Annotated in this window: 59 protein-coding genes, 1 tRNA gene and 1 pseudogene (2 of these 61 cut by a window edge); 45 read left to right on the top strand and 16 right to left on the bottom strand. The window is 30.1% G+C overall.

All coding sequences use genetic code 11. The annotated features are described in order from the left end of the window. Both AJ889_RS04860 and putP read left to right on the top strand, forming a co-directional pair. Positions 1–2,554: the 3' portion of a proline dehydrogenase family protein gene (locus AJ889_RS04860; protein WP_032584567.1), read on the top strand. It extends 935 nt beyond the left edge of the window; 2,554 of the gene's 3,489 nt are visible here — the last part of the coding sequence; the start codon falls outside the window, past its left edge; the stop codon is at positions 2,552–2,554. Between the two features lie 17 nt (positions 2,555–2,571). Then, positions 2,572–4,041, top strand: coding sequence for a sodium/proline symporter PutP (gene putP / locus AJ889_RS04865; RefSeq protein WP_002851539.1), 1,470 nt, complete (start codon positions 2,572–2,574; stop codon positions 4,039–4,041). A gap of 15 nt (positions 4,042–4,056) precedes the next feature. Here the strand turns inward: putP and yedF are convergent, their stop codons facing one another. Further along, positions 4,057–4,284, bottom strand: a complete 228-nt coding sequence (yedF, locus tag AJ889_RS04870; protein WP_002851188.1) for a sulfurtransferase-like selenium metabolism protein YedF — start codon at positions 4,282–4,284, stop codon at positions 4,057–4,059. 3 nt (positions 4,285–4,287) lie between these two features. Beyond that, positions 4,288–5,496: a selenium metabolism membrane protein YedE/FdhT gene (gene yedE / locus AJ889_RS04875; protein ID WP_070293281.1), complete on the bottom strand. Its 1,209-nt coding sequence runs from the start codon at positions 5,494–5,496 to the stop codon at positions 4,288–4,290. A gap of 139 nt (positions 5,497–5,635) precedes the next feature. On the opposite strand from yedE, the gene AJ889_RS04880 reads away from it, so the two are divergent. From AJ889_RS04880 to AJ889_RS05025, 30 genes are all read left to right on the top strand, one after another. Further along, positions 5,636–5,733 (top strand) — tRNA-Sec (locus AJ889_RS04880). Positions 5,734–5,760: 27 nt separating this feature from the next. Continuing rightward, positions 5,761–7,011, top strand: a complete 1,251-nt coding sequence (locus tag AJ889_RS04885) for an adenylosuccinate synthase (RefSeq protein ID WP_002855302.1) — start codon at positions 5,761–5,763, stop codon at positions 7,009–7,011. After that, entirely contained in the window at positions 7,008–7,436 is a 429-nt protein-coding gene (locus AJ889_RS04890; RefSeq protein WP_032584565.1) for a flagellar export protein FliJ, read from the top strand. Before AJ889_RS04885 ends, AJ889_RS04890 begins: the two co-directional genes overlap by 4 nt. Beyond that, entirely contained in the window at positions 7,429–7,947 is a 519-nt protein-coding gene (locus AJ889_RS04895) for a MotE family protein (RefSeq protein WP_032584564.1), read from the top strand. The genes AJ889_RS04890 and AJ889_RS04895 overlap by 8 nt, the downstream gene beginning before the upstream one ends. A gap of 92 nt (positions 7,948–8,039) precedes the next feature. After that, the gene (locus AJ889_RS04900) at positions 8,040–8,591 is read left to right on the top strand and encodes a DUF507 family protein (protein WP_032584563.1); all 552 of its coding nucleotides are present in this window, start codon (positions 8,040–8,042) and stop codon (positions 8,589–8,591) included. After that, positions 8,591–9,709: a glutamine-hydrolyzing carbamoyl-phosphate synthase small subunit gene (carA, locus tag AJ889_RS04905; RefSeq protein ID WP_002884775.1), complete on the top strand. Its 1,119-nt coding sequence runs from the start codon at positions 8,591–8,593 to the stop codon at positions 9,707–9,709. The genes AJ889_RS04900 and carA overlap by 1 nt, the downstream gene beginning before the upstream one ends. Further along, positions 9,706–10,365, top strand: coding sequence for a sulfite exporter TauE/SafE family protein (locus tag AJ889_RS04910; protein WP_032584562.1), 660 nt, complete (start codon positions 9,706–9,708; stop codon positions 10,363–10,365). Before carA ends, AJ889_RS04910 begins: the two co-directional genes overlap by 4 nt. Then, positions 10,362–11,573 carry a butyrate sensor histidiine kinase-like phosphatase BumS gene (gene bumS / locus AJ889_RS04915; protein ID WP_002851243.1) on the top strand — a complete coding sequence of 404 codons (1,212 nt, stop codon included), beginning with the start codon at positions 10,362–10,364 and terminating at the stop codon, positions 11,571–11,573. Before AJ889_RS04910 ends, bumS begins: the two co-directional genes overlap by 4 nt. Before the next feature lie 2 nt (positions 11,574–11,575). After that, positions 11,576–12,256: a butyrate response regulator transcription factor BumR gene (gene bumR, locus AJ889_RS04920; protein WP_002858876.1), complete on the top strand. Its 681-nt coding sequence runs from the start codon at positions 11,576–11,578 to the stop codon at positions 12,254–12,256. 125 nt (positions 12,257–12,381) lie between these two features. Beyond that, positions 12,382–13,848: a cytochrome-c oxidase, cbb3-type subunit I gene (gene ccoN, locus AJ889_RS04925; RefSeq protein ID WP_002860335.1), complete on the top strand. Its 1,467-nt coding sequence runs from the start codon at positions 12,382–12,384 to the stop codon at positions 13,846–13,848. Between the two features lie 12 nt (positions 13,849–13,860). Then, on the top strand, positions 13,861–14,526 hold the full coding sequence (gene ccoO, locus AJ889_RS04930) for a cytochrome-c oxidase, cbb3-type subunit II (RefSeq protein WP_002851187.1): 666 nt from the start codon (positions 13,861–13,863) through the stop codon (positions 14,524–14,526). A 4-nt stretch (positions 14,527–14,530) separates the two neighbouring features. Then, entirely contained in the window at positions 14,531–14,794 is a 264-nt protein-coding gene (locus tag AJ889_RS04935; RefSeq protein ID WP_002804842.1) for a cytochrome c oxidase, cbb3-type, CcoQ subunit, read from the top strand. Next, the gene (locus AJ889_RS04940) at positions 14,794–15,657 is read left to right on the top strand and encodes a cbb3-type cytochrome c oxidase N-terminal domain-containing protein (protein WP_032584561.1); all 864 of its coding nucleotides are present in this window, start codon (positions 14,794–14,796) and stop codon (positions 15,655–15,657) included. The genes AJ889_RS04935 and AJ889_RS04940 overlap by 1 nt, the downstream gene beginning before the upstream one ends. Next, the gene (locus AJ889_RS04945; RefSeq protein WP_002858873.1) at positions 15,654–15,875 is read left to right on the top strand and encodes a DUF4006 family protein; all 222 of its coding nucleotides are present in this window, start codon (positions 15,654–15,656) and stop codon (positions 15,873–15,875) included. Before AJ889_RS04940 ends, AJ889_RS04945 begins: the two co-directional genes overlap by 4 nt. Further along, positions 15,872–15,973, top strand: a complete 102-nt coding sequence (locus tag AJ889_RS04950; RefSeq protein ID WP_002858872.1) for a hypothetical protein — start codon at positions 15,872–15,874, stop codon at positions 15,971–15,973. Before AJ889_RS04945 ends, AJ889_RS04950 begins: the two co-directional genes overlap by 4 nt. Continuing rightward, positions 15,970–16,572 carry a hypothetical protein gene (locus AJ889_RS04955; protein ID WP_002851454.1) on the top strand — a complete coding sequence of 201 codons (603 nt, stop codon included), beginning with the start codon at positions 15,970–15,972 and terminating at the stop codon, positions 16,570–16,572. Before AJ889_RS04950 ends, AJ889_RS04955 begins: the two co-directional genes overlap by 4 nt. Beyond that, positions 16,559–17,080 carry a FixH family protein gene (locus AJ889_RS04960; RefSeq protein ID WP_002869790.1) on the top strand — a complete coding sequence of 174 codons (522 nt, stop codon included), beginning with the start codon at positions 16,559–16,561 and terminating at the stop codon, positions 17,078–17,080. Before AJ889_RS04955 ends, AJ889_RS04960 begins: the two co-directional genes overlap by 14 nt. Next, positions 17,077–19,443 carry a PD-(D/E)XK nuclease family protein gene (locus AJ889_RS04965; RefSeq protein WP_052797528.1) on the top strand — a complete coding sequence of 789 codons (2,367 nt, stop codon included), beginning with the start codon at positions 17,077–17,079 and terminating at the stop codon, positions 19,441–19,443. Before AJ889_RS04960 ends, AJ889_RS04965 begins: the two co-directional genes overlap by 4 nt. Continuing rightward, on the top strand, positions 19,440–22,205 hold the full coding sequence (locus tag AJ889_RS04970; protein ID WP_032584559.1) for a RecB-like helicase: 2,766 nt from the start codon (positions 19,440–19,442) through the stop codon (positions 22,203–22,205). Before AJ889_RS04965 ends, AJ889_RS04970 begins: the two co-directional genes overlap by 4 nt. Positions 22,206–22,288: 83 nt before the next feature. Further along, positions 22,289–22,714, top strand: coding sequence for a 50S ribosomal protein L13 (gene rplM / locus AJ889_RS04975; RefSeq protein WP_002779321.1), 426 nt, complete (start codon positions 22,289–22,291; stop codon positions 22,712–22,714). Positions 22,715–22,716: 2 nt separating this feature from the next. Further along, positions 22,717–23,106 (top strand): 30S ribosomal protein S9, encoded by a 390-nt coding sequence (gene rpsI / locus AJ889_RS04980; protein ID WP_070293282.1) that lies wholly within the window; start codon positions 22,717–22,719, stop codon positions 23,104–23,106. 125 nt (positions 23,107–23,231) lie between these two features. Beyond that, on the top strand, positions 23,232–24,191 hold the full coding sequence (gene cadF / locus AJ889_RS04985; RefSeq protein ID WP_032584558.1) for a fibronectin-binding outer membrane protein CadF: 960 nt from the start codon (positions 23,232–23,234) through the stop codon (positions 24,189–24,191). Then, positions 24,191–24,832 carry an HAD family hydrolase gene (locus AJ889_RS04990; RefSeq protein WP_002934763.1) on the top strand — a complete coding sequence of 214 codons (642 nt, stop codon included), beginning with the start codon at positions 24,191–24,193 and terminating at the stop codon, positions 24,830–24,832. Before cadF ends, AJ889_RS04990 begins: the two co-directional genes overlap by 1 nt. 92 nt (positions 24,833–24,924) lie before the next feature. Continuing rightward, on the top strand, positions 24,925–28,485 hold the full coding sequence (gene nifJ, locus AJ889_RS04995) for a pyruvate:ferredoxin (flavodoxin) oxidoreductase (protein WP_002934762.1): 3,561 nt from the start codon (positions 24,925–24,927) through the stop codon (positions 28,483–28,485). A gap of 23 nt (positions 28,486–28,508) precedes the next feature. Next, a complete protein-coding gene (locus AJ889_RS05000; protein WP_002855438.1) occupies positions 28,509–28,820 on the top strand; it encodes a hypothetical protein in 312 nt (103 codons plus the stop codon). Further along, positions 28,798–30,210, top strand: a complete 1,413-nt coding sequence (gene mshL, locus AJ889_RS05005; RefSeq protein ID WP_002856543.1) for a pilus (MSHA type) biogenesis protein MshL — start codon at positions 28,798–28,800, stop codon at positions 30,208–30,210. Before AJ889_RS05000 ends, mshL begins: the two co-directional genes overlap by 23 nt. Further along, positions 30,203–30,811: an ATP-binding protein gene (locus AJ889_RS05010; protein WP_002851464.1), complete on the top strand. Its 609-nt coding sequence runs from the start codon at positions 30,203–30,205 to the stop codon at positions 30,809–30,811. Before mshL ends, AJ889_RS05010 begins: the two co-directional genes overlap by 8 nt. Positions 30,812–30,814: 3 nt before the next feature. Continuing rightward, a complete protein-coding gene (locus AJ889_RS05015) occupies positions 30,815–31,402 on the top strand; it encodes a hypothetical protein (RefSeq protein ID WP_002934760.1) in 588 nt (195 codons plus the stop codon). Beyond that, positions 31,392–32,951 (top strand): GspE/PulE family protein, encoded by a 1,560-nt coding sequence (locus AJ889_RS05020; RefSeq protein ID WP_032597243.1) that lies wholly within the window; start codon positions 31,392–31,394, stop codon positions 32,949–32,951. Before AJ889_RS05015 ends, AJ889_RS05020 begins: the two co-directional genes overlap by 11 nt. Beyond that, entirely contained in the window at positions 32,948–34,129 is a 1,182-nt protein-coding gene (locus tag AJ889_RS05025) for a type II secretion system F family protein (RefSeq protein WP_032584551.1), read from the top strand. The genes AJ889_RS05020 and AJ889_RS05025 overlap by 4 nt, the downstream gene beginning before the upstream one ends. On the opposite strand, the gene AJ889_RS05030 is transcribed toward AJ889_RS05025, so the two are convergent. The 10 genes from AJ889_RS05030 to AJ889_RS05075 all read right to left on the bottom strand — a co-directional run bounded on the left by AJ889_RS05030 (position 34,122) and on the right by AJ889_RS05075 (position 41,818). Further along, positions 34,122–34,886, bottom strand: coding sequence for a TSUP family transporter (locus AJ889_RS05030; RefSeq protein ID WP_002860344.1), 765 nt, complete (start codon positions 34,884–34,886; stop codon positions 34,122–34,124). The genes AJ889_RS05025 and AJ889_RS05030 overlap by 8 nt on opposite strands. A gap of 3 nt (positions 34,887–34,889) precedes the next feature. Beyond that, positions 34,890–35,654 carry a TIGR02757 family protein gene (locus tag AJ889_RS05035; protein ID WP_002851318.1) on the bottom strand — a complete coding sequence of 255 codons (765 nt, stop codon included), beginning with the start codon at positions 35,652–35,654 and terminating at the stop codon, positions 34,890–34,892. Positions 35,655–35,670: 16 nt separating this feature from the next. Further along, the gene (gene flgK / locus AJ889_RS05040; protein ID WP_002860346.1) at positions 35,671–37,497 is read right to left on the bottom strand and encodes a flagellar hook-associated protein FlgK; all 1,827 of its coding nucleotides are present in this window, start codon (positions 37,495–37,497) and stop codon (positions 35,671–35,673) included. A gap of 9 nt (positions 37,498–37,506) precedes the next feature. Next, on the bottom strand, positions 37,507–37,941 hold the full coding sequence (locus AJ889_RS05045) for a flagellar protein FlgN (protein ID WP_002779263.1): 435 nt from the start codon (positions 37,939–37,941) through the stop codon (positions 37,507–37,509). A gap of 41 nt (positions 37,942–37,982) precedes the next feature. After that, positions 37,983–38,180 (bottom strand): flagellar biosynthesis anti-sigma factor FlgM, encoded by a 198-nt coding sequence (gene flgM / locus AJ889_RS05050; protein ID WP_002792053.1) that lies wholly within the window; start codon positions 38,178–38,180, stop codon positions 37,983–37,985. 62 nt (positions 38,181–38,242) lie between these two features. Then, positions 38,243–38,584: a hypothetical protein gene (locus AJ889_RS05055; protein WP_002869194.1), complete on the bottom strand. Its 342-nt coding sequence runs from the start codon at positions 38,582–38,584 to the stop codon at positions 38,243–38,245. Next, positions 38,584–39,630, bottom strand: a complete 1,047-nt coding sequence (locus AJ889_RS05060) for a flagellar basal body P-ring protein FlgI (protein WP_002869192.1) — start codon at positions 39,628–39,630, stop codon at positions 38,584–38,586. Before AJ889_RS05060 ends, AJ889_RS05055 begins: the two co-directional genes overlap by 1 nt. A 58-nt stretch (positions 39,631–39,688) precedes the next feature. After that, entirely contained in the window at positions 39,689–40,372 is a 684-nt protein-coding gene (rsmD, locus tag AJ889_RS05065) for a 16S rRNA (guanine(966)-N(2))-methyltransferase RsmD (RefSeq protein ID WP_032584549.1), read from the bottom strand. Next, positions 40,365–40,748, bottom strand: coding sequence for a hypothetical protein (locus AJ889_RS05070; protein ID WP_002858858.1), 384 nt, complete (start codon positions 40,746–40,748; stop codon positions 40,365–40,367). Before AJ889_RS05070 ends, rsmD begins: the two co-directional genes overlap by 8 nt. Beyond that, on the bottom strand, positions 40,745–41,818 hold the full coding sequence (locus AJ889_RS05075) for a DUF5644 domain-containing protein (protein ID WP_002872345.1): 1,074 nt from the start codon (positions 41,816–41,818) through the stop codon (positions 40,745–40,747). Before AJ889_RS05075 ends, AJ889_RS05070 begins: the two co-directional genes overlap by 4 nt. 86 nt (positions 41,819–41,904) lie before the next feature. On the opposite strand from AJ889_RS05075, the gene AJ889_RS05080 reads away from it, so the two are divergent. The 3 genes and pseudogenes from AJ889_RS05080 (at position 41,905) to AJ889_RS05090 (ending at position 44,248) form a co-directional block, all read left to right on the top strand. After that, positions 41,905–42,726 (top strand): thiamine-phosphate kinase, encoded by an 822-nt coding sequence (locus tag AJ889_RS05080; protein WP_002876054.1) that lies wholly within the window; start codon positions 41,905–41,907, stop codon positions 42,724–42,726. Continuing rightward, positions 42,695–43,813, top strand: a complete 1,119-nt coding sequence (gene truD, locus AJ889_RS05085) for a tRNA pseudouridine(13) synthase TruD (protein WP_002876055.1) — start codon at positions 42,695–42,697, stop codon at positions 43,811–43,813. The genes AJ889_RS05080 and truD overlap by 32 nt, the downstream gene beginning before the upstream one ends. 121 nt (positions 43,814–43,934) lie before the next feature. Continuing rightward, a pseudogene (locus AJ889_RS05090) lies at positions 43,935–44,248 on the top strand (hypothetical protein). A gap of 157 nt (positions 44,249–44,405) precedes the next feature. On the opposite strand, the gene prfB reads toward AJ889_RS05090, so the two are convergent. Beyond that, on the bottom strand, positions 44,406–45,503 hold the full coding sequence (gene prfB, locus AJ889_RS05095) for a peptide chain release factor 2 (RefSeq protein WP_002851475.1): 1,098 nt from the start codon (positions 45,501–45,503) through the stop codon (positions 44,406–44,408). Positions 45,504–45,576: 73 nt separating this feature from the next. Here prfB and rimO point away from each other — a divergent pair, with 73 nt between their 5' ends. Further along, on the top strand, positions 45,577–46,896 hold the full coding sequence (gene rimO / locus AJ889_RS05100; RefSeq protein ID WP_002858853.1) for a 30S ribosomal protein S12 methylthiotransferase RimO: 1,320 nt from the start codon (positions 45,577–45,579) through the stop codon (positions 46,894–46,896). Then, a complete protein-coding gene (gene tilS / locus AJ889_RS05105) occupies positions 46,886–47,851 on the top strand; it encodes a tRNA lysidine(34) synthetase TilS (protein ID WP_032584547.1) in 966 nt (321 codons plus the stop codon). The genes rimO and tilS overlap by 11 nt, the downstream gene beginning before the upstream one ends. On the opposite strand, the gene AJ889_RS05110 is transcribed toward tilS, so the two are convergent. The 3 genes from AJ889_RS05110 to ciaI are packed head-to-tail and all read right to left on the bottom strand — an operon-like array spanning position 47,834 to position 49,838. Further along, complete coding sequence (locus tag AJ889_RS05110; protein WP_002819467.1) at positions 47,834–48,547, bottom strand: EI24 domain-containing protein; 714 nt, start codon at positions 48,545–48,547, stop codon at positions 47,834–47,836. The genes tilS and AJ889_RS05110 overlap by 18 nt on opposite strands. A gap of 1 nt (position 48,548) precedes the next feature. Then, entirely contained in the window at positions 48,549–49,238 is a 690-nt protein-coding gene (gene dut, locus AJ889_RS05115; protein ID WP_002876056.1) for a dUTPase, read from the bottom strand. A gap of 36 nt (positions 49,239–49,274) precedes the next feature. Beyond that, entirely contained in the window at positions 49,275–49,838 is a 564-nt protein-coding gene (ciaI, locus tag AJ889_RS05120) for an intracellular survival protein CiaI (protein ID WP_002934754.1), read from the bottom strand. A gap of 74 nt (positions 49,839–49,912) precedes the next feature. Here ciaI and AJ889_RS05125 point away from each other — a divergent pair, with 74 nt between their 5' ends. From AJ889_RS05125 to AJ889_RS05160, 8 genes are all read left to right on the top strand, one after another. Continuing rightward, positions 49,913–50,320, top strand: a complete 408-nt coding sequence (locus AJ889_RS05125) for a hypothetical protein (protein ID WP_002934753.1) — start codon at positions 49,913–49,915, stop codon at positions 50,318–50,320. A gap of 71 nt (positions 50,321–50,391) precedes the next feature. After that, entirely contained in the window at positions 50,392–51,174 is a 783-nt protein-coding gene (gene kpsM / locus AJ889_RS05130; RefSeq protein ID WP_002934752.1) for a capsule polysaccharide transporter KpsM, read from the top strand. Continuing rightward, entirely contained in the window at positions 51,171–51,833 is a 663-nt protein-coding gene (locus AJ889_RS05135; RefSeq protein ID WP_002851179.1) for an ABC transporter ATP-binding protein, read from the top strand. Before kpsM ends, AJ889_RS05135 begins: the two co-directional genes overlap by 4 nt. Further along, on the top strand, positions 51,833–52,951 hold the full coding sequence (locus AJ889_RS05140) for a capsule polysaccharide transporter (protein WP_002851300.1): 1,119 nt from the start codon (positions 51,833–51,835) through the stop codon (positions 52,949–52,951). The genes AJ889_RS05135 and AJ889_RS05140 overlap by 1 nt, the downstream gene beginning before the upstream one ends. A 1-nt stretch (position 52,952) precedes the next feature. Further along, a complete protein-coding gene (locus AJ889_RS05145; RefSeq protein WP_002934751.1) occupies positions 52,953–54,611 on the top strand; it encodes a polysaccharide biosynthesis/export family protein in 1,659 nt (552 codons plus the stop codon). Positions 54,612–54,621: 10 nt separating this feature from the next. Next, positions 54,622–55,569, top strand: a complete 948-nt coding sequence (locus tag AJ889_RS05150) for an SIS domain-containing protein (RefSeq protein WP_002851196.1) — start codon at positions 54,622–54,624, stop codon at positions 55,567–55,569. Continuing rightward, the gene (locus AJ889_RS05155; protein ID WP_002934750.1) at positions 55,569–57,203 is read left to right on the top strand and encodes a glycosyltransferase; all 1,635 of its coding nucleotides are present in this window, start codon (positions 55,569–55,571) and stop codon (positions 57,201–57,203) included. The genes AJ889_RS05150 and AJ889_RS05155 overlap by 1 nt, the downstream gene beginning before the upstream one ends. Continuing rightward, positions 57,200–57,671, top strand: the beginning of a protein-coding gene (locus tag AJ889_RS05160) for a nucleotide sugar dehydrogenase (protein WP_002851145.1). The gene runs 710 nt beyond the window's last position; 472 of the gene's 1,182 nt are visible here — the first part of the coding sequence; it begins with the start codon at positions 57,200–57,202; its stop codon lies off the right edge, out of view. Before AJ889_RS05155 ends, AJ889_RS05160 begins: the two co-directional genes overlap by 4 nt.

Below are 57,671 nucleotides of genomic sequence, written 5' to 3' on the forward strand. Positions count from 1 at the left end.
TACTGATAGTAATTATAATAAAATGCTTGATTTTATTCTTGAAGGAGATAATTATAAATACATCAACATAGGAATTGCAAGTCATAATATCTTTGAGATTGCTTATGCTTATACACGCATAAGTGAAGTGGGTGCTTTGGATTCTTTTACTTTTGAAATGCTTGAAGGTATGAGTTTGCAATGTTCTTATGAATTATCTAAAATGCATGATCTAATCCTTTATGCCCCAGTTTGCGATGAAGCACATTTTAACAATGCCATTGCTTATCTTGTAAGACGCCTTGATGAAAATACAAGTGAAGATAATTTTATGCGTTATTTTTTCAATCTTAAAGTAGGAGATAAGAACTGGAATATCCAAAAAGAACTTTTTTTAAAATCTTTACAAGGCATAAAAACTCTTGATAATACTACACATCGTAAGCAAGATAGAAATAAAGAATCAAATATCATAAGTTCTTATGAAAGTAAAAAATTTAGCAATGAAAGCGATACGGATTTTATTTTAGTACAAAATAGAGCGTGGGCTAAAGAAATTAAAACTAAATATGAAAATTTAAAAGATTATGATGTTTATCCTGTTATAGGCGAACTTGATTTTAAAGCAGAAAATTTAAATGTTTTAGAAGTTAAAGATAAGATCAAAGATAGAGTTATAGGAAAGGCTTATTTAGCAGGAGAAAAAGAAATCAAACAAGCTTTAGAAGTAGCTAAAAATTCCAAATTTACACAAAAAAGTCATGATGAAATTTATCAAATTTTAGCCAAAAGTGCAAAACTGATGAGAGAAAGAAGAGGGGATTTGATAGGTTTGGCAGCTTTAGAAGTGGGCAAAACCTTTTTAGAGATCGATCCTGAAGTAAGCGAGGCTATTGATTTTATAGAGTTTTATCCGCACTCTTTAGAAGAGCTTAAAAAACAAAATCCAAAAGTTACATTCACACCTAAAGGTATAGGGGTTACCATAGCTCCTTGGAATTTTCCTATAGGAATTTCAGTAGGTACTATAGCTGCACCACTAGCCGCAGGTAATGTGGTGATTTACAAACCTTCTTCACTTTCAACTCTAACAGGTTATATGCTTTGTAAGTGTTTTTGGGATTCGGGTATTCCAAAAGATGCTTTGATTTTCTTACCTTCAAAAGGAAGTGATATTTCTAAATATTTACTTATTGATGAAGCGATTAAATTTTCAATTCTTACAGGAGGAGAGGATACTGCTTATGCCATGTTAAAAGCTAATCCAACCTTGCTTTTAAGTGCTGAAACTGGCGGAAAGAATGCGACTATAGTTTCTAAATTTGCTGATCGTGATAGTGCGATTAAAAATATCATTCATTCTGCTTTTAGCAATAGCGGTCAAAAATGTTCAGCTACTTCTTTGCTAGTCTTAGAAGAAGAGGTTTATCATGATGAAGAATTTAAAAAGACTTTAGTGGATGCTGCGAGTTCTATGGCAGTGGGCAATCCTTTTGAATTTAAAAATAAATTAGGTACTTTAGCTGATAAGCCAAGTTCTAAAGTTCAAAAGGCCTTAGATGAATTACAACCTTATGAAGAATGGGCATTAAAACCTAAGTTTTTAGAGGATAATCCTTATTTGATGACTCCAGGCATAAAATATGGCACTAAAAAGGGTGATTTTACTCATATGAATGAACTTTTTGTACCGATTTTAAGTGTGATGAAGGCTAAAGACTTAAAAGAAGCTATTGATATAGTAAATTCCACAGGTTATGGTTTAACTGCAGGTTTTGAAAGCTTAGATGAAAGAGAATGGGAGTATTTTCACACTCACATAGAAGCAGGAAATATTTATATCAATAAACCAACCACAGGGGCTATAGTGCTGCGTCAACCTTTTGGTGGGATTAAAAAATCAGCTATAGGTTTGGGTAGAAAAGTGGGAATTTATAATTATATCACTCAATTTTTAGAGATTAAGCAAGAAGATTTTGATGATCATTTAATTGAAGATAAATTTTCAAAAAAATTAGCACAAATAGATTTAAAAGAAGCACAAGATTTTATAAACAATTTAATTAAAATGTCTCAATCTTATGCTTATCATTATAAAAACGAGTTTAGTGTTTCAAAAGATTATGTCAATATTCGTGGAGAAGATAATCTTTTTTCTTATACTAAAATAAAGAATATGGTTTTAAGACTTTGTGGAAATGAAAGCTTAAAAGATGTTTTAGGTGTGGTTTTAGGTGCAAATATTGCAAATATTGATCTAAGTATCAGTTATGATGAACAAGATGTTAGTATGATAGAACGAATTGTTCAAAGCATAGGAGCAAAAGTATTGTTTTTAAAAGAAAATAAAGAAAATTTTATCAAGAGTATTAAAGAATATGAAAGAGTGCGTTATTTAGCAAAGCCAGATGTAAATGATGAGATTTATAAAGAGGCTGCAAAGCTTGCTAAAATCATTATAAGAGAAAAGCCATTATTAAATGGTCGTTTTGAACTTTTAAATTATTTTAATGAAAAAGCTTTAAGTATATCTTTTCATCGTTATGGAAATTTAGGCATTAGAGCAATATCTTAATGATCAAGGAGAGATTGATGGAAGTGGTTCAAATTAATACCCCAATAGCAGTGATGTTTGTAGTGTATGCCTTATTAATGCTTTATATAGGTTTTTATTTTTATAAGCAAAATAAAAATTCAGAGGATTATTTTCTAGGTGGGCGTACTATGGGGCCTGTGATATCTGCACTTAGCGCAGGGGCTTCTGATATGAGTGGTTGGCTTTTAATGGGTTTACCAGGAGCTTTATATGTAAGTGGTTTTATAGATTCTTATATTGCAATTGGGCTTACTATAGGAGCTAGTTTAAATTGGATTTTTGTGGCAAAAAGACTTAGAATTTATACCAGTGTGATTGCAAATTCTTTGACTATTCCTGATTATTTTGAAACTCGTTTTGATGATGATAAACATATACTGCGCATCGTATGTGCGGTGGTAATTTTGATATTTTTTACCTTTTATGTTTCATCAGGGCTTGTAAGCGGAGCAAAACTTTTTGAAAGTACTTTTGGTATCAGATACGATTATGCTTTAACTACTGGAACGATTATTATTGTTGCTTATACTTTTTTAGGTGGATATAAGGCGGTTTGTTGGACGGATATGATACAAGGGCTTTTAATGATGATGGCTTTAATTATTGTACCTTTGGTTATGCTTTATCATTTAGGTGGTTTTGGTGAAGCGATGAATATAGTAAGAGAAATAAAGCCACAAGCTTTATCTATGGGCGAAGGAGTAGGAATTGTAAGCATTATATCTGCACTTGCTTGGGGTTTGGGTTATTTTGGTCAACCACATATTTTAGTGCGTTTTATGTCGATTCGTTCTACTAAAGATATTCCTATGGCCACTTTTATAGGTATTGCTTGGATGGCGGTTTGTCTTTTAAGTGCTTGTATGATAGGTATTTTAGGTATAGCTTATGTGCATAAATTTGAATTAAGTTTGCAAGATCCTGAAAAGATTTTCATCGTGATGTCGCAGCTTTTATTTAATCCTTGGATAGCAGGTATTTTACTCAGTGCTATTTTAGCGGCTATTATGAGTACGGCAAGTTCACAATTGCTGGTTTCAAGTTCTACTATAGCGGAAGATTTTTATAAAAAGATTTTTAGAGAAGATGCACCAAGTCATATTGTATTAAATTTAGGTAAATTAGGTGTTTTATTGGTAGCTGTAATAGCGTTTTTGATTTCTACTGATAAAAACTCAAGTGTTTTGAGTATAGTTTCTTATGCATGGGCTGGATTTGGAGCTTCTTTTGGTTCTGTAATGCTTTTTTCTTTATTTTGGAGTAGGATGACAAGAGTAGGAGCGATCTTAGGTATGATAACAGGAGCTGCTACTGTGGTGCTTTGGAAGAATTTTGCAAATTCAGGTCTTTATGAAATAGTTCCAGGGTTTTTAGTAGCTTCGGTGGTGATTATTATTGCAAGTTTGTTTACAAATGTAAGATCTGGAACTAAGGCAGCTTATGAAAAGATGTTAAAAGAGCTTTGAGAATAAAAGCCTTTTTTAAGGCTTTTGGATTAAAAATCTTAGTGTGGGTCCACTTTGATCGATTTCAAGCACTTTAAAACCACGGTTTTTTACATCTTGAGGTATGGAATTGATACTTTGTGGGCAATCGCAAAGCACTTCCAAAATTTCTCCACTTTTAAGCTTAGGTAAGACATCAAGTGTTGCTATAGCAGGATAAGGACAAGCTTCACCTTGTAAATTTAAACTATAAGTAATTTTCACTGTTTATCCTTTAAGTTGATTTTTAAAAAAGTGTTTTTTGTAAAATACTACAAAAACAAACATTAAGATGAATAAAATAAGGTTGATAAAAAATCCATTTAAATTGCCAAATTCAGTTAAAAGATTGATTTTTATACCTTCTTTAAAAGCTTTTGGTAAAAAGTCATAACTTAAAGCTAAAATCATAGTTCCTATTATATTTGCAATTCCTACTATTATAAAATGACTTTGTCCTTCAAAGGCACGATAAGTCCAACCACACTCGCAACCTCCGGCAAAAACTATACCAAAACCAAACAAAAATGCTCCCACAGCTACAGCAGGAGAAAGTTCTATGAGTTTGCTAGTATGACCTTGCAAGATAAAAGCAAAAGCGATTAAAGAGGCGATAATCATACCGATTAATGCGCCTTTTATAGCATTATCTCTACCAAATAAAAATAAATCTCTAAAGCAAGAAGTAAAACAAATTTGCCCTCTAGAAATAACAAAGCCAAAAACAAAACCAAAAATCAGTGCTAAAGCTAGAAGACTTTGTTTGTTTTGTGTGCTGATATTGCCATTTGTAAAAACAAGATAAAACACCCAAACTAAAAAGGCTATGAAAAGCAATATGCCTAAGTTAAAATATAATTTTGTACGCAAACTTTGCTTGTTTAACGGCAAGTTTTCTTTATTTACACGTTCTAATTTAGCTTTAGGTTTAAAAAAGGAAGTGTTGCAAATTTTCACTCCTAGATAAATTCCTAAAACCATAAAAACAGTAAAAAGCCAAGTGTGTAAAGAAAAATAAGGTAAACCTGTAAAAAAATTAGCTAAATTGCATCCAAATGCAAGTCTTGCTCCATATCCTGAAAGAATTCCACCTACTATTGCTTGAAAAATTCTTATATTGCTAGCAGGTAGACGAAATTTGACTTTGTTAGCTAAAAGTGCGGCTACTAAACAACCTATAAATATACCTATGAGCATAATACCATCAGTTCTTGTTAAAGGGGTTCCATTTAAATTTTGCTTTTGGTAATAAGAATATCCATCTAAATTCATACCTAAAAGCTCTAAAAACTCGCCACCCCAACGTGTCATTTCTCCAGTAACAGCCCAAACGCCACCAAAAATCCCAAAATACACTGCACTTAAAATTCCAAGTGCAATCATAGAACGGGAATTGTCCCAAAAATTGATTAAATATTTTTGTTTAAAAGAATTCAAAGAAAGATCCTAAAAATGTAATCATCAAAACTTGATGCTAAAAAAGAGTGAGATTATAGCTTAAATTTAATATGAAGTCAAAAAGAATATTGATAAATTTATTTTGTTTTTCATTAAAAATCGCTATAATTATCACTTTGGAAGATTAGCGTATCTGGTGATCGCCACTGACTTCAAATCAGATGAAAGGATAGTTGACTATTCTTTGGGGAGTTCGATTCTCTCATCTTCTCGCCAATATTAAGTAAAATCAAGGAAATTTTTATGAGCAAAGCAGATATTATTGTCGGCATTCAATGGGGCGATGAAGGAAAAGGTAAGGTAGTTGATAAATTATGTGAAAATTATGATTTTGTTTGCAGAAGTGCAGGTGGACACAATGCAGGACATACGATTTGGGTAAATGGTGTAAGATATGCGCTTCATCTTATGCCAAGTGGAGTTTTGCATCCAAGATGTATTAATATTATCGGAAATGGAGTTGTGGTTTCTCCTGAAGTATTGATTGCTGAAATGGCTCAATTTGAAAATTTAAAAGGTAGATTATATATCAGCGATAGAGCTCATTTAAATTTAAAACATCATTCTTTAATAGACATTGCAAAAGAAAAGCTCAAAGGCAAAAATGCCATAGGAACAACAGGTAAGGGTATAGGACCTTCTTATGCAGATAAGATTAATCGTACAGGACATAGAGTTGGAGAGCTTTTAGAACCACAAAGACTTTGCGAGGCTTTGATAAAAGATTTTGAAGCTAATAAAACTTTTTTTGAAATGCTTGAAATTGAAATTCCAAGTGCTGAAGAATTGCTTGCTGATTTAAAACGTTTTAATGAAATTTTAACTCCTTATATTACAGATACTACAAGAATGCTTTGGAAGGCTTTAGATGAAGATAAAAGAGTACTTTTAGAAGGAGCTCAGGGCTCTATGCTTGATATTGATCATGGAACTTATCCTTATGTTACAAGTTCAAGTACTATTTCAGCAGGCGCTTTAACAGGACTTGGGTTAAATCCTAAAGAAGCGGGAAATATTATAGGTATTGTAAAAGCTTATGCAACGCGTGTGGGAAATGGAGCTTTTCCTACTGAGGATAAGGGCGAAGATGGAGAAAAAATTGCGCAAATTGGAAAAGAGATTGGCGTAAGCACGGGACGCAAAAGACGCTGTGGATGGTTTGATGCGGTTGCTGTAAGATATACAGCAAGGCTTAATGGTCTTGATGCTTTATCTTTGATGAAGCTTGATGTTTTAGATGGTTTTGAAAAGATAAAAATTTGTCGTGCTTATGAATATAAGGGTATGGAAATCGACTATATACCAAGTGATTTAGAAAATGTTCAACCTATTTATGAAGAAATGGATGGTTGGGATAAAGTTTTTGGTATAAAAGATTATGATTTATTGCCAGAAAATGCTAAAAAATATATAGCAAGACTTGAAGAGCTTGCAGGGGTTAAGGTAAAGTATATTTCTACTAGCCCTGAAAGAGATGATACTATCATCTTATGAAAAGTAAATATAATTCTGTTGTAAAGGTAAGAAAACAACAACTTGATAAAGCAGAATCAAATCTTAATCAAGCCAAACAAAGACAGCTTGAACATGAAAAAGCTTATGAACTTTCACGCCAAGAGTGTGAAAGTTTAGGCGTATTGCCAAAATCAGGATCTATAGCAGAGTTAAGATCGAATTTAAGTATGGCACAAGTAGGACGCGAGGCTTTGGCAAGAGCTAAGGAGAAAGTAGAACTTTCTAAAAAAGAAATGAATCATTATCAGTTTTTATATCAAAAAGCACATTTAGATTATGAAAAAATGAAGGTTTTAGAAGCCGAGGAAATTAAACAAAAGCAAAAAGAATTTGCTAAGGCTGAAGAAAAATTTTTAGATGAAATTGCAATCAGTCGTTTTTTCAAAGGAGAAAAAGATGATTAAAAAATTTATATTGTTAGTTTTTATTTCAAGTGTAGTTTTTGGAGCTGAACAAGATTGTGAGCAGTATTTTGAAGCTAGAAAAGCTCAAATTGAATTGCAAACTAGAGAATTTGATGAAGCAAGACAATCTTTAGAAGCTTATAAAGCCTCTTTTGAAGCTTTGCAAAAAGAAAGGTTTGAAAATTTAGAAAAAAAAGAGGCTGAGGTTAATGCAACTTTGGCAAAAATTGAAGAATTAAAGCTTGAAAACGCAAGGCTTGTAGAAGAACAACAAAAGATTTTAAATTCAATCAATGATAAAACTCAAGGTAGGGTTAAAGAAATTTATTCCCAAATGAAAGATGCAGCCATTGCAGATGTTTTAAGTCAAATGGATGCAGAGGATGCAAGCAAAATAATGCTTTCTTTGGAATCGCGTAAAATTTCAGGTGTTTTATCTAAAATGGATCCAAAAAAAGCTAGCGAGCTTACTTTGCTTTTGAAAAATTTAGATAATAATGCTAGTAATTAGGTGATTAAAATAATGAAAATTTTTCATTTTTAACATTCTTTTACCAAAAATAAGCTATTATTTCAAACATTATCAAATAAAAGGTTTTTAAGATGCGTATAAAATTACCACATATTCCTTATATCGCAAATAAAATGATGTTAGATATAGCTAATTCTTCTTTTGTAGAAATTAAAGATCAATTAGAAAAGCTTAAGGTATGTATAATAGAAGTTTTAGAGAAAGATATTCTAAGTGAAAGAAAATTAGATGAAAGAGTAAAAGAGCTTTTAGAGCAACAAGAAGATGAAATGGAGCTTATGCAAGTAGATCGTAAAAATATGTTTTGGCTTGTGAAGAAAAAGTTAGCTCCTGAATTTAATGTGATTTTAGATTCTGAAGATAGACATAATCATCTAGCGCATCAAATTTTAGAAGAACTTGTAGAGAATGATTATATTAATTTTATAGTGAGTGAAAATAGAGTTAAAAATTTAATCTTTTCAAGCATAGAGTCTTATCTTAAAATTTATGAAAAACTTGAAGATGAGGTTTATGAGAAAATTAGCAATTATAAAACAAAACCTATTCCAGGTAGCGAAGAATACGATCTTATCTTTGAAAAACTCTATCAAGAAGAGCTCAGAAAAAAAGGTATGTTTTAATGAAGGCTTATATTTATTTAGAAAATGATATTTTTTTAAGTACTAAGGCTTTTGGAAAGAGCGGTACTTTTTTTGGAGAGCTTGTATTTAACACTTCTTTAACAGGGTATCAAGAAATTATTTCAGATCCTTCTTATGCGGGGCAATTTATCGTATTTTCCATGCCAGAAATTGGTATAGTGGGAACCAATGAAAATGATAATGAAAGTAAGGAAATTTTTGCAAGTGGTGTTTTAATGCGTGAATTAAGTTCTAGTTTTTCAAATTTTCGCGCTAAAGAAAGTTTACAAGATTATCTTGAAAAACATGGAAAAATAGGAATTTATGAACTTGATACGAGATATCTAGTAAAAATGATAAGAAATAATGGCAATTTAAGAGCTGTAATTTCAACTGAAATTTCAAATAAAGAAGATTTAAAAATCGCCTTAGAAAAATCAGCAAAAATTGATGAAGTAAATTTTGTAAAAGAAGTTAGCACTAAGAAAAATTATTCTCATAAACAAGGCGTTTGGAACGCTAGTTTTCAAAAATTTAATGATGCTAAAAGAAGTGAGAAAAAAGTTGCTGTTATAGATTATGGTGTTAAAACAAATATCTTAAATGAACTTGTAGAAGTAGGTTTTGAAGTAGAAGTTTATCCATATAATGTTAAAGCAGATGAGTTGATTACTCTGTATAAAAAAGGTGAAATTCAAGGCGTGTTTCTTTCTAATGGTCCAGGTGAGCCAAGGATTTTAAAACAAGAGATTGCAGAGATTAAAAAACTTGCAGAAGCTAAAATTCCTATGCTTGGAATTTGCTTAGGTCACCAGCTTTTAAGTAATGCTTTTGGATATGAAACTTATAAAATGAAATTTGGACAACATGGAGCAAATCATCCTGTGATCAATCTTGATACAAAAACGGTAGAAATTACCGCACAAAATCATAATTATAATGTTCCAGAAGAATTAGCTCAAGTGGCTCATATCACTCATAGAAATTTATTTGGCGATAATGTTGAAGGAGTAAGATATAAAGACTATCCTATTATTTCAGTACAACATCATCCAGAAAGTTCTTCAGGTCCTCATGAAAGTAAGTATATTTTTAAAGAATTTATGAATTTGATGTGAGTATAGATTTTTTAGCTATTATCAGCGTTGCTTTTTTATCTAGTTTTGGACATTGCTATTCTATGTGTGGTGGTTTTAATTTACTTTTTATAAATTTGAATTCAAAAAGCAATAATTTATTTTTATTAACTTTTATTTATCATTTGTTTAGAATTTTTGCTTATATTGTTTTAGGGATAATTTTTGGGGCTTTTGGGAATATCTTGGCAATCAATGCTAAGGTTCAAAGTTTGTCATTTTTTATTCTTGGTATATTTATGATGATTTTGGGTTTTGCTCTTATTTTTAGAGGCAATATGTTATCTTTTATTGAAAATAATGTTTTTTTTGATAGTTTTGTAAAGAAAATTATTAAAAAATCTAAAAATTTTAAAGGATTAAAATCAGCCATATTTTTAGGATTTTCAAATGGTTTTGTTCCTTGTGGATTGGTGTATTTTTTTATAGCCAATGCAATGAGTAAGCAAAATATTTTTGAAGGTATTTTGGTAATGATGATTTTTGGAATATCAACTTTACCTGCGATGTTATTTTTTTCTAAAATTTCACAGTTTTTTAGTGATTTTTTGAAAAATTTATTTAATTATTTATCGTATGGCGTTATTGTTTGTTACGGTATAAATCTTGCCTATATAGGTTTTAAGGCTTTTCAATGAAAGATTTTTTTAAAGATCAGTTTTTTAAAGCTCTTGAAAAAAATACAATTTTTTCAAGAGCTGATGTTCAAGGAAATTTAATTTTTGTCAGTGATAAACTTTGTCAAATAAGTGGATATAGTAAAAAAGAGCTTATAGGAAAAAAACATTCAATATTTAAACATCCAGATGTTGAGGAATGTTATATTGAAGAACTTTTAAAAAAACTTTCATATAAAAAACCTTATCAAGTTATTTTTAAAAATATTGATAAATTAGGCAAAACTTTCTATCTTGAAACTTTATTAATCCCCATATTGGATAAAAATAATGAATTAATAGAAATAGTAGCATTCTCTCATGATGTTAGTAATTCTTTTAAGCTTAATGAAGAGCTTGCTCTAAATCACGCTAAATTAAGAGAATTAAGTATTAATCTTGAAAATACAGTTAAAAATCACCAACAAGAATTTATACAGTTAGGTAAAAAATTTGAGAAAAAAATGCAAATTGCCTTGGAAAAAAATGAAAAAGATATTAAAATAGCATATGAAGAGATTTTGAAATCTTCATTAGAACAAATGATTAGCGATATAGCACATCAATGGAGACAACCGTTAAATGAGCTCGGTATTGCCATGTTTCAAATGAAGCAAAATCTTAAAGATGAAAAAGGATTTGCTGAAATTTACTCACAATCAAAAGATATGATTAAAAATATGTCAGAAACAATTGATGTGTTTAGAACTTTGTTTAACAAAGGAGTAGAGCAGTGTGTATTTATAAAAGAGACTTTAAATAAAGCCTTGGAAATTGCTTTTGAAACTATAGAAAAAAATCATGTAAATATTAATATTGTTTCGAAAAGTGATTATGAAGTTTTGGCATATGAGAATGGTTTAATAAGAGTTTTTCTTAATTTGATTTTAAATTCAATAGAAGCATTTAAAAACAAAAAAAGGAAAATCATAACAATAAATTTTTCAAAATTTGGAAAAAATTATCTGAAAATTACAATAAAAGATAATGCTGGTGGGATTGATAAAGAAAATTTAGATAAAATTTTTCAACCTTATTTTACAACAAAACATCCTAGTCAAGGTATAGGAGTAGGACTTTATATAAGTAGACAAATTATCGAAAGTTTCCAAGGAAAAATAAAAGTTAAAAATGGAAAAGACGGGGCTTGTTTTGAGATATTTTTAAAACTAAAAGAGAGGGTAGAGTAGAAATGTCACAAGAATGTAAAGAATTGATAATATTAGTAGTTGAAGATGAGGTTAAGGCTAGAGAATCAATGATTAATATATTAAGCGAACGCTTTAGTAAAGTAATCGGAGCTCAAAATGGAGATGAGGGGCTTAAAAAATTTAAAAAATTTAAGCCAGATTTAGTTATCACAGATATTGCTATGCCTATTATGGATGGACTGGATATGGCAAGAGAGATTAAAGAAATTTCAGATGATGTTCCAATTGTTGTTCTTAGTGCGTATTCAGAGAAAGAGAGACTTTTGCGTTCTATTGATATTGGTATAGATAAATATTTGATTAAACCTGTTGATATAGAAGAGTTGTTTAAAGTTTTAGATTATCTGATAGGTGAAAAAATTGAAGCAAATATGCTTGTAAAAATTTCTGAAGAATATCAATTTAACAAAACTAAACGAACTTTAATTTACAGTGGTGAAGAAATTGTTTTAACTAAAAAAGAATTGGCTTTTATTTCTTTGCTTTTAAAGCAACCTGGGGCTTTGGTTTTGCATGAAGATATTAAGAAAAATGTTTGGATAGGTGAACATGTGAGCGATACTGCTGTTAGAACTTTTATAAAAAGAGTAAGAGATAAAGTGGGTGAAGATTTTATAAAAAATGTGCCAAGTTTAGGTTATAAGATAAATATCAATAAATAAGACTGATTTAACCTTAAAATATAAAGCATAACAAATGATTAACAAAATTGTTGTTTTTAAGAAAAAATGTATAATTAATATTCTATAATATTCTCTTGTTATCAAAAATTTTAAGGAGAAAGTCGATGCATCCAGGTAATGTATTAAATTACGACTATACGGTTACAAGATATTTTATGTTTGCGACCATATTGTTCGGCATTGTTGGTATGGCTATAGGAACTCTTATAGCTTTTCAAATGGCATATCCTAATTTAAACTATTTAGCAGGAGAATATGCCACTTTTTCAAGACTTAGACCACTTCATACTTCGGGTGTGATTTTTGGTTTTATGCTTTCAGGGATTTGGGCAACTTGGTATTATATAGGTCAGCGTGTTCTTAAAGTGAGTATGGCTGAGTCAAGATTTTTAATGGCTGTTGGTAAGCTTCATTTTTGGCTTTATATGCTTACTATGGTTTTAGCTGTTATATCTTTGTTTATGGGTGTGACTACATCTAAAGAATATGCAGAGCTTGAGTGGCCTTTAGATATTCTTGTTGTTCTTGTTTGGGTTTTATGGGGTGTAAGTATTTTTGGACTTATTGGAATTCGCCGTGAAAAAACCCTTTATATTTCTCTATGGTATTATATAGCTACATTTTTAGGTATAGCTATGCTTTATCTTTTTAACAACATGGAAGTACCAACTTATTTTGTTACTGGAATGGGTAAATGGTGGCATAGTGTATCAATGTATGCAGGAACAAATGATGCTTTAGTACAATGGTGGTATGGACATAATGCTGTGGCATTTGTATTTACTGTGGGTATTATTGCTCAAATTTATTACTTCTTGCCAAAAGAAAGTGGTCAGCCGATTTTCTCTTATAAACTCTCTTTATTTGCATTTTGGGGCTTAATGTTTGTTTATCTTTGGGCAGGTGGTCACCATTTGATTTATTCAACTGTACCTGATTGGATGCAAACTATGGGTTCGGTTTTCTCTGTAGTATTGATTTTACCTTCTTGGGGTTCAGCGATTAATATCTTGCTTACTATGAAAGGTGAGTGGAGTCAGCTTCGCGAGAGTCCGTTGATTAAATTTATGATTTTGGCATCAACTTTCTATATGTTCTCAACACTTGAAGGGCCAATTCTTTCAATTAAATCTGTTAATGCTTTAGCACACTTTACAGATTGGATTCCAGGACATGTTCATGATGGAACATTAGGTTGGGTAGGATTTATGACTATGGCCGCGCTTTATCATATGACTCCTAGAGTTTTCAAAAGAGAGCTTTATAGCAAATCTTTAATGGAAGCTCAATTTTGGATCCAAACCACAGGTATAGTTCTTTATTTTGCTTCAATGTGGATTGCGGGTATTACTCAAGGTATGATGTGGAGAGCGACAGATGAGTATGGTAACTTGCTTTATAGCTTTATTGATACTGTTGTGGCTATTGTTCCTTATTATTGGATTAGAGCGATTGGTGGATTGTTGTATCTTATCGGTTTCTTTATGTTTACTTATAATATTTACAAAACAATTGCTTGTGGAAGAGTGCTTGATAAAGAACCAAAAAGCGCTTCGCCTATGGCAGCATAAAAAGGAGAAAATATGTTTAGTTGGTTAGAAAAAAATCCATTCTTTTTTGCTGTAGCTGTTTTTGTAGTGATTGCTTATGCAGGCATAGTTGAAGTTTTACCAAATTTTGCAGAAAATGCAAGACCAATTGAAGGTAAAAAACCTTATACGGTTTTACAACTTGCAGGGCGTGCAGTATATATTAAAGATAGTTGTAATGCTTGTCATTCACAGCTTATTCGTCCATTTAAATCAGAAACAGATCGTTATGGTATGTATTCTGTAAGTGGTGAATTTGCTTATGATAGACCTTTTCTTTGGGGCTCAAAAAGAACAGGACCTGATCTTGCTCGTGTAGGAAATTATAGAACGGCTGATTGGCATGAAAATCATATGTGGGATCCTACTTCTGTTGTTCCAGATTCTATTATGCCTTCATATAAGCATATGTTTAAAAATAATGCAGATATTGAAACTGCTTATGCTGAGGCTTTAACTGTGAAAAAAGTTTTCAATGTTCCTTATGATGCAGAAAATGGAACAAAACTTGGTTCTTGGGAAGATGCACAAGCTGAAGTAAAAGCTGAAGCTCAGGCTATAGTTGATCAAATGAAAAATCAAGAAGTAAAAGATGCTTTTGCTAAAGGTGAAATCAAAGAAATAGTTGCTTTGATCGCTTATTTAAATAGTTTAAAGTAAGATGATGGAACATTTATCAATAGTTTTTGATGTGATTAAAAATTTAATCACATTTGATTTAGCAACAGTTCAAAAACATGAGTGGGAGATTTTCCAAGGTTATGGTTTTTTTGCACTCGTGATGTTTTTGTCAATAGTATTATATGCGTATTTGTATCATTTATATAGAACAGAAAAAAAAGGCGAGAGAAATTATGAAAATTATGCAAACCTTGCCTTAAAAGATGATATTGATGATAGTGTATTAGAAAGTAAAAGGAGTGCTTAATGCAATGGTTAAATTTAGAAGATAATGTTAATCTCTTATCTTTAATTGGAGCTATTCTTATCATTTTAATCACACTGGTTATTGTGGGTAGAATGTTTAAGCAAATGAAAGAAAAAAAAGGCAAGTCAGAGCTTAGTGAACATAGTTGGGATGGAATAGGAGAGTATAAAAATGCTGTTCCTACTGGTTGGGCTGTGGTATTTTTCCTGACTATTGTTTGGGCTATTTGGTATTTTCTATGGGGATATCCTTTAAATTCTTTTTCAAGTATAGGTCAATATAATGAAGAAGTAGCAACTCATAATACAAAATTTGAAGAAAAATTTAAAAATTTATCTCCTGAAGATAAAATAGCAATGGGTCAAAATATCTTTTTAGTTCAGTGTTCGGCTTGTCATGGAATTACAGGAGATGGTATCAATGGTAAAGCTCAAAATTTAAATATTTGGGGTAGTGAAGAAGGTATAATCAATGTAATTAAACATGGTTCAAAAGGTATGAATTTTCCAGGTGGAGAAATGCTTGGTGCTGCTGATTTAGGTGTAGCAGAAGAAGATATCCCTGCTATTGCTGCTTATGTAGCAAAAGATCTTTCAGCTATTAAGAAAACTGCAAATGAAAATTTAGTAGCAAAAGGTAAAGAAGCTTATGCAACTTGTGCAGCATGCCATGGAGAAGATGGAAAAGGTCAAGATGGAATGTTCCCAGATCTTACAAAATACGGTTCTGCAGCTTTTGTAGTAGATGTTTTACATAGTGGTAAGGCTGGTTTTATAGGAACAATGCCGAGTTTTCCAACACTTAATGATATTCAAAAAGAAGCTGTTGGCGAGTATGTAATTTCTCTTTCAAGGGGTGAATGATGGAAAATAATAATAGATGCGTGTTTTCTCTTTCAGGTGTTACAGGTATGTTAATTGCTACGGTTTTGTTGCTTGCTATCTTAGCAGTTTTAACTATTTGGGGTCTTAAAGCTCAGCAAGAAGTGATGCAAAAGCCATATAGTCTTAAAGATGTACAAAGTGTAAAGATGTTTGGTTCAAAAGAACAAGATCATAGAAGTATAAAGGAAGCACAATGAGTAAGGCTTTGGAATATTTAATTGTTATTGGTTTAGTTGTTGCTGCTGCAATCACCGCTTGGTCGGTTTTGACCGTAAATCATCTTCATATAGGATGAAAAAAATATTACAAGATGGCTTTTTTTTAGCTATCTTCTTCTTTGTTTTATTGCCTTCTAGGGTTTTTGCTCTTGATGCTGTGCTTTTTAATGAAAATATTTTAAGTCAAAAAGTAAGTAACGAGATTAATCTTATAGGAAAAGAGCTTTACCAAAAAAGTAATATTTTTATCGGCGTTATGGTTGGCGATAAAACTGAAATTGAAACTTTATTAAATAAACAAAAAGAACTTCCTCAATCTTATATATTGCTTCTTTTGTCAAAAAATTCTCACAAAGTTGATATAGTGGGCTCAAAAGGTGCTTTAGCTTTGATTGATAAAGAAGCTGTGCTTAGTCCTTATCCTGGAACAGGATCTATTTTGCCGATATTAGCTACAAATAAAGGTGATATTTATAATGCTGCTATACTTAATGGTTATGCAGATATTGTAGATCGTGTGGCAAAATCCTTGGGATTACAATTAGAACATTCTATAGGTAATGCAAATCGTGATACTATCAATATTTTAAGAATACTTATCTATGGATTTATTTGCTTTGCATTGTTATACTATGCACAAAGAAGAATAAAGAGGAAAAAAAATGTTAGAAACTAAAAAAAGTTTTTGGCCTTATGGTATTTTGCTTTCACTTTTGGCTATAATTATTGCTTGTATTGTAACGATTTTTATAGCAAGTCACCATCCTGTGTATGAGGATGATTTTTATTTTGACTCTTATCAAAATGTTGAAAATAATTACAATCAAATACAAAAACAACAAGTAAATTTTGATAAATTTTTTAAAGTAAATTTTCAAAATGATAAAATCACTTTTATAGGTAAAAGAAAAATTCCTAGTTATGAAGTGGATCAAAATTCCTATGTTGCAAATTTTAAAATTTCTGCATTACAAAATATAAATTCTGATGATTTAAAAGTTCAAGTTCTTCTTACAAGACCATTCACTAAAAATTTTGATCAAAAGTTAGAAGGACAAGTTAAAAATGGAATTTTAAGTATCGCTTTACCTAAATTAGATAAAGGTAGATGGGAGCTTAAGCTAAAGTTTTATGCAAATCAAGAAACAGTGGGTTTTTTTAGCTACGAATTAAATGCTCAATGAAATTAAGAATTTTTAGCTCTTCAAGGCAAATTAGAGAATATTATAATCAAAAAAAACAGCAAAATGCTTTATTAGATAGTGCTATTCATATAGGTGAATTTTTAGATAAAGTTTGTTTGAGCAATTTTCATAAAGCAAGTTCTTATGAAAGTTTGCTTTTAATGCAAGAAGCTTGTCTAAAAAGTAAGGATTTAGAAAAAAAACTAGGAATTTCGGTAGAATTTTTTGCTTTTTTGAAAAATAACGAATATCTTTTTTCTTTTTTTAAAGAACTGAGTTTGGAAAAAAAAAGCATAGAAGATCTTAAAAACAATGATTATTATGCCACCTATAATGAACATTTGGAAATTTTAGATGAGGTATATAAGAATTATCTTGCTTTGCTTGAAAAGAATTCTTTTTATGATGATCTTTCTTTACCTAAAAATTACACTCTTAATAAAGATTTTTTAGATGAGTATGAAGCTATAGTTTATGATTTGCAAGGTTTTTTAAGTAAATTTGAAGAAAATTTATTAAGTGAAATTTCTCAGATTAAAGAAGTGGTTTTAAGTTTTAAAACGAGTAAATTTAATCTTGAATATCTTTTAAAACTTGATTTTTTAAAAATATTTGATTTAAAAATAAACACTCATTATGAAATCAATCTTTCAAAACAAGAGATCTTAAAAGAAGAAATTTTTAAAACAAAAAATTCAAAAATGAAACTCAAATCTTTTGAATTAAGGGCTTTGCAATGTGCTTTTGTTATGGATGAAATTTCACATTTTGTACGCAAAGGTTTAAAGCCTGAAAATATTGCAGTTATAACTCCAGATGAAAGTTTTTGTGAGTTTTTAAGACTTTTTGATAAAGACAATATGCTTAACTTTGCAAGTGGAATTAGTATTAAAGAGAGTTTGTTTTATCAAAAATTTCAAGCACTTTATGAAAGTGCTAGTAGTGCTTCTTTTATTTATAAAAATCAAGAGGATTATTTTGAAGACACGCAGATGATTTTTGATTATCACAATACGCTTTTACATTCTTTAAAACTTGATTTTATAGAGTTTAAAAAGTATTTTGATGAGAAATGTGATTTTGAATATTTTGAAAAATTACTTGCTTTGTTTTTAGAAAATGAAAAGCAAGAGCTTATTTATTTGATACGAAAAGAACTTTATTTTATTAAAGATTTATTGAAAAATCAGTCTTTAACTCTTAAAGAGTTGATCCATCTTTTTTTCATGCAAATTTCACAACTTTCCCTTAGTGATGTAGGTGGAGGTAAGGTTACGGTAATGGGACTTTTAGAAAGTCGTGGGCTTTGTTTTGATGGAGTGATTTTGGTTGATTTTAATGAAGAATTTATTCCTAAAAGAAGTGTTAATGAGCTTTTTTTAAACAATGAAGTGCGTAAAAAAGCAGGGTTGATTAGCTATGATAGAAGAGAAAATTTACAAAGATTTTATTATGAAAGCTTGATGAAGAATGCTTTAGAAGTAAGTATTTGCTTTGTGGAAAATGAAGAAAAAAGCAAATCACGTTTTTTAGATGAACTTGATTTTGACTTTTTTTATGAAACTCATATCCACCAAAAAGCTTATCTTAATGCTTTAAAATTAGACTATGAAGGCATAAAACCTAATCTAACTCCTATAAAAGCTCCTATTTTAAAGCATAATCCTTTCGAGTTTCCGCTTTCTTTTAGTCGTTTTAATTTATTGGAAAATCAAAAAAGAACTTATTATTATCGTTATATTTTAAATTTAGCAGAACCTAGGGTTTTAAGCGAGGAAAGCAAAGCGAAAAATCAAGGAAATTTTATCCATAAAATGCTTGAAATTTATTATAAAAATTATGCAAATAATAATTTTGATATAAAAGTTTTTGCAAATTTATTGGATAAAGAATATCAAAAATACAATATCAGTGAACTTGATCTTGAAGTATTTAAATTAAAATTTATACAATTTGCTAAAAATGAAAAAGAGCATTTTTCAAAAGGCTTTTATGTCGCACATACAGAGCTTGAGTTAAACAATATTTTAAAGCTCGGAACAGATAGTATAAAACTTAAGGGTACTATAGATCGTATCGATAGTTCAAAAGAAGGTAATTTGATTATTGATTATAAAAGTGGAAAAGTGCCAAGTAATTCTTATCAACTTGCTTTTTACCAAGCTTTATATGATGAAAATGCAAGCGTGGGTTTTTATGATTTAAATAGTATGCAAATATTGCATCAAAAAGCCAAAAGTTTAGATGAGCTAAGAGAAAGACTTAAAGATTTAGTTCTTATGAGTAAGGAAGAAATAGAGTTTGAAAATGAACAAGATGAGTATTGTCCTTATAAACTCATTTATAAAAAGGAATTAAAATGAGTCAATTTGAGCCTTTTTTGGCATTAGAAGCGAGTGCAGGAAGCGGAAAAACCTTTGCCTTGAGTGTGCGTTTTGTAGCACTTATTTTAAAAGGAGCTAAGATTAATGAAATTTTAGCTTTAACTTTTACCAAAAAAGCTGCTAATGAAATGCAAAAAAGAATTATTGAGACTTTTTTAAATTTAGAAAAAGAAAATAAAACCAGTGAATGCAATGAACTTTGCAAGCTTTTAGGTAAAGATAAAGAAGAGCTTATTTCTTTAAGAGATGCTAAAAAAGAAGAATTTTTAAGAACAGAGTTAAAAATTAGTACTTTTGATGCTTTTTTCGGAAAAATTTTGCGTGTTTTTGCTTTAAATTTGGGCTTAAGTAGTGATTTTACAATGAGTGAAGAAAGGCTTGATGTAAGAGAGATTTTTTTAAAACTTCTTAAAAAAGATGAATTAAAAGATTTGGCTTATTACATTAATTTAGTTGATGAGAAAGAAAATTTTTTTAACGAGCTTGAAAAATTTTATGAGAATGCTTATTTTCAAAATCGTCCTAAAATTCCAAATCCATCTAAAGCTTATATCAATAAAGCTTATAGTGAGTTAAGAAGTTATTGTTTGGGTCTTACTCATGTAAAAAATTATAAAAATTTGTGTGACAATTTTAAAAGTGAAGTTTTAGATTTATCTGTATTTATGCAATCAAGTTTTATGACAAAATTTGAAAGTACAAAATATTTACAAGATTTAGAAAGCACTAACTTGCATTTTAGTGCAAAAAGAATGGAGCTTATAAATGCTTTAAATACTTATGCCATAGAGCTTGAAAATTATAAAATTGCTAATTTAATGAATCTTTTAAATCATTATAGTGAAGCTAAAAATATATTTCATAAAGATAAAAATACCTTAAATTTCCAAGATGTGAGTAAAAAAGTTTATGAGCTAATAACTAGTGAATTTAAGGATATGATTTATTTTCGTTTAGATGGTTTTATTTCGCATTTGCTTATTGATGAATTTCAAGATACAAGCGTGATCCAATATCAAATTTTACGCCCTTTGATTACTGAGCTTGTTTCAGGAGAAGGAGTTAAAAAAAATCGCACTTTTTTTTATGTAGGAGATAAAAAACAAAGTATTTATCGCTTTCGTAAAGGAAAAAAAGAATTATTTGATTTGTTAAAACAAGAATTTAGTCAAATTAAAAGTGATAGTTTAAATACTAATTATCGTTCTAAAGAGCTTTTGGTTGATTTTGTTAATGAAACTTTTAAAGAAAAAATCAAAGATTATAAAGAGCAATTTGCCTTAGAAAGCAAAAAAGGCGGTTTTGTGCGTATTGTGGAATCTAAAGAACAAAAGGTTAAAAACCAAGCCCAAGAAATTAAGGAAAAGACTTTAGAAACTTTATTTGAGCAAATTAATTTTTTAAGATCTAAAAATATTTCTTATGATGATATTTGTATTTTGTGTTGGAAAAATAGTGATGCAGATATGGTTTTGGATTTTTTAAGAGAGCAAAATATTCCTGCATTTACTCAAAGCAATGTTTTACTTGAAAATAAAGCAAGCGTAAGACTTGTTTTAGAATATGCTAAATATTGTATTTTTGGTGATGAGTTTTACTTGGTATTTTTAAAAGAACTTTTAGGTTTTGAGCCCAGAAAAATCACCCTTGATTTTTCAAAAAATGCTATGGAAAATGTACTTTTTTTAATAAAAGAATTAAAACTTGATTTAAATGATATAGCTTTAATACAATTTATCGAATATGCTAAAACTAAGGAGAATTTTTTAAAGCTTTTATTTGAGCCTTGTACTTTGAAAATAGTAAGTGAACAAAATATGGGTATTAGTATTATGAGTGTGCATAAATCTAAGGGTTTGGAATTTGATCATGTGATTTTACTTGATAGTTTATCTAAAAACAATTCAAACAATGAAGACATTATGCTTGAATATGATATCAATCAAGGCTGGCAACTCCATATTAAAGATAAAATTCGAGAGCTTACTAAAGAGTCTATTTATACTCTTTTTAAAGAAAATATTATAAGAGCAAATTATGAAGATGATATCAATAAACTTTATGTGGCTTTTACAAGAGCTAAGGAAAGTTTGATTATCATAAAAAGAAATGAAGAAAGTGTAAATGGAAATTATCCAAGTTATTTTAATGGAGGATTTTTAAATATACATTCTCAAGAGAGAGGTTTTTTAGAAAGCAAAGAACAAATTTTAAGTGTTAAAAAAGAAAGTATTCAAGCTTTGCAAAAATTTGAAAAAATTAGCCCACAAGAAGTTCAAAGCGAAGAAAGGCTTGATAGTAAAGAGCTATATTTTGGAAATGCTTTTCATTTTTTTATGCAAAATTTAAAACTCCCCAAGAGTGAAAATTTTCAAATACTTACTCAAAGATGCAAGAGTAAATTTAGGCATTTTTTAGATGAGAGTGATTTTGAAAAGCTTTTTAAAAGAATTGAAGTTTTGCTGAAAAATATTCAATTTCAAAATTTGATTGGCGATGGAAAGCTTTTAAAAGAACAAGCTTTGAGTTTTAATGGAGAAATTAAACAATTAGATTTGCTTGTTTTAAAAGATGAAGAAGCTTTCATAATTGATTATAAAACAGGTCTTGCTATGCAAGATAAACATAAAGAGCAAGTAAGAACTTATAAGATTGCCATTGGTGAAATTTTGAAAAAAGATAAAGTGCGTGCTTTTATAGTTTATTGTTTGGAAAATGAAATTCAAATTTTGGAAATATAAACTTTATTTTTACTTAAATTAAGTAAAAATTAATATTATTTTTTATACAATCACATTTTAAATTTTTGGCAAAGGTAAAAATTATGACAAAGATAACAAAGCCAAACGAAGTAAAACGAGAATGGATTGTTTTAGACGCAGAAGGCAAACGCTTTGGTCGTCTTTTAACTGAAGTAGCAACAATTTTGAGAGGTAAAAACAAGCCTTGCTTTACTCCAAATGTTGATTGTGGTGATTATGTAATTATCATCAATGCTTCAAAAGCTGTATTTACAGGTGCTAATAAAGCAGAAGATAAGCTTTATCATAGACATTCAGGATATTTTGGAAGTGTAAAAAGCGAAAAATTTGGTGATTTACTTGAAAAAAATCCTGCAAAATTATATAAATTAGCAGTTAGAGGTATGCTTCCTAAAACAAATTTGGGCAGAGCTATGCTTAAAAAATTAAAAATCTATGCGGGTAGTGAGCACCCACACACTGCGCAAATTGCTAAAGAAGGAAAATAATCATGGCAACAACATACGCAACAGGTAAGAGAAAAACTGCTATCGCAAAGGTATGGGTAAAACCAGGTAGTGGTAAAATTAGTGTTAATGGTGTTGATTTAAACACTTGGCTTGGTGGACACGAGGCGATTAAGCTTAAAGTGGTTCAACCTTTACTTGCGACTAAACAAGAAACTTCAATGGATATTAAAGCAACTACTTTAGGCGGGGGCTATAGTGCTCAAGCTGAAGCTTTAAGACATGGAATTTCAAGAGCTTTAGCAGCTATGGATGCTGATTTTAGAGCCTTATTAAAACCTAAAGGACTTCTTACTAGAGATAGTAGAACTGTTGAGCGTAAAAAATATGGACGCCGCAAAGCAAGAAGAAGCCCACAATTCTCTAAACGTTAATATTTTTTGGTGGGATTTTCCCACCTTTCTACAATTTTTTATAAAACTCATCCTTTTTTCTGTCATTTATGATATAATTGCAAAATTTAAATTTTTATTTTATAACACAATGAAAGGTTTTTTCTATGAAAAAAATATTATTATGTTTAGGTTTGGCAAGTGTTTTATTTGGTGCTGATAACAATGTAAAATTTGAAATCACTCCAACTTTAAACTATAATTACTTTGAAGGTAATTTAGATATGGATAATCGTTATGCACCAGGGATTAGACTTGGTTATCATTTTGACGATTTTTGGCTTGATCAATTAGAATTTGGGTTAGAGCATTATTCTGATGTTAAATATACAAATACAAATAAAACTACAGATATTACAAGAACTTATTTGAGTGCTATTAAAGGTATTGATGTAGGTGAGAAATTTTATTTCTATGGTTTAGCAGGTGGAGGATATGAGGATTTTTCAAATGCTGCTTATGATAATAAAAGCGGTGGATTTGGACATTATGGCGCGGGTGTAAAATTCCGCCTTAGTGATTCTTTGGCTTTAAGACTTGAAACTAGAGATCAAATTAATTTTAATCATGCAAACCATAATTGGGTTTCAACTTTAGGTATTAGTTTTGGTTTTGGTGGCAAAAAGGAAAAAGCTGTAGAAGAAGTTGCTGATACTCGTGCAACTCCACAAGCAAAATGTCCTGTAGAACCAAGAGAAGGTGCTTTGTTAGATGAAAATGGTTGCGAAAAAACTATTTCTTTGGAAGGTCATTTTGGTTTTGATAAAACTACTATAAATCCAACTTTTCAAGAAAAAATCAAAGAAATTGCAAAAGTTTTAGATGAAAATGAAAGATATGATACTATTCTTGAAGGACATACAGATAATATAGGTTCAAGAGCTTATAATCAAAAGCTTTCAGAAAGACGTGCTAAAAGTGTTGCTAATGAACTTGAAAAATATGGTGTAGAAAAAAGTCGCATCAAAACAGTAGGTTATGGACAAGATAATCCTCGCTCAAGCAATGACACTAAAGAAGGTAGAGCGGATAATAGAAGAGTGGATGCTAAATTTATTTTAAGATAATGAATAAAACTATTTTATTTGATTTAGATGGCACTTTAATTGATTCTACTGATGCTATTTTAAATTCTTTCCAAGGAGCTTTTAAAGCCCTTGGATTAACTTCTAAAAATAATGAAGAAATCAAAAATCTCATAGGTTATCCTTTAGAGCAAATGTTTAGAATGCTTTATCCAGATAAAGTAAATTTAAGTAAAGAATTTGTATTATCTTATCGTGAAATTTATGCACAAATTTATTTAGAACAAACCACTCTTTTGCCTAAAGCAAAAGAAGCATTAGAACTTGGAAGCGAAATTGCAGATCTTGGTATAGTTACAACAAAAGGAGGTAAATTTACTCCGATTTTACTTGATTATTTGGGAGTTAAAAAATTCTTTAAAACTTTAATTACTCTTGAAGATGTCACAAATCCAAAGCCAAGTTCCGAACCTATAATTTTAGCCTTAAAAAGACTCAATAAAACTCAAGAAAATGCCTATATGATAGGCGATACAATATTAGATATTCAAGCTGCAATTTCTGCTAATATCACTCCTTTGGCCTTAACTTGTGGTTATGGCAATGAAAATGAATTAAAAACCCATTCTATGGTATTTTTAAACGCATATGAGGCTGTTAATTATATAGCTAGATTAAACTAATTTCAAGTTTTCGTTAAACGCCTTTTAAGAGAATTTATAGTAAATTGATAGCTAAAAAATTATAAAAATTATCAATATAAAGGAAGGTCTCAATGGGTAAAATTATGAAAACTATGGACGGAAATGAGGCTGCTGCATACGCTGCGTATGCTTTTACTGAAGTTGCTGGAATTTATCCTATTACACCTAGTTCTCCTATGGCTGATTATACCGATATGTGGGCAGCTGCAGGAAAAAAAAATCTTTTTGGAGTTCCTGTAAAAATCGTAGAAATGCAAAGTGAAGCAGGAGCTGCAGGTAGTGTGCATGGATCTTTACAAGCTGGGGCTTTGACTACAACTTATACGGCTTCTCAAGGATTACTCCTTAAAATTCCAAATATGTATAAAATAGCAGGTCAATTACTCCCCTGTGTAATCCATGTAGCAGCGCGTTCTTTGGCTGCTCAAGCTTTGTCTATCTTTGGTGATCATCAAGATATTTATGCAGCAAGACAAATTGGTTTTGCTATGCTTTGTTCGCATTCTGTGCAAGAAACCATGGACTTAGCTGGTGTAGCACATTTATCTGCAATTAAGGGAAGAGTGCCATTTTTACATTTTTTTGATGGTTTTAGAACAAGCCATGAAATTCAAAAAGTTGAAGTAATGGATTATGCGCATTTTGATAGATTATTAGATAGAGAAGCTTTGCTTGAATTTAGAAATAATGCTTTAAATCCAGAAAATCCAAAAACACGTGGAACAGCACAAAATGATGATATTTATTTTCAAACTAGAGAAGTAAGCAATCGTTTTTACGATGCTTTACCTGATGTTGTTAATGAATATATGCAAGAAATTTCAAAAATTACAGGTAGAGAATACAAACCATTTACTTATTATGGTCACAAAGAGCCAGAGTGTGTGATTGTTGCTATGGGTTCTGTAACTCAAGCACTTGAAGAGGTAGTGGACTATCTTAATGCCAAGGGTGAAAAGGTAGGGATTTTAAAAGTTTATCTTTATCGCCCATTTAGTTTAAAATATTTCTTTGATGTTATGCCAAAATCAGTGAAAAAAATCGCGGTTTTAGATAGAACCAAAGAACCAGGAAGTCTCGGAGAACCACTTTATCTTGATGTAAAATCAGCTTTCTATGGAAGAGAAAATGCTCCTGTTATAGTGGGTGGAAGATACGGACTTTCTTCAAAGGATGTTGATCCTGCTCAAATGATAGCAGTATTTGAAAATCTTAAACTTGATAATCCAAAAGATGGCTTTACTGTAGGTATAATTGATGATGTAACTCATACTTCACTGAGTACTGGAGAGAAAATTTCACTTGGAGATGAAAGTACGATCGAATGTTTATTTTACGGACTTGGTGCTGATGGAACTGTGGGCGCAAATAAAAACTCGATTAAAATCATCGGAGATAAAACGGATTTTTACGCTCAAGCTTATTTTGCTTATGATTCTAAAAAATCAGGGGGTTATACAAGAAGCCATTTAAGATTTTCTAAAAAACCTATCCGTTCAACTTATCTTGTTTCAACTCCGCATTTTATCGCTTGTTCGGTAGCGGCTTATTTGGAAATTTATGATGTTTTAGCAGGAATTCGCAAAGGAGGAACTTTCCTTTTAAATAGTATTTGGAATGCTGAAGAAACCATAAGACAACTTCCAGATGCAGTAAAGAAAACTTTAGCTGAAAAAGAAGTAAATTTTTATATCATCAATGCAACCAAACTAGCTCGTGATATAGGTTTGGGAAATCGTACAAATACCATTATGCAATCAGCCTTTTTCAAACTTGCAAAAATCATTCCTTATGAAGACGCACAAAAATACATGAAAGAGCTTGCGTATAAATCTTATAGTAAAAAAGGCGATGCTATTGTAGAAATGAATTACAAGGCTATTGATGTGGGTGCTGATGGACTTGTAAAAGTTGAAGTGGATCCAAATTGGAAAAATTTAGAGCTTAAAGAAAAAGAACAAACCAATGCCTATAAAGGTACTGAATTTGTTGAAAAAATCGTAAAACCTATGAATGCGGCTAAGGGTGATGATTTACCTGTTTCAGCCTTTTTAGGTTATGAAGATGGAAGTTTTGAACACGGCACAACCGAATACGAAAAACGCGGTGTTGGGGTTATGGTACCAAGATGGATAGAGGCAAATTGTATCCAATGTAATCAATGTGCTTCAGTTTGTCCGCATGCTGTTATCAGGCCATTTTTGATTAATGATGAAGAAATGGCAAATGCACCTCGCGGTGTAAAAGATCATGCTTTAGAAGCTAAAGGAACCAAAGGAGAAAAATTAAGCTTTAAAATTCAAGTTTCTCCACTTGATTGTACAGGCTGTGAGCTTTGTGTTCATGAGTGTCCTACTAAAGAAAAATCTTTGGTTATGGTACCACTTCAAGAAGAGATGGATTTTGGTGAGCAAGAAAATGCGGATTATTTATTTAAAGAAATCACATACAAAGATGATATTTTAAATAAAGAAACTACAAAAGGAGCACAATTTGCCCAACCTTTATTTGAATTCCATGGAGCTTGTCCTGGATGTGGAGAAACTCCTTATATTACTTTAATTACAAGATTGTTCGGTGAAAGAATGATTGTGGCTAATGCGACAGGTTGTAGTTCTATTTATGGGGGTTCAGCTCCATCAACTCCTTATAGAAAAAGTGTGAAAAATGGACACGGTCCTGCTTGGGGAAATTCACTTTTTGAAGACAATGCTGAGTTTGGTTTGGGTATGAAAATTGCAACTGAAAATACAAGACACCGCATTGAACATATCATGAATGAAAGTATGCAAGAAGTTCCAAATGCTTTATCAGCTCTTTTTAAAGATTGGATTGCAAATAAAGACAATGGTGCTATGTCTGTGGAAATTAAAGATAAAATGATCCCTATTTTAGAGCAAAATAAAAATATTAAAGCCGTACAAGATATATTAGAGCTTAAACAGTATTTAAGTAAAAAATCTCACTGGATTTTTGGTGGTGATGGTTGGGCTTATGATATAGGCTATGGCGGACTTGATCATGTTTTAGCAAGTGGAGAAAATGTAAATATTTTAGTGCTTGATACAGAAGTTTATTCTAATACAGGCGGTCAAAGTTCAAAATCTTCTAGAACAGGAGCTGTAGCACAGTTTGCAGCAGCAGGCAAACCTATACAGAAAAAAGATCTAGGTCAAATTGCTATGACTTATGGTTATATTTTTGTAGCGCAAGTAAACTCAACGGCAAATTATACTCATCTTATCAAAGCTATCACTGCAGCTGAGGCCTATGATGGACCATCTTTGGTGATTTGTTATTCTCCTTGTATAGCTCATGGTATTAAAGGTGGGCTGGGTTACTCAGGAGAGCAAGGTGAGCTTGCTACAAAATGTGGTTATTGGCCACTTTATACCTTTGATCCTCGTTTAGAAGAGCAAGGAAAAAATCCTTTAACTCTAACAGGAAAAGAACCTGATTGGGATTTATATGAGCAATTTTTGATGAATGAAGTGCGTTATAATTCACTTAAAAAAGCAAATCCTGAACACGCTGCTGAGCTTTTTGAACGCAATAAAAAAGACGCTCAACGTCGCTATAGACAGCTTAAGCGTATCGCTATGGCTGATTATAGCAATGAGGTCGAAAGCTGATAAAATATATTTTTAGTGCTACATTGTGTTTTAGCACTTTGTTTGCACAAGATAATTTTGAAGAGTATTTTAAACTTATAGATAAAGAAAATCGTATAAATTTTAATACTCTTCAAAACCCATTTGTGAATCCTACTTTTGAAAAATTAAGACATATTAAAATTACTGCAATTATGCTTGATAAAGTAAAAATTTATGATCGATGGTATAAAAAAGGTGATATGATTGATGATGCTATAATATATGAAATAAATACTAAAGAGATTAAATTCCAATATGATAATTTAGAAATTGCAATCCAAATAAATAAAAATGATAAGATTAATATTAATTAACATTCTTTTTTGCCATTATCTTTATGCTTTAGATTGTCAAAAGCGTCTTTTTGATATCAGTATTAATGAAAAATTAAGCATACAAGAAAGTCTTGATGAGCTTGCAAAATATTGTTCTTTTAGTATTATTGTTAAAGATAAAATTGCCAAAGAAAAATTAGAAATATTGCAAAACTCTGTCAATATTCATCAAATGAGTTTAGACGAAATTTTTAATTTTTTTATCAAAGAGCATGATCTTAGCTATGATTTTGATGGTAAAATTTTAAGAATTTCAGGCATTAATACGAAGATTTTTAAGATAAGTTATATCACTTCTATCAGAGAAGGACAAAGCATAACTAAAGCGTCTGTAGACGCTAAACCAAGGCAAAGTGAATATAGCGGTAGTTTTGATGACGCAGAAGACAATATGATTAAAAGTATGGAAAAATTTGATTTTTGGCAAAATATAGAAAAAGAGATTATTGTATTATTAAAAAATTCTCATGAAGATTATGAGGCTAAAACTCCCATTATAAATCCCAATGCAGGTCTTATTATAGTAACTGGAACAAATTCTCAGTTAAAAAGTGTGAAAAATTATTTGCAAAAACTAGAAAATCGTCTTAAAAAACAAGTTATTATCGATGTTAGCATACTTGCTGTGAGTTTAAATGAAAACCATTCTAGTGGGATTAATTGGCAAAATTTTAATATAGGTTTAAATTCGCAAGTAAATAATGAAAATTCTTTTATTCAGTTTCAAAATGGGCAAGGTTTTGTTAAGAATTTGGGTTTAAGGGCGAATTTAAATTTTGATTCTATTATTAACTTTCTTTCTCAAAATGGAAAAACTAGCGTGCTTTCTAATCCAAAGCTTATGGCTTTAAATAACCAACAAGCCATTATTTCTGTAGGTGATACTATAAATTATCAAGTTAAAGAAAGTTCTAAAGGCACTGAAAATGGGACTACTGTTAGTGAAAGTTATAACAATTATTCTATTTTTGTAGGCATTTTACTCAATATCTTGCCTGAAATTTCTGATGATGGAAAAATAATGCTCAGGATTAATCCAAGCTTAAGTGATTTTAAGTATCCAGAAGATAATAAACGACAAAAAGAACCAAGAACTATTGCTCCTGATACCATACAAAAAAAGCTTTCTAGTGTTGTGCAAGTAGAGAATAATCAAACTTTAATTTTAGGTGGATTGATTTCTCACGATAAATCTAATGAGAAAAATTCTATCAATTTTCTATCAAAAATTCCAATCCTAGGTTCTTTGTTTAAAGGAGAAGTTTTAAATTCTAAAGCAACTGAAATTGTTTTTATTATCACTCCAAGTATAGTAGATAGTGTAAATGCTCCAAGTCTTAAAGATCTAGGATTTAAGCATTATGAGTAAAATTATTCCATTTAGAGAAGAAATTTTTCATCAAATCAATCAAATTTTAGAAAGCCAAAAAGCTTTTATTTTTTTATGGGGAAAAAGTGGTAGTGGTAAAAGTGTATTGTTGCAAAGATTGGCAAAAAAATATAATGTTGATTTTATTAATGAAAATTTTAAAGATCAGAGTTTCTTAAAAGAAAAAATTGAGTTTTTGATTTCACAAGGTCAGAGTTTAATCATTCTTGATGAAGTGGGAATGTATGATTACGCAATGCTAGAAAGCATCAGGATTTATAGTGATTCTATAAGTTTTGTTTTAAGTTCTCATAAAAAGTTAAATATACTTAAAAAAGAGCATTTTAAAAGTCGTTTAAGTGCTTGTTTTAAATTGAAAAATATTAGTCTTTTAGAACTTGATGATTATATTAAATTGAAATTCGGAATGAATTTTTCAAATAAATGTCTTAAGTTTTTACAAAAAATTTCTCAAGGAAATTTAAGATATATTGATAAAACTTTAAAAAGTTTTTATGAGATAAATAGTTTTTTTGATAAAAACAAAAGTCAAGAGTATATTTTAAAGCTTAGTGCTTTAGAGAATGGCTTATTAAGGTAAGATATGCAAGAAAGAATTAAAGAGCTTGAGCTTAGGTATAAATACTTTTTACTTAAAAAATATTTAAAATATTTATTATTAATTATTCTAATATCAGTAATAGCATTTTGTTTTTTTGTGCTAATGCAAAAATATAATAAGCAAAAAAATATTTATTTGCAAGCTATTGAACATAAAAAGCATTTGGAGCAAAAGATTCTTCAAGCGCAAATTTTACAAGAAAAAAATAAGATTTCTAGGGAAAAGTTATATAAAGAACTAGAAGAAGTTAAAGTGGTGCAGGAAAATACACATATTAGCAAGATAGAAATTGATTCTAAAATTTTAAATATTTCTGATTTAAAAAAATCTTTTTATCAAAATCCAAGCTATGAAAAGGCATTAAATTTAGCTAAGAAGTATTTTGATATTAAAGCTTATCAAAAGACAATATTTTGGGCTTTAAAAGCCAATGAACTTGACAAGCAAAAACAAGATTCTTGGCTGATTTTTGCTCAGGCTAAAAGAGCTTTAGGCGAAGAAAAAGAAGCTCAAAGTGCTTTAGATGCTTATATAAATTATTATGGTTTAATGGAATTAGATGGAAAGTAGAATGGATAAAATTTTTCAAGCTTATATTGATAATGAAATAAGTCTTGATGAAATTTGCACTAAATTTAATATCACTTCTTGGGATTTTTTTAAAAAATTAGCAAATTTTTGTAATTTGCATTTTGTTGATTTAGATGAAGATAATGATTTTATTTATGAAGGTATACCTTTTTCTTTACTTTTAAAATTTAAATTTCTGCTTATTAAAAACAATGACGGCTTTATGATTATTAGATCCAAACCTTGTTCTTTAGAGCTTTTAGAGCAAGTTAAGACTTTTATGATTTGTGAAAAAATCGACACTGCAATTGCCGATGAATTAAAGATAGCTAAAATTTTAAATCAAATTCGCATTCAAGAGGAGATTAAAAGATTAAGCATTAAGCTTAGACTTGAATGGCAAGAAAATCACAAAAGAGATGATCAAAGTTGCATCAGTCAAATTTTTGATTTTTTATTACATGAAATTTTATCTTTTCATGCGAGTGATATTCATATAGAAGCAAGGAATGATGATGCTTTGATTAGGTTTAGGGTTGATGGAATTTTGCGTGAATTTGCTATTTTTGAGAAGGATATTTATGAAGCTTTGGTTTTTCATGTCAAATTTTTAGCTTGTTTGAATTTAGCTGAATCAAGAAAAACGCAAGATGGAAGTTTTGAATTAGATTTTGAAAATGAAAGATATGATTTTCGTGTTTCATGTTTGCCTTTGATTTATGGCGAAAGTGTTGTTATAAGAATTTTAAAACATGATAAAGAAATTTTGGATTTGCATAAACTAAATCTTGGAGATAAAAATTTAAAAATTTTAAAAAAGATTTTACATCGTCCCAATGGAATGATTTTATTAACCGGTCCTACAGGTAGTGGTAAAAGCACAACTTTATACGCGTGTTTAAATGAGTTGAAAAGTATTGAAAAAAAGATTATCTCCGCAGAAGATCCTATAGAATATAAAATTCCTTTAGTGCAGCAAATTTTGCTTAATTCAAAAGTTGGAGTCGAGTTTAATAGTGTTTTAAGAGCAATTTTAAGGCAAGATCCTGATATTATCATGATAGGAGAAATTCGCGATGAAGAAAGTTTAGATATTGCACTTAAAGCTTCTTTAACAGGTCATTTGCTTTTAAGCACCTTGCATACTAATGATGCTTTTAGTACCATTGATAGGCTTTTGGATATGCAAGCAAAAAGTTACTTGATAGCATCGGCTTTGAGTCTTGTTATAGCACAGCGTTTGGTTAGAAAACTTTGTCCTTGGTGTAAGCAAAAAAGCAAAAAACATTATATTGAATTTGAAGGTGAATTTTTTGAACCAAAAGGATGTGAGCGTTGTCATCATAGTGGATTTTTTGGCAGAGAATTAATCGCTGAGTGCTTAGAGATCAATGAAGATTTATCTTGTGCAATTAGGGAAAATCAAGATAAAACGATTTTAATGGAGCTTGCAAAAAAATATGGCTTTCAAACTATGTTTGAACAAGGTTTAAAAAAAGCCAAAGAAGGTCTTACAAGTATAGATGAGCTTTTAAGGGTTGTAAGATGAAATTTTATGAAGTGGAATTTCTTAAAAACAATCAAAATTATACAAAAACTATAAAGGCTGAAAATTTAAATACAGCACAAGCAAAAGCCTTATCAAAGAATTGGAAAATCATTGATATAAAAGAAATTCAAAAATCTAATTTTCAGAGATTAAAAGATGAAAATTTTATACTCTTTTTTAAAGAGCTAGCTTTGTTGTGTGAAGTTGGGTTAAGTGTTCAAGAAGCGATTAGAGAATTATATCTTATGCACTCTTGTAAGATTATGAAAAAAATATTAGACAATTTAATTTTAGCCCAAAATCTAAATCAAGCTTTTGAAAATGCTAATTTTGGATTAAATCGTGCGGAGTTAGCTTTGATTAAAACGGCTGAAAAGACAGGAAAAATCAGTGAAGTGTTTAGTCAAATTTCTAAACTTCGAGAAAAAAGCTTAGAGAGTCAAAAACAATTAAAAAAGGCTTTTAGATATCCTACTTTGGTTTTTTTAAGTATTATCGGAGCATTTTTGTTTTTAATGCTTTTTGTAGTGCCTAATTTTAAAGATTTATTTGAAAATTTAGGCGTGAGTTTGCCTTTTATCACGCATGCAATGTTAGAAATTTATAATTTTTTAGATGACTATGGAATTTTTTGCATATTTTTGTTTGTTATTTTTAATGTTATGCTTATTTTAGCTTATAAAAATTTTCATTCTTTTGCTTTTTCTTGCGATTTTTTATTTTTAAAAATACCTTTGATTTCTCGTTTGATTATTTATAATCAAAATTATTATTTTTTTATGGTTTTTTCTTTGCTTTTAAAAAATGGAATTTCAATATCTAAAGCTTTTGATTTAGCTATTATAGGGCTTGAAAATAAATTTTTAATTTTTCAGTATAAAAAACTTTTTAGTTTTATAAATTCTGGTCTTGAGTTAAGTCAGGCTTTTAAAAAGATTGATATTTTTGATTCTTTGGTATTTTCTATGCTTAGCGTTGCGATGAAAAGTGGAAGACTTGAAGTATTAAGTGAAGAAATTGCCAAATATTATCAACAAAAAAGTGAAAATTTGATGGATAGATTTTTGATTTTTTTAGAGCCTATGATGACTTTATTTGTAGCGCTTTTAGTTTTGTTTTTGGCTTTAGGTATATTTTTACCTATGTGGGAGCTTAGCTCAGGGGTCAATTTTAACTAAAATAATCCCAAGCTACTTTAATAATAGTAGCTCCTACAACGATTAAAAATAAAGTTTTTATAAACTTTCCATTAGTTTTTAACACAAGTTTTGAACCCAAATAAGCTCCTAAAACTTGTCCTACACCCATAAGCAAACCTACAGCCCATAAAAGTTCATATTGCCATAAAAATATAGCAAGAGCAATGATGTTACTTGTGAAATTTAAAATTTTAGTATTAATGCTCGCTTTTCTCATATTAAAACCTAGTAGCATCACACAAGCAAAAATCCAAAATGAACCCGTTCCAGGCCCTAAAAATCCATCATAAAATCCTAAAGTTAAGCCACAAATTAAATGAAAAATTTTGATATTTTTTATTTTAGGTTCGCTTTCGTGTTTGCCTAAGTTGGGACGTAAGGCTGTATATAAGAAGGTAAGAGTTAAAAAGATTAAGATAATAAGCTTTAATTGCTCATCTTTTACAAAAAGAACACTATAACTTCCTATAGCTGCTCCTAAGGCTGTGAAAAAAACACCCCAAGCAAGATGAGGTAGAGTGGTGGATTTAAAATAAGTTAAAGTAGCCGTAAAAGAACCAAAGACGCTTTGGAGTTTGTTTGTTGTTAAGGATAAATGCGCAGGAATTCCACAGGCTATGAGTGCTGGTAGAGTAATAAGCCCTCCTCCACCTACAATAGAATCTATAAAACCAGCAAAAAGAGCTACAAAAAAAAGTATGAAATAATAAATCGTATTTAAGTGCTCAAAACCCATTCTTCACTCCTTAAATTTGTCAATTTCCTTACTTTGCCCTAAACGATAGAGTGCAAAGTCATATTTTATGGGATCATTTGCATCTAATTTTTTTAAATTTTGTGTGAGTTCTAAAACACTTTTATAATCATATATTTTACGCTTTAGAAGTCCTAAAGTCAAGGAAATTTTATGTGCATGTGTATCAAGTGGAATTAAAAGATCTTTGGTGTGAATTTTGGTAAAAAGTCCAAGATCAAGTTCATCTTTTCTAACCATCCATCTTAGATACATATTATAGCGTTTAAGAGGTGAAGTAGGGGTGTTTTGCCAAATTTTTCCAAAGAAAAAATCATATCCATAACTTGAATATGAATTTAAGGTTTTGATTTTTTGCATAAAAGCTAAGATGGCATCTGTGGTATTTTCTCTTTCTTGATAGGCTTGATAAAAAAGTTCGTAGAGTGAAATTTCATTTTTCAGCCTTGAAAGAGTGATAAAAATTTCTTGTATATCTTTTTCATTTTGGAAGCGGTATTTTAAATTTTTAAGTTCTTTTTTTATTTGTTTTTCTTGAAGGTTTAATAAAGAAAAATCAAGTTTCTTTAGAAAATTTACTATATTTTTAGCATTTCCATAGGCAAATAAAGCACAAATTAAGGCAATAAATTCATCATTGTGAATTTTAGCAATTTGCAAAGGATCTGGAGTTTCAAAAAGGGAATGATTGGTATTTTTTTGATTGGCTAAAAAATCGAGCTTAGCTTTAAGATGGATAAAATTTTTCATTTGATATTACTAGAGCTTAAGATTTAAGCCCTAGTAAGGTATCAAGCATTTGATCTACGGTTGAGACGATTTTTGCTGCTGCACCGTAACTTGATTGATATTGTATAAGGGCGGCTAATTCTTCATTTGTATTTACGCCACTTTTAGATTGGTACTCGCTATAAACAGAATTATAAAGAGTTTCATTGCTTGAATTGACGACATTGTTATTTTCACCATCTGAGGCTATTTTACCTGTAAGTTTGCGGTAATATTCTTCCATGGTAAGATTATCGATAGTGCCATCTTCATTATAAAAATTAACTTTTTCATATTGAAGTTGGATGATTTTATTTGCCATGTCATTGCCACTATCAACCCCACTTAAACTTGCTCTTACTGTGCTTGGATCATTTAAGATGGAATCTTTTACTTTCATATTACTTGCATCAGTTCCGCTGAAAAAACCACCTATACTAAACGCACCTGCGAAATTTGTGCCCTTATCTTCAATGGCTACCTTAAAACCTGATTTTGCATTGATTTGAAATAAACCATCTCCAGTTTTTGCATCGTAGCTAAAACTTGCATTGATATGATCATCAACATCATCGTTTGAATTTTTATTGTTATTATCATCTGTATTAGCATTGATTTGACGCATGATATCATTCATGGTTGTATTTACATCTATGGTGATGGTTTTGGTGAGTTTTTTATCGCCTTTATCATCATAAATGACTATATCAAAACTTCCTGGTTGTATGGTTCTGTCGTAATTAACTAAAGGAATATCTCCCTTAAGCCCAGATAGATAATCAGAAGTAACAGAACTTTTCGCAGAACTTGCATAAAGATTGTTAGTTTCATTGATCATGGTCTTAGCAAAAGTATCTAAAGAATCCATATAACCTTGGATAATTCCATCTTCATATTTTCCTTCGCTTTTGCTATAGTTTCTACCGCGTAAGTCAAGTTGAGCACCAAGCTGTCCACCGCTAATTTTTGCAGTAAGATCGCGAACTTTTTCATCAGGAGTTTCATAATAAATGCTATAAGATTTATTTTTATCATCATAATCAAGCTTTAAAGGATGAAAATTTATTCCATCTACTATACTAAAACCTTCTATACTTAGATTGTATTGATGTCCTGGATCAGTGATGGTTGTATCAAGGCGATTGTCTTGATTGATTTCATTTTTGCTTGCAACTGCACTAACTAGCTTTGAAAGAGTAAGCTCAAGTTCATCTCTTCTATCCCTAAGTTCATTTGCGTGTTCTGTTGGTAAGGCTTCTTGTCCATAAATTTGTTTATTTATAGTAGCAATTTCTTCGCCAATTCTATTAATTTCATCAACTGTATTTTTAATATCATCATTTACTTTTTTTTGGATTTTATCTAAGGTTGCAAAAGTGTTATTAACGCTTTCTGTTAAGGTCTGAGAAGCTTTTACAAGGGCTATTTTTGTGGCATTTTCGTTGGGGTTAGATGCAAAATCATTCCAAGCTTTGTTATAATTTTCTAAATCTTGCAAAATTCCAGTATTTTGTAAGTCGGGAAAACGCTGCGCAATTTCTTGTAAAGTGGAAGCCATATATTTAGTATATTCTAGTTGAGTAGATGCACCTTTTAATTTATAGTAAGAATACTCATCATGCAAACGCACTATACTTTCTACAGCAGTTCCTGTGCCTACTTGAACTCCACCTGTTGTAATATATCCATTTGTAGTTTGCACCACTCTTTGGCGTGTATAAAAAGTTGCATTAGCATTTGAGATATTATTTCCAGTTGTTGCGATTTGAACTTCGCTTGCCTTTAAGCCTGTAACACCTGTGTATAATGTTCCAAAAATACCCATTATAAATCCTTATACATTGATCTTGAAAATTGACTCTGGATTTGTCTTTTTATCTCCATAAGCATTATTTGTTCCATCATTGATATCAAACATTTTATTTACTAAGCCATCAAGAAAATCTTTGACAATAAGAACAAATTTAGCATACTCTTTGTTTTTACTATGAAGGTTTTGAAGATTTTTTTTAAGTAGATCTAGTTTTTGTTTATCTTCATCATCTAAGAGTTCACTAAGCCCTTTTGTAGAGCTATTATTTAGCTCAACCAAGGCAACATCAAGTTGTTTTTTAGCTGTAATAAATTCGGCAATAAGTTTGTTTTTTTCTTCTACACTTGGCGTTACACTCTCATGTTTAGCCACTTTGATATTTTCTATATCTTCTTCGGTTAAAGCAATAAGTTTTGCTAAGATAGCATTTACTTCATCAAGTCTTTGTTTAAGCATATTTTCTCCTTTTCTCTCTCAAAAAAAGGAGAATGAAAGTTTTAGATTAAAGAGTCAGCAATTGCAGCAGCCGTAGCTTTTGTATCGATTTTATAAGTACCGTTTTTAATCTGCTCTGCGATTTTACTCGCTTTATCATTTTCCGTTTTTTGAGTATCGTTTGTTTTAGTTTCTTTATCTATTCTATTTGTATTTAATGTGGTATTTGCCACATAACTTTGTTGTATAGGATTGATCATTTCTGCCTCCTTGATCTTAGTTATAATCCTCTACAAACCATATCGACCCAAATTTAAAAAACTTAACCCCTTTCTTTTAAAAAATCGTATAATAATTTTGAAAAACCCATACCTCCACTTAAAGCTTTACTCATAGTATCGTTATACATGGAAGAGTATATTTCATCACTGGCATCTTTTCCAAAGAGTGAATTTTGACTTTTTAAAGATACATCTAAAACTTGCTTTAAAAAAAATGCTTCAAAAGCATCTGTTTGTTCTTTTAAGGCTTCATCTTCTTTGGTTTTTGTAACTATATCATTATCATTTATTTTAATACTTGATTCTAAGCTTCTTGCTTTGGCTGCACGATCAAGTAAAGCGCTATTCATACTATAAGTATTTAAAAAATTATCCACTTTCATTAGATGATCTCCAAATCCGCGTTAATTGCACCTGCGCGCTTTAAATTTTCCATAATAGCGATAATGTCATTTGGGGTTGCTCCAAGTTTGTTAAGCATTCTAGCTATATTCGCAACTGTGCTTTTTGCATTGTTGATTCTTAAGGTATTTGAACTTGGATCTACAAAACCACCATCTTTCATATCGATTTCATTTTGATTAGCTACTGCGTTATTGTTTGGATCTATTTTTATGGTGATATCTTTATGAGTGATTAAAACAGGTTCTACCTCTACATCAACTCCAGCAATCACTGTTCCTGTTCTTTCATCGATGATAACTTTGCTTTGTGGTTTATAAGCTATATCTTGTTCTAAAACTCTTGCCATAAAATCAACATTTGAAAGATCTTCAGGTTTTTTGAGTTTTACTGTGCGAGAGTCGATAGCTTTAGCTACTTCTTCGCCAAAGACAGTATTTAAAACTCTTTCTATATCATTTGCGGTTTTAAAGTCCGCTACTTTTAAACTTAAGGTTAGATCACTGTTTTGACTAAAATTTTGTGGAATTTCTCTTTCTACATTAGCTCCGCCCATTACGGTTGCAGCAGTTGAGTGAGAACCTGCTCCTCCTGGTCTAGGTGTTAAACCTCCTGTTGAGATAGAGCCTTGTGCTATAGCATAAATTTCACCATCAATCCCACGAAGTGCAGTCAGTAAAAGTGTTCCGCCTTGTAAAGATTTTGCATCACCCATAGATGAAACGGTAATATCAAGTTTATCTCCGCTTTTTGCAAAGGCCGGAAGTTTGGCTGTAACCATAACAGCTGCGGTATTTTTTGATTTGATATCGTTAGGATCTACTTTGATATTCATACCTTGCAAAAGGTTTGAGATGGATTGTAGTGTAAATTTAGAGCTTGTCCCATCGCCGCTTCCATTAAGCCCTACAACAAGTCCATAACCTATAAGTTGGTTATCTCTTACACCTACAGTGTTTGCTACATCCTTGATTTGCACTGCAAAAATGCTTGTCATAAAGAGTAAAAATATCGTTAAAACTCTCATGGATTCTTCCTTTAATCTATTGTTGATGATAGATCAAGCAAGAAGTGTTCCAAGTAAGTTAAGAAGCGTAAAAGCTTAAGCTAGTTGATCCAAATTTCTTTTCTTTGACTTTTTGAAAATTTTGGATTTTTTCGGGAGTTTTTATGGTTGAGTGGTGTTCAAAAATGATTAAATTTAAAGTCTTTAAATCTAAATTTTCTAAAAAATGATAAATTTTTTCATAAATATCGCTAAAACCTTCTCTGGTATCAAAAGGTGGGTCAAGATATAAGATGATTTCATTTTTTGAATTTTCTATGAGTTTAGGTAAAATTTCAAAAGTATTTGCATGGATCACTTCTAAATTTGGATCTATATTTTTAGCATTTTCTAAAGCAATTTTATAAGCTTTTACATCAAGTTCTATAGCATAAGCTTTTAAAGCATGATTACTTAGTGCTTCAGCCGCCATTAAAGCACTTCCTCCAAAGGCTTCAATGAAAATTTTACTTCTTAAATTTTCTCTTATTACATTAAAAACACAACTTTTGACTATGCTTTTAGTACTTCTTGTTGTTGTAAAACTAGGTAAAAGTAGTTTTTTCCCTTTGTATTTACCACTTTCTATATTTGTATAAAGCTTTGTTTCTTTAGTTTTTTTTGTTTTTTCTTTAAGAGGTTTAATTTCTTGTTTTTGAAGAAATTTTTTTCTTTTTTCATTGTGATTAAAAAAGTCTTTAACGCTTATAAATTCATCATTCATCATTAAGTGCTTTTACGAGTTTGTTTTTAAGATCTTTTATGGCAAGATCGATTTTATTTTCATAATCTTTTTTAAATTCCAAAGCAATAGCGTCAATTTTTTCTTCAAGCAGTCTTTTTTGTTCAAGTGCAAGTTGCAAAGCTGCTGCTTTTAAGGCATTATCAAATTCATTTAAAGACTCAAACAAGGCTTCTTTGCTAAATGGTATGCTTAAAAATGGAGAGTTTTTAGAGATGATAAATAAGGGTTTTGCGGTATAAATTTTTTCATCGCTAATGATGAAATCACAATTTTTTTTCATTACCAAATGATCTTTTAAAAAAAGTTCTAAAGTTTTTTCTATGATGAGATCTTTGCATTCTAAAGAGATTTTCATATCAAACTAACCTTTAAAGTGTGATTTTTTAATGATGGAGCTTGTATGCCTTCGATAAGGGCTAAAAACTCAAAACGGCTCAAAATATAAAAGTCTTCAAATTCCCTTCCACTTGTTTGCATAAGTTTTTTAGCACAAGTATCAAAAAGATAAAAATCTTTTTCTTCTTTTACTACCATAAAATCAGCCCCGCTATCATAAGCGTCCAAAACAATATCTGCGGCTATTTTATAGCTTAGCGTAGGATTTAGATTAAGCAAGCTAAAGCCATTATTTTTTATACTGTTTTCATAGGAAATAAATTTAGCCTTAAGTTTGGATTTTAAAGTATCGCAAGCATTAAAACCATAAAAAGCTATATTGAAATCTTTAAAATTATGTTTAATTTCTTTAAGTTCTTTGATCTCATTATCAAAAGCATTGGTTTTAGGTAAATCAAAGTGTAAAATATTTTTATCAAAAAGCCCTAAATTTAAAATTTCATTTTGTAGGTTTTTGATCGTTGTTTCTAAAATTTCATTTTTGCTTTCAAGATGATAAAAAATACCCTTTTCTTTATCTGCTAGAGTTTTTAAAATTTCTATCTTTTTTTCAGGATATTTTTCTATCATTTTTGAAGCCAAATAAAACACTCCATCGCCCATATATTCAGGAAGATAGTCTAAAATTTCACTTGCATAATATAAATAATCATATTTTGCATAAAGTTTTTTATCCTCTTCATCACCAAATTTTTCAAGATATTTGTATTTGTCTAAAAAATCATTTTTATCGATGATAAGATCTTTAATGGCTCTTTTTGTGCTTAAAGGCTCGATACAAAGACTAAAATCAAATTCTTTTGCTATTTTTTCTAAAGGTGTAAAAAGTGGTATGATTTGCTTATTTACAACTATGTAAGTATCTTCATCTTTATCAAAATCAAAATAAATATCATCATCTTGAACTTGCAAAAGCAAATCATAAAAACTTGCAAAATTTTCATAATTATCATAAATATAAGGTTTATAATAAGCCTCATAATCCTTGGTTTTATCAAATCTAAAAATTCTTAATTCTAATTTTTTCATGGTTTTTCCTTAAATATTTTTATATTATATAAAATTATTCTAAAATTCACTAGAATTTAAAAGGAAATTTTATAAAATCACGCATTATGAACAAAGAAGATTTTATTATCAAAGCTTTTTTAAATGAAAAAAATGGCGATGATGGAGCTATTATTGATGATTGGTGTTTTAGTAAGGATTTGTTTTTTGAAAATGTGCATTTTAAAAGAGAGTGGTTTAGCTTAGAGCAAATTGCTACAAAAGCAATGCTTGTTAATATCTCAGATGCTATTTCAATGAATGCTGTACCAAAATACGCACTTTTAGGACTTGCTTTACCAAAAAATTTAAGCGAAAATGAGATCAAAGCCTTGCAAAAAGGTTTTTTAAAAACAGCTAGGAAATTTAATATAAAAATCATAGGCGGTGATACTATAAGCAATGATAAAATAGACATTAGTCTTACTATCATTTCAAAGATTAACGATAAAGCTGTTTTTAGAAAAGGTTTAAAAAAGGGGCATTTACTTGCTTATACGGGAAAATTAGGACGAAGTTTAAAAGGGCTTGAAATTTTACAAAATGGGGGCACTTTAAAACCAAACCATGTATTTATAAAGCCAAAATTAAGAGCTAGTTTTTTTTATGAAATCGCACCTTTAATTTCTTGTGCTATGGATATTTCAGATGGTTTAAGCAAGGATTTATCAAGACTTCTAGCCTTAAATAAATGCGGTATTTCTTGGTTTAAAAAACTTGATGATTATACGCTTTATAGCGGAGAAGAATATGAAATTTTGTTTGCTTTTGATGAAAAAGAGCGTCAAAATATAAAAACAATAGCCAAAAAATACGGCGTGAAATTAAATATCTTTGGAAAAGCAGTGAAAGGAAAATATGAATTTAGAGGAAGAGAACACCATTTTTAAGCCTTTGTATAGTTTAAAACACAGTCCTATTAATGCGTATTTTAGTAAAAATAGCGATGATTTTGTAGTGCGTGAAAGGCCTTTGTATGAATTTAGCGGTAAGGGTGAACATCTTATTTTGCATATCAATAAAAAAGATTTAACCACAAATGAAGCTTTAAAAATTTTAAGTGAAACAAGCGGGGTTAAAATAAGAGATTTTGGTTATGCAGGGCTTAAAGATAAGCAAGGATCAACCTTTCAATACCTTTCTATGCCTAAAAAATTTGAGAGTTTTTTGTCAAATTTTTCTCATCCTAAACTTAAAATTTTAGAAATTTTTATCCATGAAAACAAGCTAAGAATAGGGCATTTAAAAGGAAATACTTTTTTCATACGCTTAAAAAAAGTTTTACCAAGCGATGCTTTAAAACTAGAACAAGCTTTGATGAATTTGGATAAGCAAGGTTTTACGAATTATTTTGGTTATCAGCGTTTTGGAAAATTTGGGGATAATTATAAAGAAGGGCTTGAAATTTTGCGTGGCAAAAAAATGAAAAATGTAAAAATGAAAGAGTTTTTAATTTCAGCTTTTCAAAGTGAGCTTTTTAATCGCTATTTGAGTAAAAGAGTGGAGTTATCACATTTTGCAAATGATTTTAGCGAAAAAGAATTGATCCAAATTTATAAAATTTCTAAAGAAGAAGCTAAGGAACTTAAAAAACAAGAACAATTTTTTAAGCTTTTAAAAGGTGAGGTTTTAGGGCATTATCCTTTTGGAAAGTGTTTTTTATGCGAGGATTTAAGTGCTGAGCTTGGGCGTTTTAAGGCAAGAGATGTAAGCGCCATGGGGCTTTTAATCGGTGCTAAGGCTTATGAAACAGGAGAAGGTTTGGCCTTAAATTTAGAAAATGAAATTTTTAAAGATACTTTGGAGTTTAAGGCTAAAATGCAAGGTTCAAGACGCTTTATGTGGGGATATTTAGAAGAGTTAAAATGGCGTTATGATGAAGAAAAAGCTCATTTTTGTATAGAGTTTTTCTTGCAAAAAGGCTCTTATGCTACTGTAGTTTTAGAAGAAATTTTGCATAAAAATTTGTTTGAGTGAAATAATTATGAGTTAAATTTTTACGTGATTTTTACTTTAGAATTTATTGCAAAAATGATATTTAAATTTTAAATTTAGGTATAGTTATATTAATTTAATTTTAAAACTAGGAGCAAAAATAATGAAAAAGATTTTAACAAGTGCTTTGGCTTTAGGAGCTATGACTTTGATTATAGGTTGTGGCGATGGCGATTTAGTCGAGTAAAAAAACAATGGCAACGATCAAGCTATGTTTGATTTAGGTAATCAAGAGATTATGAAAAAATATCCAAATCATAAACTTTATGATTATACTTCAGTCAGAACAATTAGTGATATTAACAATCCAGAAGGCAAAATTAAAGAAATGAAGCGTGATTTAGAAATAGATAAACTCCATACTCAAACTATGTTTTCTTATTAAATCCAAACGATAAAAAGACTATAAAGTTGTGAGTGTTTATTGCGATAAAGATTTTAAGAAAAGAGTTTATTGTTCTGTGAATGATGCTCTTAGGTTTTATGCAAGATAATAAAACAAGCGGGAAAATCCCGCTATCTTTCTAATTCTTTTTATACCGACATTTTGCAGAAATTACTTATTTTTAAGCTGTTACTCCGCTTTTAAGGCAATTAAAACGCCTTCTATCATTTTTTTGATATCCCCATCAAGGATATTATCCACTTGAGAAAAAGCTTCTCCGCTGCGATTGTCTTTGACTTGCTGATAAGGGAAAAGCACATAAGAACGGATTTGATGCCCCCAACCTATCTCGCTTTTTTCTCCAGTATTAGCACTATCTTGTTGTTTCATGAGTTCAAGTTCATAAAGGCGAGATTTTAGCATTTTAAAAGCGGTGGCTTTGTTTTTGTGCTGACTTCTGTCATTTTGGCATTGTACGACTATGCCGGTTGGAAAATGTGTGATTCTCACAGCTGATTCTGTTTTATTGACATGTTGTCCGCCTGCACCGCTTGCTCTGTAATAATCTATTCTTATGTCTTTTTCTTCGATTTCAATTTCTATATCATCATCAAGTTCAGGGCTTACCATAACACTTGAAAAGCTTGTATGACGGCGTCCTGCACTATCAAAAGGAGAAGTTCTTACCAAACGATGGATACCATTTTCAGCTTTTAAATAACCATAAGCATTTTCTCCTTTAACTAAAAAGCTCACATCTTTAAGTCCTGCTTCTTCGCCTTCTTGAAAGTCTAAAGTTTCGACTTTAAAACCTTCTCTTTCACAAAATCTTAAATACATTCTATAAAGTATGCTTGCCCAGTCATTACTTTCCGTTCCACCTGCACCTGGGTGAATGGAAACAATGGCATTTTTACCATCATTTTCCCCGCTTAAAAGCATGGAAATTTCAAGACTTGTGATGGTATCTTCAAGTTTTGGTGCGTCATTAAATAAAGCTTCAAGTGTTTCTGTATCGTTTTCGCTATTGGCCAGATCGAAAAGTTCGCTTGCGTCATTTAGAGCATTAAAAGCATTTTCATAGTTTTTAAGTAGATTGGTGATTTTAGTTTTTTCTTTACCTATGATTCCTGCTTGTTTAACATCACTCCAAAAAGAAGGAGAATTTTCAAGCTCTTCGATTTCTTTAAGCCTTGTTTGGATATTTTCAGGCTTGATGATGGAGGCTATGTTGCCGACTTTGTTTTTTAAAGTTTTTAAAAGTTCGCTAAATTCGTAATTATCCATAAAATTTCTTTGCTATAATTATATTTTTAAAGTCAAAAATTATATCAAAAGAAAACTTTAATATAGGAAAAAAATGTCAAAACTTTATCTTATGTCTTTAGGTTGTAATAAAAATTTAGTCGATAGTGAGATCATGCTAGGGCGCCTTAGTGCTTATGAACTTTGCGATGAACCAAGCAAAGCTGATGTTATAATCGTAAATACTTGTGGTTTTATCGATAGTGCAAAAAAAGAAAGTATTAATGCGATTTTGGATTTGCACGAACAAAGAAAAAAAGATTCTCTTTTGGTGGTTACGGGTTGTTTGATGCAGCGTTACCGCGAAGAACTTATGAAAGAACTTCCTGAGGTTGATCTTTTCACAGGTGTGGGTGATTATGAAAGAATCGATGAAATGATACTTAAAAAAACAAATTTATTTTCAAATTCGACTTATTTGCAAAGTGAAAATTCTAAACGTATTATCACAGGTTCAAATTCCCATGCTTTTATAAAAATCGCCGAAGGTTGTAATCAAAAATGCTCTTTTTGTGCTATCCCAAGTTTTAAAGGCAAGTTAAAATCTCGCGAGATAAGTAGCATTATAGCTGAGCTTAAAGATTTGGTAGCTAGAGGTTATAAGGACTTTTCTTTTATTGCACAAGATACGAGTTCTTATTTGTTTGATAAGGGTGAAAAAGATGGGCTTATACGCTTAATCGATGAGGTGGAAAAAATCAAAGGCATAAGAGCGGCTAGAATTTTATATCTTTATCCTACGAGCGCGAGTGAAGCTTTGATCAAACGCATTATAGCTTCTGAAATTTTTGTAAATTATTTTGATATGCCTTTGCAGCACATAAGTGATAATATGCTTAAAATCATGAAGCGTGGGGCAAATAGCACAAGACTTAAAGAAATGCTAAATTTAATGAAAAGTGCGCCAAATAGCTTTTTACGCACGGGCTTTATCGTAGGGCATCCAGGTGAAAGTGAGGCAGATTTTGAAGAGCTTTGTGAGTTTGTTAAAGACTTTGGTTTTGATAGGGTGAGTGTTTTTGCGTATTCTAAGGAAGAAGATACAGCCGCTTTTGATATGGAGCAAGTGCCTTTTAAAGTGATCAATAAAAGGCTTAAAATCATAGAAAAAATTGTTGATGAAGTGATAGAAAAAAGTTTTGAAAAAGAAGTAGGGCAAAAGCGTTTAGTAGTTTGCACAGGAGAAAGTAGCGAGGGAGAGTTTTTTATCGCAGCTAAAGATTTAAGATGGGATAGAGAGATTGATGGGGAAATTCTTATTAATGAAAGCGAATGTGGAAATTTGGAAATGGGGCAAATTTATGAATGTGAAATTTTACAAAACCTTGATAAAAAACTCCTTGCTAAGGCTTTAAGAAAAGTAGATGCAAATTAAAGATGAAATTTTAGCCCTTTTAAAAAGGGGTAAAAATTTACTCGCTTTTTCTTATGGAAGTGATTCTAGTGTGCTTTTTTATCTTTTAATGCAAGAAAAGATCGACTTTGATCTTGTGATGATAAATTACAAAACTAGAAAAAATAGTGATTTAGAAGAGTTAAAAGCCAAAGAACTTGCTTTAAAATTTCATAAAAAAATTTTCATAAAACACGCTCCTAAATTTCAAAGTAACTTTGAAAAAAAAGCCAGAGATTTTCGCTATGATTTTTTTGAAAAAATTTGTCTTGAGCAAGATTATGATCATCTTATCTTAGCCCATCATTTAAACGATCAATTTGAATGGTTTTTGATGCAACTTTCACGAGGCGCAGGTTTGGCTGAAATTTTAGGTATGCAAGAATGTGAAAAACGCTCAAATTATACACTTTTACGCCCTTTACTCTTTATAAGTAAAGATGAAATTTCATCTTTTTTAAAAGAAAAAGATATTTTTTATTTCCATGATGAAAGTAATGAAAATGAAAAATATTTTAGAAATTATATAAGAAAAAATTTCTCTAATGCCTTTGTGAGTGAATTTCATCAGGGTTTAAAAAGAAGTTTTTCTTATCTTGATGAAGACAGGAAAAAACTTTATGATTTTGAAAATATCAAAGAAATTCAAGGACTTCTTATTTGCCCTAAAAATGAAAGCTTGATTGCTAGAGCGGTGAAAATGAAAGGTTTGCTTTTAAGCACGGCACAAAGAAAAGAGCTTTTAAAGGGCGATTGTGTTTTAGGCGGTAAAATAGCACTTGCATATAAAAACGAACAAGCTATTGTTTTTGAGTATGAAACTTGTCAAAAATTACCTAAAAATTTCAAAGAAGAGTGTAGAATAGCTAAAATTCCAAGACTTTTAAGAGCTTATTTATACAATCACAAAATCGATATTTCAAGCCTTAGCTTTTAGTTTTAAAATTCTTTGATAGCTTAAATGTGTGAGAAAAATCACAAAAAATACTTGCAAAAAAAGTCCTAAAAGTGGTACTGATGAGAGTAGATAAAAACAAAGAGTGCTAAATTTAAACTCTAAAGGCGAAAAATCAGAATGAAAATTTTTAAAACTTTCTTTGTCTAAAATCGTGCTTGTAACATCAATCATTAAAAGTTTGTGAAAGAGATAATAAAAAGCAAGATAATATACAAAAATATTTATAAAAGGTAAAAATAAAGCCAAGGTGCAAAGCAATAAAATCCCTATAAATTTTATAAATATTTTAAAAATTTCAAAGATAGTTTTTAAGGTTGAAACTTCGTTTGTATTATCATAATGGTAATATTTTTGGTTGATTTCTTTAGCGATAAAAGGAGTAAGAAAAGAAGTGATAAAAAGGGCTAAAAAAACCGAAGCAAAAACAACAATAAAACCTGAAAATAAAAAACTTATGATGGTGATTAAAATTTGTACAAAATGAAGAGCATAAAACCACGCCCAAAACGAATCTTCTCCAACGCTAAATAAAGAATTAAAATAATCAAGCAAGGCCGAAAAGCCAAGTACTCCTAAAAAAAGCATCAGTATAAGGCTAAAAATCAAAGGAATTAAGGCAAATTTTAAAAATTTAAGACTTAAAAAATCTTTGATTGCAAGTTTTAAAATATCCAAATTATGCCTTTTTGTAGCATTCTTCTAGTTTTTTATAAATAGTATCAAAATCAAGCTCTTGTTCTAAAATTTGAGCTAAAACTTCATTGTCTTCTTTGCCATTCCAAGTTTTTTTATAGCTACCATCTTTGTAACCATTGTTTTGTCTAAAAATATTTAAAACATTTTTACCTATGTAGGTCTTATAAAGAATTTCAAGATTTAGCCCACATTTAATAGCTAGAGTAAAATAGGTTGAAAGTAATTCTCCAAGATTAAATCCAAAACCACTGCATTTATGGATAATAAGCTCTATATCATTTAAAATGCCATAAATATCACCCTCATTAGGGTATTCTTCTTCTTTGCAAAAATCTTGAAACACGCTTACAGCATTAACTTCTGTGGCTATAGCTTTGAAATCTTTATTGTTTTTATCGCGATACTCTTCAAGTAAAAGACTTAAAATAAAATGCCAAATATCGACAATCTCTATACGCACATTTTCCCAATTTGTCGGATTTGAAATGTTTTTCCAATGTTTCCATGCAAAAGAGTCTATAAGTTCTGCACATTCCATATAAATACAGCGTCTCCAACTGATCAGTTTTCCTTCTTTGGTGTAGCCATTTTCCCAATTTAAGCCGTTTGTTTCATCGTTGAGTTTTTGTTGGAGTTTGAGCATATTTTCTAAAATTTCGATATTTGTCATTTAAAAACTCCTTGATAATTTTTAATATTATATGATTTAAGCGTAAAGATTTAAACTATCATCTGTCTTATCTTGATTTTCCTTGGCTTTTTCTTGCTGTTTTTCAAGTTGTTTTTTCATTTGTTCTAAAACTTCATCAAGAAGTTTTTTGCTATCTTCAAGCATGGAAGCATTGATATCTTTATCATCTGTTTGATTTTGTTTTAGTAAATCACTGAGTTTATTTGTAAAATTATTCATAATAGCATTTTGATGGTTTTCATCATTTGGTGTTGGTAGAACATTTGCCATTTGCATAGCTGATTCTATAATTTCTTTTGGCTTTAACTCTCCGACTTTAGAATTTGCTAAAAAGTCTTTGAACATAGGTTCAACTTCTTTCATAGCATTTTTAATCTCATCAAGATCATTTTGTGTGAGCTTAGAGCCTTCAAAAGTAAAGCTAAAGCCATACTGACGCTTAAGATTAAGAGTTTTACCTTCTTCATTATTTGCATAACTCACGCTTTGATTGTCATACATAGATAAGGCTAAATGTTTGCCACTTTTTGTTGTATAATCCATCGAAAAACTTTGGTTTTTGCTAGCATCAATTTGCATTTCTTCCCCTTATATTTATAGTTTAAATTAGAAATCGGTTATTTTTAAAAATATTTTAGTATAATTTTTACAATATGGATGAAAGAATTTTAGAATTTATAAAAAATGAGCAGCTTTTATCTTGGGCTATGATTGATGAAAAAGGTGTTTATACAGCTAGTGCTTTTTATGCTTTTGATGAGAAGAATTTAGCTTTTATTATCGCTTCGCATGAAGATACTAAGCATATAAGATTAGCCAGTGAAAATTCAAGTATAGCACTTAATATAGCCAAAGAAAGTAAAATAGCTTTTTTAAAAGGTGTGCAAGCTAAGGCCGAGTTTAAAATGGCAAGCAAGGAGCAAATGAAAATTTATTTTTCTAAGTTTCTCTTTGCTAAATTTGATAAAAGTGCAAAAATTTATGCTTTAGAGCTTTTTTGGCTTAAATTTACTAACAATGCTTTAGGACTTAGTAAAAAGCTTGAATTTTATAAAAAATAAATTTTTATGATTTTGTTTAAAAAAATGAGTTATGATTATAATTTATGTAAAATTGTTAGGTATAAAAATAAATGTTAAATGTAATTTATGCTTTATTTTTTAGAGAGTTAAAAACTAGATTTGGTAAAAATCGGTATTTAGGATATATATGGGTAGTTGGGGAGCCTATGAGTATTGTACTTTTAGTAACTATCATAGGCACTATTGTTAGAGAATATCATCATCAAGTTATGCCTGAGGGAATTTCTATTTTTATGTTTTTGATTTCAGGCATTATGCCTTTTTTTATGTTTAGAAGTATAGTTACCCAGCTTATGAATGGAACTCAGGCAAATTTAGCTCTTTTTGCCTATAAACCTGTAAAGCCTATACATGTATTTATTGCTAGAACTTTACTTGAGTTTTGTATTTATTTTGTAATTTTTATTATCATACTTTTTTTTGCGGGATGGTTTTTTAGACTTGATGTATTTCCTGTTCATTTGCTTGGAGTTTTGTTTTGTATTTTTTTGCTTATATATTCAGCTTTTGCTTTGGGAATTTGTTTTGCTATTATTTGGCATTTTGTGGAACCTTTAAGAACTTTGCTAGCTTATTTTAGCATAGTGTTTTATTGGACTTCGGGAATTATATTTCCTACTTGGCTAACTCCTCGTCCTTTGCTTGATATATTTTATTATAATCCTTTGCTTCATATTTTTGAACTTTTAAGATTTAATTTTTTTGAAAATTATCCTTTGCAAGATGAATATAGTTATTTTTATGCTATATTTTGGATTTTACTTGTTTTATTTATAGGGCTTTTTATCTATTACTATAATAGACAAGCTTTAACGGCGGTAAAAAAAGAATGATAAAGTTAATTAATCTAACAAAATCTTATCCTTTATTTAGTGGTGGAAGACATTATGTTTTTAAGAATTTTACTTTTGAGTTTCCTGAAAATTGTAGCATAGGTTTGATGGGGTATAATGGAGCGGGTAAATCTACTCTTATGCGTCTTTTAAGCGGGGCAGAACTTCCTGATAGTGGTAAGATAATTACTAATAAAAAATTATCTTGGCCATTGGGTTTAAATGGGGCTTTTCAAGGTTCTTTAACAGCTAGAGATAATGCTAAATTTGTAGCTAGAGTATATGGTTATAAAGGAAAAGAACTCCAAGAAAAAGTAAAATTTGTGGAAGATTTTGCAGAACTTGGGAAATTTTTTGATGAGCCTATGAAGACTTATTCTTCGGGAATGAGTGCTAGGATAGCTTTTGGACTTAGTATGGCCTTTGATTTTGATTATTATTTGATTGATGAAGCAGGAGCTGTTGGAGATCCTGCTTTTAGGGAAAAAAGTGTGAAATTATATAGAGAAAGATTAAGCAAATCAAAAGTGATTATGGTATCTCATAATGTAGCTGAAATTAAAGAATGGTGTGATAAAATAATTTATATGAAAAATGGACAAATTACGGTTTATGATGATGTAGATGAAGGAATAGCTGTATATCAAGGAAAAGTTTAATGGAAGAAAATAAAACTTTATTAGAAAAAATCAAAGATTTAAGTATATTTGATTCTTTTAAAATTGTTTGGTTTATAATGATTTTTGTTGTGATTTATTATACATTGATTGCAGCACCAAGATATGTAAGCACGATGATTTTAGATGTTAGATCAACAAGTGGAGAAAGTGCTCAAACAAGTGGAATCTTGTCTTTGCTTAGTAGTACTTCTACAGCAAGCGAAGATTTAAATTATCTAAAAGGTTATATAGAATCAAGTGATATGTTAAAGATTTTGGATGAAAAAATCAAACTTAAAAATCTTTATCAAGAGCAACATATAGATTTACCTTTTAAAATTTGGGATTCAAGCTCGATAGAATCTTATCTTAAATACTACCAAGCAAGAGTTAAGGTTCATACGGATGAAACCACTAAACTTTTAAAAGTTGAAGTAGAGGGTTTTACACCTAAATCAGCTCATTTGATTGCTCAAGCTATTATGCAAGAAAGCGAAAAATTTATCAACGAAATCTCTCATAAAGCAGCTAGAGAGCAAATGGCTTTTGCTGAAAATGAAGTGCAAAAATACAAAGAACGTTATCAAAAAGCACAAAATGATTTGATTGCTTTTCAAAATAAATATGGAGTTTTTGATCCTTTAAAACAAGCTGAAACTAAAGCAAGTTTAGTTGCGCAAATTGAGGCTAATTTAGCTCAAAAAGAAGCTAAACTTTTAACTTTACAAAGCTATATGAATGATGCAGCACCTGAAGTAGTAGCACTTAAAGCAGAAATTGAAGCGATTAAAAAACAGCTTTTAAGGGAAAAATCTAAAATTTCAGCTAACAATTCTTCTCAAAAGCTTAACGATTTGGCTGCTAAATTTCAGGATTTAACTATAGAAGCTACTTTTGCGCAAAAAGCTTATGAAGCAGCTTTAAAAGCTTATGAAAGTGCTAGAATAGAAGCATTAAGAAAAATAAAACAACTTGTCATCATCCAAAGTCCAGATATTCCAGAAAGCGCAAAATATCCTGAAAGAATTTATGATATTTTAACAGCATTTATTGTATTATCTTTGATTTTTGGGATTGTTAAATTTATTAAAATGATAATAGAGGAGCATAAGTATTAAAATGAAAAAAATATTAATTTTATTTTTTAGTTGTATTTTATGTTTTGGAGCTGTGGATGTTTCACAAATCATTTCAGCAGAGGATCAAGGTTCTGCTACAACTAGCATAGATCAAAATTTAAGCTCAAATTATGATATAGCAAATAAAGAAAATAATCTTACAAAAATTCATCAAATTTTAGTATTTGGCGCTCATCTTTTTAATGGAAATTTTAAAAATTACAATCAAAGAGTTTATAACCCAGATTATAAGATTGCAGTTGGTGATCAAATCAGTCTTAAAATTTGGGGAGCTGTTGAGTTTTCGCAAGTTTTAGTGGTGGATTCTCAAGGAAATATTTTTATCCCTAAAGTAGGAGCTGTAAATTTACTAGGTGTGAAAAATAGCGCCCTTGTAAGTGTTATAAAAGCACGTGTTAATAAAATCTATAAAAGCAATGTTTTTGTTTATGCAGATATGAATGCTTATCAAAATGTCAGTGTTTTTGTAACAGGAAACGTTAATGCTCCAGGACTTTATCAAGGACTTAGTTCGGATTCAGTGATCCAGTATCTTGATAAAGCAGGGGGTATAAATTTAGAATATGGAAGTTTTAGAGATATTCAAATTTTGCGTAATAACAGCGTGATAAAAAATATTGATTTATATGATTTTTTACTAAAGGGGCAAATGGATCTTTTTCCTTTTAGAAGTGGAGATGTTATTTTAGTAGGAAATGTTCAAAATTACGCTTTTGTTAACGGTGATGTGCAAAGACCTTTTCGTTTTGAACTTTCAAATGATATTAAAACTTTAGCTGACTTAGCTAGAGTATCAGGTGCTAAACCTATCGTAACTAATGCTATCGTAAAAAGTTATGGTGAAGATCATAAACTTGATGTCAGTGCTTATAATAAAATGCAATTTTCAAAAGTTTTACTTAGAACGGGAGATGAGGTAGAATTTCACCCTGAGTATGTTTCTGAAAATATAACTATAAGTGTAAATGGCGAGCATAATGGTTTAAAAACTTTAGTTGTGGGTAAAGGAACGACTTTAGAAGATATTTCTAAATTAATTAAAGCTAATCCACAATCAAACATGCAAGCTTTACAAGTGTTTAGAAAAAGTGTAGCTAGAACTCAAAAAGAACTTATCAATGCTCAGCTTAAAGAGCTTGAAACTCTAGCTTTAACTAGTGGTTCTGTTACAGCTCAAGGTGCAGCTATAAGAGCTCAACAAGCAAAAACGATTTTAGAATTTATCCAAAGAGCTAAGCAAGTAGAGCCTAAGGGTCAAATTGTCATTGATAATCCAAAGTCTTATAATTCGGTTATTTTAGAAGATGGTGATACTATTAATGTACCAAGTAAGAATAATCTCATCATAGTTCAAGGTGAGGTTTCTTTACCTGGAGCTTTTGTGTATGATAAGGGCAAAGATTTAAGATATTATATCAATCTTGCAGGAGGTTATGGAGAAAGAGCGGATACTTCAAAAGTTTTGGTGATACGAAGCAATGGAAAAGCTGAAAAATATCATAGTGGTATAGATATGAAACGAGGCGATTCTGTGTTGGTATTGCCAAAAGTGGATAGTGAGAATTTACAAATTTTTTCAATGTTGACTCAAATTCTTTATCAAATTGCTATCGCAACCAATGTTGTGCTTAATCTTTAAGGTTTAAATAATGAATACTCTTGAAATAGCCAAAGAAGTTTTTGAAAAAGAAGCGCAAGCTATTTTGGATTTGGCTACAAATTTAGATGAAAATTTTAATCAAGCTGTAAATTTGATGTTAAATACCAAAGGGCGTTGCATAGTTAGTGGTATGGGTAAATCAGGTCATATAGGCGCTAAGATAGCAGCTACTTTAGCAAGCACAGGAACACCAAGCTTTTTTATCCATCCAGGAGAGGCTTTGCATGGAGATCTTGGAATGTTAACTTCCGAAGATGTTTTAATTGCTATTTCAAATTCAGGAGAAACTGAAGAAATTTTAAAAATCATTCCTGCTATAAAAAAGCGTGAAATTCCACTTATAGTAATGTGTGGTAAAAAAAATTCTACCCTTGTAAAGCAAGGCGATATATTTTTAAATATAGCCGTGGAAAAGGAAGCTTGTCCTTTGCAGCTTGCTCCTATGTCTTCGACAACAGCAACTTTAGTTATGGGGGATGCTTTAGCGGCTGCTTTGATGAAGGTAAGAAATTTCAAGCCTGATGATTTTGCCCTTTTTCATCCAGGGGGAAGTTTGGGACGTAAGCTTTTAACCAAGGTAAAAGATCTTATGGTTTCAAGTAACCTTCCTATAGTGCATCCTGATACCGAATTTAACGATCTTGTTGATGTGATGACTAGTGGAAAACTAGGACTTTGTGTGGTGCTTGAAAATGAAAAATTAGTGGGTATTATCACTGACGGGGATTTGCGTCGTGCTTTAAAAGCAAGCGATAAACCAAGGTTTGATTTTAAGGCCAAAGAAATCATGAGTATAAATCCTAAAGTAGTCGATGCTGATGCTATGGCAAGTGAAGCAGAAGGGATCATGTTAAAACATAAAATCAAAGAAATTATAGTAGGAAAAGAAGAAAAAGTTGTAGGTATTATCCAGCTTTATGCCATAGGAAATGTTTAATGCCTCTTTTATCTGTTATTATTCCTTTTGGATTAAGTAAAGAACGTCCTTATATAGAAGAAAGAGTTCTTCAAAAAGCTAAATTTTTTCAAAGCGATGAGAATATAGAATTTATTTTCGTTGAAGGATATTCATCTAAAGATCACGAGCTTAAAAATTTTATCCAAGCAAACCATCATATTTATCTTAAAGATATGGATCAAAAAGCTTTTTCTCAAGGAAGATGTAGGAATTTAGGAGCAAGTTATGCGCATTCAAATGTTCTTTTGTTTTTGGATGTGGATTGTTATATTTCTTTGGATAATTTTGAAAAAATTTTAAAACTAATTCAAATTAAAAATATTTCTCAAAATATCAATGCTTTGATAGTTTTACCCGTAGTGTATCTTAATAAAGAAGCTAATGAAAAATTAAAGCAATACGATGATAAATTTTGGGATATTTTGATACAAGAGGATTTATTTACAGCAAAAAATACTTGGGTAAAATTTTTTGCCCCAAGTTCTACTTCAAGTATTGTGATAAATAAACATCAGTTTTTAAGATTGGGCGGAAATGATGAAAATTTTATCGGACATGGTTATGAAGATTTTGATCTTTTTGCTAGAATTTTAAAAGCTTGTGTGAGTTTTGAAAAAATGCCTACTAATTTAAGTTATGATGCTAGAAATTGGAATTTTTTTAACTTTAAAGGTTTTAGATCTTGGTTTTCATTGCTTGGTTATGAGGCTTGTTTTTATGGAATTTATATATATCATTTTTATCATATAGAACCCAATCAAAACGCTTATATGCAAAATAAAGATAAGAACCATCAGCTTTTTTATAAGCATTTAAAAAACATCAAAAAACACGATTTAAAGCCTTTGCAAGTTTTTAAAGCCAAAGGTGAAAAAGTTTTAATGCTTTTTAAAGATCAAAATTATGATTTTAAGGATATTAGTGTTTATGTGGGAGAAATTATCTATAAAAATATAAGTGATTTTTTTATAGCTAAAGAGTTAAAATATGAACTTTTGTTGGATTTTTTACAACAAGAAAAAATCACTAAAATATTTTTGGATGCAAGTATAAAACTACAATTTAATGGTATAGATTATTGTGATATTTTTTATTTTCAAAAAGGAATTTTACCTCATTCTTGGTTTTTTGCAAAAAAATTAGATTTAGGTTATAAACAAGATTTAAATTTAAGCGAGCAAAAACTTTATCAAGTGAAAGAATATTTCTTAACTTTAAAGGAGGATGAAAAAAAAGTTATCTTGGATTTTTTAAGCCAAAACAATGATGATAAGTATGATTTGTATAAAATGCTTTATTATTTGATTAACGAGCTTTATAGTTTTGAGCATGATGGGATTTTTTATCAAATCATCATTGATAAAGAAAAAATGCTGATGGCACAAAAACATGATAAAAGCTTTTATCCTTTAAGATCTTTTGTTTATAAACCTTATTTGCATGAGCTTAAGGGTATAAGACCTTTTTCATTTTTGATGAAAATTTTAGGTTTAGAGTATCTTGGTGCTATGATTTCACATACTAAATTTTATCGCTTGGCAAGAAAATTGTTTTTTAATCCTAAGGGATTTTTTGAGGATTTTAATTATAAAATAATGAAAGGTAAAATATGAAAATAGTCATTGTTGGAATTGGTTATGTTGGGCTTGCAAATGCTATACTCTTTTCAAAAAATAATGAAAATGAGGTTGTATTGTTAGATATTGATGAAAATAAAATCCAAAGTATTAATAATCATAAGTCTCCTATTAAAGATAAATTAATTGAAAAGTTCTTTGTGCAAAATATAAGTAAATTACATGCTACTTCAAATATCAAAGAGGCTTATTTTAATGCAGATTTTGCAGTTATTGCTACTCCAACTGATTATGATGAACAGCTTAATTTTTTTGATACAAGAAGTATAGAGAATGTTTTAAAAGATATAAAAAATATAAATTCTAAGATCAATGTTATTATTAAAAGCACTGTGCCTATAGGATATACAAAAACCATAAAACAAAAATTTAATATGTCTAATATTGTTTTTTCTCCAGAATTTTTACGGGAGGGAAGTGCTTTATATGATAGTCTATATCCCA

Origin of the sequence: Campylobacter sp. BCW_6468 (assembly GCF_001762865.1) — a bacterium.
Taxonomy (GTDB): Bacteria; Campylobacterota; Campylobacteria; order Campylobacterales; family Campylobacteraceae; genus Campylobacter_D; species Campylobacter_D jejuni.

Coding starts and splice junctions, on each gene's coding strand:
- truD (WP_002876055.1), top strand. CDS start 42,695: ATGAATTTAGAGGAAGAGAACACCATTTTTAAGCCTTTGTATAGTTTA.
- AJ889_RS05020 (WP_032597243.1), top strand. CDS start 31,392: ATGGAAAGTAGAATGGATAAAATTTTTCAAGCTTATATTGATAATGAA.
- AJ889_RS05080 (WP_002876054.1), top strand. CDS start 41,905: ATGAACAAAGAAGATTTTATTATCAAAGCTTTTTTAAATGAAAAAAAT.
- AJ889_RS04960 (WP_002869790.1), top strand. CDS start 16,559: ATGTTAGAAACTAAAAAAAGTTTTTGGCCTTATGGTATTTTGCTTTCA.
- mshL (WP_002856543.1), top strand. CDS start 28,798: ATGATAAGATTAATATTAATTAACATTCTTTTTTGCCATTATCTTTAT.
- AJ889_RS05055 (WP_002869194.1), bottom strand. CDS start 38,584: ATGAAAGTGGATAATTTTTTAAATACTTATAGTATGAATAGCGCTTTA.
- AJ889_RS04895 (WP_032584564.1), top strand. CDS start 7,429: ATGATTAAAAAATTTATATTGTTAGTTTTTATTTCAAGTGTAGTTTTT.
- kpsM (WP_002934752.1), top strand. CDS start 50,392: ATGTTAAATGTAATTTATGCTTTATTTTTTAGAGAGTTAAAAACTAGA.
- AJ889_RS04955 (WP_002851454.1), top strand. CDS start 15,970: ATGAAAAAAATATTACAAGATGGCTTTTTTTTAGCTATCTTCTTCTTT.
- AJ889_RS05140 (WP_002851300.1), top strand. CDS start 51,833: ATGGAAGAAAATAAAACTTTATTAGAAAAAATCAAAGATTTAAGTATA.
- AJ889_RS05150 (WP_002851196.1), top strand. CDS start 54,622: ATGAATACTCTTGAAATAGCCAAAGAAGTTTTTGAAAAAGAAGCGCAA.
- rsmD (WP_032584549.1), bottom strand. CDS start 40,372: ATGAATGATGAATTTATAAGCGTTAAAGACTTTTTTAATCACAATGAA.
- AJ889_RS04890 (WP_032584565.1), top strand. CDS start 7,008: ATGAAAAGTAAATATAATTCTGTTGTAAAGGTAAGAAAACAACAACTT.
- AJ889_RS04970 (WP_032584559.1), top strand. CDS start 19,440: ATGAGTCAATTTGAGCCTTTTTTGGCATTAGAAGCGAGTGCAGGAAGC.
- bumR (WP_002858876.1), top strand. CDS start 11,576: ATGTCACAAGAATGTAAAGAATTGATAATATTAGTAGTTGAAGATGAG.
- ciaI (WP_002934754.1), bottom strand. CDS start 49,838: ATGCAAATTGATGCTAGCAAAAACCAAAGTTTTTCGATGGATTATACA.
- AJ889_RS05010 (WP_002851464.1), top strand. CDS start 30,203: ATGAGTAAAATTATTCCATTTAGAGAAGAAATTTTTCATCAAATCAAT.
- prfB (WP_002851475.1), bottom strand. CDS start 45,503: ATGGATAATTACGAATTTAGCGAACTTTTAAAAACTTTAAAAAACAAA.
- putP (WP_002851539.1), top strand. CDS start 2,572: ATGGAAGTGGTTCAAATTAATACCCCAATAGCAGTGATGTTTGTAGTG.
- rpsI (WP_070293282.1), top strand. CDS start 22,717: ATGGCAACAACATACGCAACAGGTAAGAGAAAAACTGCTATCGCAAAG.
- rimO (WP_002858853.1), top strand. CDS start 45,577: ATGTCAAAACTTTATCTTATGTCTTTAGGTTGTAATAAAAATTTAGTC.
- AJ889_RS05070 (WP_002858858.1), bottom strand. CDS start 40,748: ATGAAAATCTCTTTAGAATGCAAAGATCTCATCATAGAAAAAACTTTA.
- bumS (WP_002851243.1), top strand. CDS start 10,362: ATGAAAGATTTTTTTAAAGATCAGTTTTTTAAAGCTCTTGAAAAAAAT.
- AJ889_RS05075 (WP_002872345.1), bottom strand. CDS start 41,818: ATGAAAAAATTAGAATTAAGAATTTTTAGATTTGATAAAACCAAGGAT.
- tilS (WP_032584547.1), top strand. CDS start 46,886: ATGCAAATTAAAGATGAAATTTTAGCCCTTTTAAAAAGGGGTAAAAAT.
- AJ889_RS04935 (WP_002804842.1), top strand. CDS start 14,531: ATGGAACATTTATCAATAGTTTTTGATGTGATTAAAAATTTAATCACA.
- cadF (WP_032584558.1), top strand. CDS start 23,232: ATGAAAAAAATATTATTATGTTTAGGTTTGGCAAGTGTTTTATTTGGT.
- nifJ (WP_002934762.1), top strand. CDS start 24,925: ATGGGTAAAATTATGAAAACTATGGACGGAAATGAGGCTGCTGCATAC.
- AJ889_RS05035 (WP_002851318.1), bottom strand. CDS start 35,654: ATGAAAAATTTTATCCATCTTAAAGCTAAGCTCGATTTTTTAGCCAAT.
- AJ889_RS04900 (WP_032584563.1), top strand. CDS start 8,040: ATGCGTATAAAATTACCACATATTCCTTATATCGCAAATAAAATGATG.
- AJ889_RS04965 (WP_052797528.1), top strand. CDS start 17,077: ATGAAATTAAGAATTTTTAGCTCTTCAAGGCAAATTAGAGAATATTAT.
- carA (WP_002884775.1), top strand. CDS start 8,591: ATGAAGGCTTATATTTATTTAGAAAATGATATTTTTTTAAGTACTAAG.
- AJ889_RS05045 (WP_002779263.1), bottom strand. CDS start 37,941: ATGCTTAAACAAAGACTTGATGAAGTAAATGCTATCTTAGCAAAACTT.
- dut (WP_002876056.1), bottom strand. CDS start 49,238: ATGACAAATATCGAAATTTTAGAAAATATGCTCAAACTCCAACAAAAA.
- AJ889_RS05125 (WP_002934753.1), top strand. CDS start 49,913: ATGGATGAAAGAATTTTAGAATTTATAAAAAATGAGCAGCTTTTATCT.
- AJ889_RS04940 (WP_032584561.1), top strand. CDS start 14,794: ATGCAATGGTTAAATTTAGAAGATAATGTTAATCTCTTATCTTTAATT.
- AJ889_RS04950 (WP_002858872.1), top strand. CDS start 15,872: ATGAGTAAGGCTTTGGAATATTTAATTGTTATTGGTTTAGTTGTTGCT.
- AJ889_RS05030 (WP_002860344.1), bottom strand. CDS start 34,886: ATGGGTTTTGAGCACTTAAATACGATTTATTATTTCATACTTTTTTTT.
- AJ889_RS04990 (WP_002934763.1), top strand. CDS start 24,191: ATGAATAAAACTATTTTATTTGATTTAGATGGCACTTTAATTGATTCT.
- AJ889_RS04945 (WP_002858873.1), top strand. CDS start 15,654: ATGATGGAAAATAATAATAGATGCGTGTTTTCTCTTTCAGGTGTTACA.
- flgM (WP_002792053.1), bottom strand. CDS start 38,180: ATGATCAATCCTATACAACAAAGTTATGTGGCAAATACCACATTAAAT.
- AJ889_RS05135 (WP_002851179.1), top strand. CDS start 51,171: ATGATAAAGTTAATTAATCTAACAAAATCTTATCCTTTATTTAGTGGT.
- AJ889_RS05015 (WP_002934760.1), top strand. CDS start 30,815: ATGCAAGAAAGAATTAAAGAGCTTGAGCTTAGGTATAAATACTTTTTA.
- ccoN (WP_002860335.1), top strand. CDS start 12,382: ATGCATCCAGGTAATGTATTAAATTACGACTATACGGTTACAAGATAT.
- AJ889_RS04885 (WP_002855302.1), top strand. CDS start 5,761: ATGAGCAAAGCAGATATTATTGTCGGCATTCAATGGGGCGATGAAGGA.
- AJ889_RS05145 (WP_002934751.1), top strand. CDS start 52,953: ATGAAAAAAATATTAATTTTATTTTTTAGTTGTATTTTATGTTTTGGA.
- rplM (WP_002779321.1), top strand. CDS start 22,289: ATGACAAAGATAACAAAGCCAAACGAAGTAAAACGAGAATGGATTGTT.
- AJ889_RS05060 (WP_002869192.1), bottom strand. CDS start 39,630: ATGAGAGTTTTAACGATATTTTTACTCTTTATGACAAGCATTTTTGCA.
- ccoO (WP_002851187.1), top strand. CDS start 13,861: ATGTTTAGTTGGTTAGAAAAAAATCCATTCTTTTTTGCTGTAGCTGTT.
- flgK (WP_002860346.1), bottom strand. CDS start 37,497: ATGGGTATTTTTGGAACATTATACACAGGTGTTACAGGCTTAAAGGCA.
- AJ889_RS05155 (WP_002934750.1), top strand. CDS start 55,569: ATGCCTCTTTTATCTGTTATTATTCCTTTTGGATTAAGTAAAGAACGT.
- AJ889_RS05025 (WP_032584551.1), top strand. CDS start 32,948: ATGAAATTTTATGAAGTGGAATTTCTTAAAAACAATCAAAATTATACA.